The organism is Rhizobium sp. BR 314, from assembly GCF_047445805.1.
Lineage (GTDB): Bacteria > Pseudomonadota > Alphaproteobacteria > Rhizobiales > Rhizobiaceae > Rhizobium > Rhizobium lusitanum_B.
Genome location: NZ_JARWLA010000032.1, coordinates 1 through 57671, shown reverse-complemented (window position 1 = coordinate 57671; position 57671 = coordinate 1). Strand labels below are relative to the sequence as shown.

The 57671-nt window shown below is 57.0% G+C and carries 53 protein-coding genes and 7 pseudogenes (1 of these 60 running past the window's edge); 33 read left to right on the top strand and 27 right to left on the bottom strand.

The window, feature by feature from the left end:
- Positions 1–289: the start of a DUF1223 domain-containing protein gene (locus QD461_RS28495; RefSeq protein ID WP_414090593.1), read on the bottom strand. The gene continues 413 nt to the left of window position 1, outside the view; only the first 289 of its 702 coding nucleotides appear in the window; the start codon lies at positions 287–289; the stop codon falls past the left edge of the window.
- Between the two features lie 225 nt (positions 290–514).
- Between QD461_RS28495 and QD461_RS28490 the strand changes: the two genes are divergently transcribed.
- From QD461_RS28490 to QD461_RS28470, 5 genes and pseudogenes are all read left to right on the top strand, one after another.
- Positions 515–1375: a cytochrome b/b6 domain-containing protein gene (locus tag QD461_RS28490; protein WP_414090592.1), complete on the top strand. Its 861-nt coding sequence runs from the start codon at positions 515–517 to the stop codon at positions 1373–1375.
- The gene (locus tag QD461_RS28485; RefSeq protein WP_414090591.1) at positions 1372–2148 is read left to right on the top strand and encodes a molybdopterin-binding protein; all 777 of its coding nucleotides are present in this window, start codon (positions 1372–1374) and stop codon (positions 2146–2148) included. Before QD461_RS28490 ends, QD461_RS28485 begins: the two co-directional genes overlap by 4 nt.
- A gap of 54 nt (positions 2149–2202) precedes the next feature.
- Positions 2203–2469, top strand: a complete 267-nt coding sequence (locus tag QD461_RS28480) for a hypothetical protein (protein ID WP_414090590.1) — start codon at positions 2203–2205, stop codon at positions 2467–2469.
- A gap of 229 nt (positions 2470–2698) precedes the next feature.
- Entirely contained in the window at positions 2699–2929 is a 231-nt protein-coding gene (locus QD461_RS28475; RefSeq protein ID WP_414090589.1) for a hypothetical protein, read from the top strand.
- Between the two features lie 360 nt (positions 2930–3289).
- Positions 3290–3756 (top strand): annotated as a pseudogene (locus QD461_RS28470) (DDE-type integrase/transposase/recombinase).
- Between the two features lie 72 nt (positions 3757–3828).
- Here the strand turns inward: QD461_RS28470 and QD461_RS28465 are convergent.
- The 3 genes from QD461_RS28465 to QD461_RS28455 all read right to left on the bottom strand — a co-directional run bounded on the left by QD461_RS28465 (position 3829) and on the right by QD461_RS28455 (position 5680).
- Positions 3829–4191: a hypothetical protein gene (locus QD461_RS28465; RefSeq protein WP_414090588.1), complete on the bottom strand. Its 363-nt coding sequence runs from the start codon at positions 4189–4191 to the stop codon at positions 3829–3831.
- Between the two features lie 191 nt (positions 4192–4382).
- Complete coding sequence (gene cydX / locus QD461_RS28460) at positions 4383–4538, bottom strand: cytochrome bd-I oxidase subunit CydX (RefSeq protein WP_414090622.1); 156 nt, start codon at positions 4536–4538, stop codon at positions 4383–4385.
- A 242-nt stretch (positions 4539–4780) separates the two neighbouring features.
- Complete coding sequence (locus QD461_RS28455) at positions 4781–5680, bottom strand: LysR family transcriptional regulator (RefSeq protein WP_414090621.1); 900 nt, start codon at positions 5678–5680, stop codon at positions 4781–4783.
- 102 nt (positions 5681–5782) lie between these two features.
- Here QD461_RS28455 and QD461_RS28450 point away from each other — a divergent pair, with 102 nt between their 5' ends.
- Together QD461_RS28450 and QD461_RS28445 are read left to right on the top strand one after the other, a co-directional pair.
- Positions 5783–6982, top strand: coding sequence for an MFS transporter (locus tag QD461_RS28450; RefSeq protein WP_414090587.1), 1200 nt, complete (start codon positions 5783–5785; stop codon positions 6980–6982).
- Between the two features lie 26 nt (positions 6983–7008).
- Positions 7009–7392, top strand: coding sequence for a nuclear transport factor 2 family protein (locus QD461_RS28445; RefSeq protein WP_414090586.1), 384 nt, complete (start codon positions 7009–7011; stop codon positions 7390–7392).
- Between the two features lie 433 nt (positions 7393–7825).
- On the opposite strand, the gene QD461_RS28440 is transcribed toward QD461_RS28445, so the two are convergent.
- From QD461_RS28440 to QD461_RS28405, 8 genes are all read right to left on the bottom strand, one after another.
- On the bottom strand, positions 7826–11248 hold the full coding sequence (locus QD461_RS28440) for an autotransporter domain-containing protein (protein WP_414090585.1): 3423 nt from the start codon (positions 11246–11248) through the stop codon (positions 7826–7828).
- A 554-nt stretch (positions 11249–11802) separates the two neighbouring features.
- A complete protein-coding gene (locus tag QD461_RS28435) occupies positions 11803–12585 on the bottom strand; it encodes an HlyD family efflux transporter periplasmic adaptor subunit (protein WP_414090584.1) in 783 nt (260 codons plus the stop codon).
- Positions 12586–12997: 412 nt separating this feature from the next.
- Positions 12998–13327, bottom strand: coding sequence for a winged helix-turn-helix domain-containing protein (locus QD461_RS28430; RefSeq protein WP_414090583.1), 330 nt, complete (start codon positions 13325–13327; stop codon positions 12998–13000).
- Positions 13327–13800: a hypothetical protein gene (locus QD461_RS28425; RefSeq protein ID WP_414090582.1), complete on the bottom strand. Its 474-nt coding sequence runs from the start codon at positions 13798–13800 to the stop codon at positions 13327–13329. Before QD461_RS28425 ends, QD461_RS28430 begins: the two co-directional genes overlap by 1 nt.
- Positions 13787–14557 carry an SDR family oxidoreductase gene (locus QD461_RS28420; RefSeq protein WP_414090581.1) on the bottom strand — a complete coding sequence of 257 codons (771 nt, stop codon included), beginning with the start codon at positions 14555–14557 and terminating at the stop codon, positions 13787–13789. Before QD461_RS28420 ends, QD461_RS28425 begins: the two co-directional genes overlap by 14 nt.
- Positions 14557–16269 (bottom strand): acetolactate synthase catalytic subunit, encoded by a 1713-nt coding sequence (locus QD461_RS28415; RefSeq protein WP_414090580.1) that lies wholly within the window; start codon positions 16267–16269, stop codon positions 14557–14559. Before QD461_RS28415 ends, QD461_RS28420 begins: the two co-directional genes overlap by 1 nt.
- Positions 16266–17627, bottom strand: coding sequence for an aspartate aminotransferase family protein (locus tag QD461_RS28410; RefSeq protein WP_414090579.1), 1362 nt, complete (start codon positions 17625–17627; stop codon positions 16266–16268). Before QD461_RS28410 ends, QD461_RS28415 begins: the two co-directional genes overlap by 4 nt.
- A 97-nt stretch (positions 17628–17724) precedes the next feature.
- Positions 17725–18369 (bottom strand): GntR family transcriptional regulator, encoded by a 645-nt coding sequence (locus tag QD461_RS28405; RefSeq protein WP_414090620.1) that lies wholly within the window; start codon positions 18367–18369, stop codon positions 17725–17727.
- A gap of 294 nt (positions 18370–18663) precedes the next feature.
- Here QD461_RS28405 and QD461_RS28400 point away from each other — a divergent pair, with 294 nt between their 5' ends.
- From QD461_RS28400 to QD461_RS28385, 4 genes are all read left to right on the top strand, one after another.
- The gene (locus tag QD461_RS28400; RefSeq protein ID WP_414090578.1) at positions 18664–19770 is read left to right on the top strand and encodes an ABC transporter ATP-binding protein; all 1107 of its coding nucleotides are present in this window, start codon (positions 18664–18666) and stop codon (positions 19768–19770) included.
- Positions 19771–19773: 3 nt separating this feature from the next.
- Positions 19774–20673 (top strand): ABC transporter permease, encoded by a 900-nt coding sequence (locus QD461_RS28395; protein WP_414090577.1) that lies wholly within the window; start codon positions 19774–19776, stop codon positions 20671–20673.
- 97 nt (positions 20674–20770) lie between these two features.
- A complete protein-coding gene (locus QD461_RS28390) occupies positions 20771–21523 on the top strand; it encodes an ABC transporter permease (RefSeq protein WP_414090576.1) in 753 nt (250 codons plus the stop codon).
- A 56-nt stretch (positions 21524–21579) separates the two neighbouring features.
- Positions 21580–22650, top strand: a complete 1071-nt coding sequence (locus tag QD461_RS28385) for an extracellular solute-binding protein (protein WP_414090575.1) — start codon at positions 21580–21582, stop codon at positions 22648–22650.
- 194 nt (positions 22651–22844) lie between these two features.
- Here QD461_RS28385 and QD461_RS28380 read toward each other — a convergent pair whose 3' ends face one another.
- Both QD461_RS28380 and QD461_RS28375 read right to left on the bottom strand, forming a co-directional pair.
- Positions 22845–23351 (bottom strand): GNAT family N-acetyltransferase, encoded by a 507-nt coding sequence (locus QD461_RS28380; protein ID WP_414090574.1) that lies wholly within the window; start codon positions 23349–23351, stop codon positions 22845–22847.
- A gap of 1 nt (position 23352) precedes the next feature.
- Entirely contained in the window at positions 23353–23652 is a 300-nt protein-coding gene (locus tag QD461_RS28375; protein WP_414090573.1) for a DUF1778 domain-containing protein, read from the bottom strand.
- A 266-nt stretch (positions 23653–23918) separates the two neighbouring features.
- On the opposite strand from QD461_RS28375, the gene QD461_RS28370 reads away from it, so the two are divergent.
- On the top strand, positions 23919–24818 hold the full coding sequence (locus QD461_RS28370) for a nucleotidyltransferase and HEPN domain-containing protein (RefSeq protein ID WP_414090572.1): 900 nt from the start codon (positions 23919–23921) through the stop codon (positions 24816–24818).
- 152 nt (positions 24819–24970) lie between these two features.
- Here QD461_RS28370 and QD461_RS28365 read toward each other — a convergent pair whose 3' ends face one another.
- Positions 24971–25261, bottom strand: coding sequence for a hypothetical protein (locus QD461_RS28365; protein ID WP_414090571.1), 291 nt, complete (start codon positions 25259–25261; stop codon positions 24971–24973).
- Between the two features lie 415 nt (positions 25262–25676).
- On the opposite strand from QD461_RS28365, the gene QD461_RS28360 reads away from it, so the two are divergent.
- From QD461_RS28360 to QD461_RS28350, 3 genes are all read left to right on the top strand, one after another.
- The gene (locus QD461_RS28360) at positions 25677–26396 is read left to right on the top strand and encodes a winged helix-turn-helix transcriptional regulator (protein WP_414090570.1); all 720 of its coding nucleotides are present in this window, start codon (positions 25677–25679) and stop codon (positions 26394–26396) included.
- Positions 26397–26646: 250 nt separating this feature from the next.
- A complete protein-coding gene (locus tag QD461_RS28355) occupies positions 26647–27906 on the top strand; it encodes an aminotransferase class I/II-fold pyridoxal phosphate-dependent enzyme (RefSeq protein ID WP_414090569.1) in 1260 nt (419 codons plus the stop codon).
- Positions 27907–28260: 354 nt separating this feature from the next.
- A complete protein-coding gene (locus QD461_RS28350; RefSeq protein WP_414090619.1) occupies positions 28261–28959 on the top strand; it encodes an IS6 family transposase in 699 nt (232 codons plus the stop codon).
- 181 nt (positions 28960–29140) lie between these two features.
- Here the strand turns inward: QD461_RS28350 and QD461_RS28345 are convergent.
- Positions 29141–29280: pseudogene (locus QD461_RS28345) on the bottom strand (IS5/IS1182 family transposase); the annotation flags it as partial.
- Positions 29281–29539: 259 nt separating this feature from the next.
- Here QD461_RS28345 and QD461_RS28340 point away from each other — a divergent pair.
- The 6 genes and pseudogenes from QD461_RS28340 (at position 29540) to QD461_RS28315 (ending at position 35628) form a co-directional block, all read left to right on the top strand.
- Positions 29540–29800, top strand: a complete 261-nt coding sequence (locus QD461_RS28340) for a type II toxin-antitoxin system ParD family antitoxin (RefSeq protein WP_414090618.1) — start codon at positions 29540–29542, stop codon at positions 29798–29800.
- A complete protein-coding gene (locus tag QD461_RS28335; protein ID WP_414090568.1) occupies positions 29793–30095 on the top strand; it encodes a type II toxin-antitoxin system RelE/ParE family toxin in 303 nt (100 codons plus the stop codon). Before QD461_RS28340 ends, QD461_RS28335 begins: the two co-directional genes overlap by 8 nt.
- Before the next feature lie 288 nt (positions 30096–30383).
- Positions 30384–30715 (top strand): annotated as a pseudogene (locus QD461_RS28330) (DDE-type integrase/transposase/recombinase); the annotation flags it as partial.
- A gap of 1308 nt (positions 30716–32023) precedes the next feature.
- Complete coding sequence (locus QD461_RS28325; RefSeq protein WP_414090567.1) at positions 32024–34033, top strand: methyl-accepting chemotaxis protein; 2010 nt, start codon at positions 32024–32026, stop codon at positions 34031–34033.
- Positions 34033–34248: pseudogene (locus tag QD461_RS28320) on the top strand (chemotaxis protein CheW); the annotation flags it as partial. The gene QD461_RS28325 and the pseudogene QD461_RS28320, both read left to right, overlap by 1 nt.
- Before the next feature lie 660 nt (positions 34249–34908).
- Positions 34909–35628: a CDP-diacylglycerol diphosphatase gene (locus QD461_RS28315; protein WP_414090566.1), complete on the top strand. Its 720-nt coding sequence runs from the start codon at positions 34909–34911 to the stop codon at positions 35626–35628.
- A 509-nt stretch (positions 35629–36137) separates the two neighbouring features.
- On the opposite strand, the gene QD461_RS28310 is transcribed toward QD461_RS28315, so the two are convergent.
- From QD461_RS28310 to QD461_RS28265, 10 genes and pseudogenes are all read right to left on the bottom strand, one after another.
- Positions 36138–36722 carry a hypothetical protein gene (locus QD461_RS28310; protein WP_414090565.1) on the bottom strand — a complete coding sequence of 195 codons (585 nt, stop codon included), beginning with the start codon at positions 36720–36722 and terminating at the stop codon, positions 36138–36140.
- Positions 36719–37179: pseudogene (locus QD461_RS28305) on the bottom strand (nucleotidyl transferase AbiEii/AbiGii toxin family protein); the annotation flags it as partial. The gene QD461_RS28310 and the pseudogene QD461_RS28305, both read right to left, overlap by 4 nt.
- A 90-nt stretch (positions 37180–37269) precedes the next feature.
- A complete protein-coding gene (locus tag QD461_RS28300; protein ID WP_414090564.1) occupies positions 37270–38211 on the bottom strand; it encodes a LysR substrate-binding domain-containing protein in 942 nt (313 codons plus the stop codon).
- Between the two features lie 76 nt (positions 38212–38287).
- The gene (gene argH, locus QD461_RS28295) at positions 38288–39676 is read right to left on the bottom strand and encodes an argininosuccinate lyase (protein ID WP_414090563.1); all 1389 of its coding nucleotides are present in this window, start codon (positions 39674–39676) and stop codon (positions 38288–38290) included.
- Between the two features lie 48 nt (positions 39677–39724).
- Complete coding sequence (locus tag QD461_RS28290; RefSeq protein ID WP_414090562.1) at positions 39725–41086, bottom strand: MmgE/PrpD family protein; 1362 nt, start codon at positions 41084–41086, stop codon at positions 39725–39727.
- The gene (locus tag QD461_RS28285) at positions 41076–41975 is read right to left on the bottom strand and encodes a polysaccharide deacetylase family protein (RefSeq protein ID WP_414090561.1); all 900 of its coding nucleotides are present in this window, start codon (positions 41973–41975) and stop codon (positions 41076–41078) included. Before QD461_RS28285 ends, QD461_RS28290 begins: the two co-directional genes overlap by 11 nt.
- Positions 41972–42844, bottom strand: coding sequence for a polysaccharide deacetylase family protein (locus tag QD461_RS28280; RefSeq protein WP_414090560.1), 873 nt, complete (start codon positions 42842–42844; stop codon positions 41972–41974). The genes QD461_RS28285 and QD461_RS28280 overlap by 4 nt, the downstream gene beginning before the upstream one ends.
- Positions 42845–42974: 130 nt before the next feature.
- Complete coding sequence (locus QD461_RS28275; RefSeq protein WP_414090559.1) at positions 42975–43805, bottom strand: ABC transporter substrate-binding protein; 831 nt, start codon at positions 43803–43805, stop codon at positions 42975–42977.
- A gap of 41 nt (positions 43806–43846) precedes the next feature.
- A complete protein-coding gene (locus tag QD461_RS28270; RefSeq protein WP_414090558.1) occupies positions 43847–44608 on the bottom strand; it encodes an amino acid ABC transporter ATP-binding protein in 762 nt (253 codons plus the stop codon).
- Entirely contained in the window at positions 44608–45495 is an 888-nt protein-coding gene (locus QD461_RS28265) for an amino acid ABC transporter permease (protein WP_414090557.1), read from the bottom strand. Before QD461_RS28265 ends, QD461_RS28270 begins: the two co-directional genes overlap by 1 nt.
- A gap of 22 nt (positions 45496–45517) precedes the next feature.
- Between QD461_RS28265 and QD461_RS28260 the strand changes: the two genes are divergently transcribed.
- Positions 45518–46045, top strand: a complete 528-nt coding sequence (locus QD461_RS28260) for a hypothetical protein (protein WP_414090556.1) — start codon at positions 45518–45520, stop codon at positions 46043–46045.
- A 184-nt stretch (positions 46046–46229) separates the two neighbouring features.
- Here the strand turns inward: QD461_RS28260 and QD461_RS28255 are convergent.
- Positions 46230–47121, bottom strand: a pseudogene (locus tag QD461_RS28255) (IS110 family transposase); the annotation flags it as partial.
- A gap of 439 nt (positions 47122–47560) precedes the next feature.
- On the opposite strand from QD461_RS28255, the gene QD461_RS28250 reads away from it, so the two are divergent.
- The 11 genes and pseudogenes from QD461_RS28250 to QD461_RS28200 all read left to right on the top strand — a co-directional run.
- The gene (locus tag QD461_RS28250) at positions 47561–47782 is read left to right on the top strand and encodes a hypothetical protein (RefSeq protein ID WP_414090555.1); all 222 of its coding nucleotides are present in this window, start codon (positions 47561–47563) and stop codon (positions 47780–47782) included.
- A gap of 221 nt (positions 47783–48003) precedes the next feature.
- On the top strand, positions 48004–48918 hold the full coding sequence (locus tag QD461_RS28245) for a hypothetical protein (protein WP_414090554.1): 915 nt from the start codon (positions 48004–48006) through the stop codon (positions 48916–48918).
- 546 nt (positions 48919–49464) lie between these two features.
- Positions 49465–50190, top strand: a complete 726-nt coding sequence (locus QD461_RS28240) for an HAD family hydrolase (RefSeq protein WP_414090553.1) — start codon at positions 49465–49467, stop codon at positions 50188–50190.
- Positions 50187–50873 (top strand): CDP-alcohol phosphatidyltransferase family protein, encoded by a 687-nt coding sequence (locus tag QD461_RS28235; RefSeq protein WP_414090552.1) that lies wholly within the window; start codon positions 50187–50189, stop codon positions 50871–50873. The genes QD461_RS28240 and QD461_RS28235 overlap by 4 nt, the downstream gene beginning before the upstream one ends.
- A 243-nt stretch (positions 50874–51116) precedes the next feature.
- Positions 51117–52007 (top strand): phosphoenolpyruvate mutase, encoded by an 891-nt coding sequence (gene aepX / locus QD461_RS28230; protein WP_414090617.1) that lies wholly within the window; start codon positions 51117–51119, stop codon positions 52005–52007.
- Entirely contained in the window at positions 52004–53137 is a 1134-nt protein-coding gene (gene aepY / locus QD461_RS28225) for a phosphonopyruvate decarboxylase (RefSeq protein ID WP_414090551.1), read from the top strand. Before aepX ends, aepY begins: the two co-directional genes overlap by 4 nt.
- Positions 53134–53883 (top strand): NTP transferase domain-containing protein, encoded by a 750-nt coding sequence (locus tag QD461_RS28220; RefSeq protein ID WP_414090550.1) that lies wholly within the window; start codon positions 53134–53136, stop codon positions 53881–53883. The genes aepY and QD461_RS28220 overlap by 4 nt, the downstream gene beginning before the upstream one ends.
- Positions 53880–55052: a 2-aminoethylphosphonate aminotransferase gene (locus QD461_RS28215; protein WP_414090549.1), complete on the top strand. Its 1173-nt coding sequence runs from the start codon at positions 53880–53882 to the stop codon at positions 55050–55052. The genes QD461_RS28220 and QD461_RS28215 overlap by 4 nt, the downstream gene beginning before the upstream one ends.
- A 30-nt stretch (positions 55053–55082) precedes the next feature.
- Positions 55083–55850 (top strand): methyltransferase domain-containing protein, encoded by a 768-nt coding sequence (locus tag QD461_RS28210; protein WP_414090548.1) that lies wholly within the window; start codon positions 55083–55085, stop codon positions 55848–55850.
- A 142-nt stretch (positions 55851–55992) separates the two neighbouring features.
- Positions 55993–57132, top strand: coding sequence for an MFS transporter (locus tag QD461_RS28205; RefSeq protein WP_414090547.1), 1140 nt, complete (start codon positions 55993–55995; stop codon positions 57130–57132).
- Positions 57133–57440: 308 nt separating this feature from the next.
- Positions 57441–57671: pseudogene (locus QD461_RS28200) on the top strand (IS6 family transposase); the annotation flags it as partial.

Sequence of the window (57671 nt, the reverse complement as noted above, 5' to 3'; positions counted from 1 at the left end):
GCAACGGTGCCTCATATGCAATCTGCCGATCTGTAAACGCCTGCTTTCCAAATATGTCCTTCCAGCCGAGATAGTCCCAATATGTCACTGCAAAGCTCAATGTCAGGACATCATCGCGCTTGCTGAGCTTTATCAGGTTGGCATTCGCGGGGGGACAGGACGAACACCCCTGGCTGGTGAAGAGTTCAACAACCATGAGAGGGTGGTGGTCCATCGGTGCCCCATGGGAAATACCCGCCATGCCGGACACGGCCGTTCCGAAGATGATTAACTTCGCCAGTTGCCTCATCGCTTCTCCTCCCGTGGTTCCATCATTGGCTTCGCAATGAGACCGCCGCCTGTTACAAGCTCACGGCTTTGTGACCGCAAGACCGGGTCTGCCTGGACAAGCGATCCAAGTTTTTGGGAGTGGAGCTAATCCGTCGCTCAAAGATTATTTCGCTGCGCCTGTAACAAGAGTATTTTATCACCCGTATTACCCGATAGTACCGTAGCCAGCTCTGGAGGAGCGACCATGGCGAACGTGGACCATCTGGAAACAGCGCCGCCGACGCGCCAGAAGACGACCTTCATTCACCGTCATTCGGTGCTGACGCGCATTACACATTGGCTCAATCTCCTTTGCCTAAGCCTGCTTCTGATGAGCGGTCTGCAGATATTCAATGCACATCCATCCCTATATTGGGGGCAATACGGTGCCGATGCCGATCCATCCTGGCTATCGATCGGAGCGGTCCAGGACGGAGACAACACACGCGGCCTCCTACGCGTTGGGAGCCTCTCTGTTGTGACAACGGGCGTTCTGGGTGTTTCGCGGGTCGGCGATGATGTGACAGAGCGCGGTTTTCCTTCTTGGGCGACCATCCCAAGCTACCAGGATCTCGCGACCGGCCGTCGGTGGCATCTGTTTTTTGCCTGGCTCTTCGTAATCAACGGATCGATCTACTTGCTGTACGGCTTCCTGGGCGGTCATTTCCGGCGCGATCTTGCGCTGAGCGCCGATGAGCTCTCACCCACTCATCTCAAACAGGAAATCGCCGACCACGCGCGGCTACGCTTCCCGAAAGGAGAAAAGGCACGCCACTATAATGCTCTCCAGAAGCTCGCTTATCTGATTGTTATCTTCGTTCTGCTGCCGCTGATGCTTGCGACAGGGCTGACCATGTCACCCGGCATGGACGCCGGCTTCCCCTTCCTGCTCGATTTTTTTGGCGGGCGGCAGTCAGCACGCTCCATCCATTTCATCTGCGCCTGGTCGATCGTCTTCTTCGTCCTGGTGCATGTGGCAATGGTCGTCCTCTCCGGTCTCTGGAACAACATGCGCTCAATGATTACCGGCCGCTACGGAATCGAAAACGGAGGAGATGGGGCATGACATTTTCTATCACCCGACGCGATCTCTTGATCGGATCGGCCGCGGGACTTGGCGCAATCGGTCTCACGGGCTGCGACGAGGTCGCCCAAAGCGCCAAAGTTCAGGCCGTGCTGGCGATGGCAGAGACGCTCACAATGAAAAGCCAGCGACTTTTAGTCCCGGGCGACAGGCTGGCCCGCGAATTTTCGGAGGCGGACCTCTCACCCACCTTCAGATCGAACGGAACCAGTCAACCGGATGGTGATGAATATGCCCGGATGATAGCGACGGGTTTTGCAGATTGGCGGCTAAAGATCGACGGCCTGGTGGAGCGCCCGGTCGCCCTCTCGTTGGCGGATCTGAAAAGGCTGCCATCGCGCACTCAAATTACACGGCACGACTGCGTTGAAGGCTGGAGCGCTATCGGAAAATGGACGGGTGTGCCGCTTGGGCCCATCCTCCAGAGTGTGGGTCTGAAACCTACGGCCCGTTACGCCGTCTTCTACTGTGCCGACCAGCTCGAACAAACGATCGATGGCAGCGGCACCTATTACGAGAGCGTCGACCTGATCGATGCGTTTCATCCGCAGACAATACTTGCCTATCAGCTCAATGGTAAAGATCTCGAAGTCGCTCATGGCGCGCCGCTCAGACTGAGGGTCGAACGCCATCTTGGCTACAAGCATGCGAAATATCTGATGCGCATCGAAATCAAGGAGAGCTTTGCCAGCCTATGGGGTGGCAAAGGCGGCTTCTGGGAGGACCGCGGCTATGAGTGGTACGCGGGGATTTAATCGCCTGGAAAACGTCTGACTGCGGGCAATTGTGCCCATCAAGAGGAGGAGAACATGGTCAAACTTGCGATTGCGACTGCTTTGCTAATGTCAGCTTTCACCTTGCCGATGCACGCCGCGAACACGATGATGAAATGCGATGACGCCTCGATGATGAAGGCGCAGAGTGACGTGGACGCGATGACCGGCCCGATGGCGAAGGAAAAGAAAGCCATGGCGTCAAAGGAAATGATGATGGCCAAAGAGTCGATGAAGGCCAAAAAAATGGACGATTGCAAGATGCACATGGACAAAGCCATGAAGAGCATGGGCAAGATGTAAAAGCTATCTATGGCGACCGGCCAACATCCGGTCGCCACCATCATTTGTCAGATTGGTCAAATCCCTGATGGCAGTCCGCGCGCGGCAGGGCCGCTCGCAGTCGAAAACCTCGTTCCGCGCGCGGTTCTAACGAGCGCAAGGGAATTGATGACGAGCCTCCGAGAACGAAGCAAGCCTCTTCTTGCGCTTGCTATCCAACGCTCCAGCGCGGCTCGCTACGGCGCACGGATTGGCTATAGGTGCGCGCCTGCGCTCTTATCACCTGCCTTTGGAGTGCGACGAAGGCTATCGTGTAAACGAGCAGCATGGCGGGAATCAGCCTCGAGAACTGCGTGTGGATTTTCGCTTTGAATTGAGCCGTATTTCCATTTTGATCCTGATCCGGCCTGCCTTTGGTAGTGGTTTGAAACGGTTGATTAATTCGACTCAATTCTCGATCATTGTGGAGCGACAAGGCTGATTGATTTGGCGCGGAAATCAAAACGTACAATTGCATTGTGTCCACGACCTGATATCCATACCCTCACGAAACTAATAATTGCAATACCCGTCATTTATCTACCAAAGGATGTTACGATTGCGGCACAGCCAGCCGACGCAAAGGTCTCTATCTGCATTACGCCTGCCGAACGGCGTGAGGAGCGCATTGTTGACGTCATCGACAACCCGTAGTCATCGATCCGCTTGCAGGATTATGCCCGGATTGCCAACGTCACAGCGGAAGTCGGAACGGTTGGTCGTACCCCAGTCTCCAGGACCTGCCGATCCAGGGCAATGAAGTGATGGTCAGTCAACAAGCTGGCGCGTCGATGAAACCCATGTGAAGGTCCGCGGACAATGGATTTTCCTTTACCGGGCTGTCGATAAATTCGGCAACACGATCGATTTCTATCTCTCGCCGACGCGCAATGCCAAAGCGCCAAACGCGTTCTCGGCAAGACCTTGAAGACTGGGAAAAACCAACCGTCATCAATACCGACAGGACGCCAACTTACAGCATCGCGATTGCAGATCCTAAAGGCCGGAGGAAAATGCCCTGGAGATCTTGTGCACCGGCAGGTAAAACATCTGAACAATGTCGTCTCGGCCGACCACGGCAACCTGAAACAACTGATAAAGCCGGTGAGCGGGTTCAAGACGTTGAAATCAGCCTACGCGACAATCAAGGACTTCGAGGTCATGCAGGTTTTGCGCAAGGGTCAGACTGCAATTTTCAACATGGCGGCGATGTCCGTGGAGAAGCACGTGTCGTTGAGCGGGCTTTCGGCGTCGGACCAAGCCCGTTGACGGAGGCGGCAGGCTTACTCACCCAAAAACGGGAAGGTCACACCGCGTGACGACCGAGAACATGGAGCCTCATCAACCGCCCGGAATTTTCGCAACAGAGCCATTTGGATCGTGTCCGTTGCCTGAAGTCGACATATTTTGCCTCGCCTCATCCAATTTGTTGTATGCGGCCTGAATGATATCGATATCGGAAACATGCCCGATTGCAGCCAACTTATACATCACGTTCCCGACGGCGATATCTATGCGGGTTGGCTGATTTGAATAGACTTTCTCGGCGATCGGCTGAATGCATTCCCATTCGCCACCCATCGCATAATATAGCTCCAACGACTGACGTATAAATTCCTCCCTTCGGTCTTTGGCGTTCAGCAGGGACTCTCTCCCTGCCTTCAAATCCATCAGTTTGACCGCATTATTCTGATACTCGCTCATCTCGCCCTTCAATGAATCATCTTTCCCTCCATTCAATATTCAAATCGTAAACATACTCTATAGTTTGAACGGGCCAGCATTTTGAGCAGTTGAGCTTGCCAGGTGACCACGGCATACAAGCAGGTCCCGGCCATCGCTCATGCGTGAACCACGGCCAAGATTGCGTCAATCCTCTCGCGAATATGCCATCTTCATCGGGTGGGCAGCTGCAGGATCTCGTCCGCCGGGTCTTCACGCAAGATGCGCAGCTCGTACCAAAGCGCGTTCAAGATGCCCATCGATGCTGCCAGCCCCAATCCAAGAACCCATACGAAATACCACGTAGTATTTCTCCCTTTTTCGTTCAGTAAACTGAGTGTCCGGCCTTCTCGATGTGAATCGGCGGGGGGCTCGACCCCGGTACCCACTATAACTCTTTGTAAATTCTCATGCTGATAGGGTCACTTGCCCGTGCAGCATGACACTCAAGCGGCCACATTTCAAACAACGTGATAATGCCCGTTGTCGTTTTGCATTTAGTGCCCAACGACATTGGATCTGTGGGCTGGATGGCCATTCCATCGAAAGCCCGTTTCTCTTTTGCCGAAAATCACTCTCTGGCTATCTCAGCCAACTGATTTCGCAGCCATGTCAGCGCCGGGTCGGCGTGGGCGCGCGGATGCCATGCGGCAAACAGATTGAAGCCCTGTGCCGGAAACGGCAGGTCGAACAGGTCCAGCCGGTCCGCGAAACGGGCTGCGAAACGCCGTGGTAGGGTCGAAACGAAATCGGTCGAGGAGACGATCATCGGTGCCATGACGAATTGGTGAACAGACAGCGCCACGCTTCGCCGGTAGCCGAGCTTTTCGAGCTGCTCGTCGATGAAGCCGTGAAAGCTCCCGCCGCTGGTCGACACTAGAACATGCTCCAGCTTACAATACGCATCGAGATCGAGCGGCGCACGGCCGCGCGGATGGCCCTTGCGCTGGATCATCACATAGCTCTCTTCCAACAGCTTGCGCGCCTTCATTGTCGGCGGGATCATGCGATCTGAGCCTATGAGCAAGTCGATCTCGCCGCGCTCCAATTCGGCCGCCACGTCAGTCCCCGTGCTCGAAAATGAGAGCCTGATCCCTCGCCCGGCGGTCTGGCGAAGGCGTTCGATCAATGGCAATCCAAGCACCACGACGGCGTTGTCCGTGGCTGCAATCGCAAAAGTTCGCGCATCCGTTCGAGGGTCAAACCGCGCCGGAGTGCGGATGACCGCGTTAAGGTCCTTCAGCGCGGCGTGCAGAGGCTCCCTGAGTTCCAGCGCACGGCTCGTCGGTATCATGCCACGCCCTTTCTCGGAGGGAACAAGGAGCGGATCGTTGAAGATGGCGCGCAGGCGCGCAAGCTGTGCCGATAATCCCGGCTGCGTTACGCCCAGGCGCGCGGCGGCGTGCGTGACATTGGCCTCCTCGATCAGCACATCAAGGGAGCGCAGCAGGTTGAGGTCGAGGCCTATCATATCACTCACGGCTATTGGTCTCATACTGATAATCGATTTCCAGTATATCATTACCTCGCGCTAAGTCACCTCCAACGCATCTGAACCCACACGGAGAGCAACATGATCGAGCGCAAAACAAGCATCTCCCTTCGTGTCCTGAGCCTTGCCTATTTCACGATGGGCACGGGTACGCTTGCCATCGTCGGCACGCTGCCCGAGATCGGTTCATCGTTCTCTCTTGAGCGCGGCGCGGTTGCAATGCTGGTTTCGGTGCTCGCCGTCACCTTTGCCATAAGCGCACCCGGCTTGCAGATGATCGTCGGCCACTGGCCGCGCCGTACATTGATCCTGGCGGGGCTTGCTCTCATGGCCGCTGGGGCTTTCGGCACGGCGTTCGCGCCGAACTACCCGGTCCTGTTTGCCGCTCGCGTCTGTGCAGGCCTCGGCGCTGCCGCGATCGGACCCGTCGCCTCCGCGCTCGGCGCGAGCCTCGTTGGCAAAGAGCGTCAGGGGCACGCTCTCGCCGTGGTCTTCAGTGGCATGACGATCGCCTCCGTTGTTGGTGTGCCGCTTTCGGCATGGGGCGGGGCGGTGCTTGGGTGGCGGCCGACCTTTGCCCTGATCGGCGTCGCGACGCTCATCGTCGCCGGCCTGATCACGTTCTTTATCGACAGCCGCGAGGGTGGCGAGCGTGTCCGTCCGCGCGATCTGGCCACCATAGCCGGGCGTCCGGCGACCGCGGCCGGCATCGCCGTGATGGTGTTGGAAATGTCGGGCGTGTTCGTTACCTACACCATGATAACGCTGATCCTGCATGACCATTTTGGCGCTGGCCCCGAGGCCGTATCGATAGCGCTGATGATCTTCGGCCTTGCAGGCATTGGCGGGAACTATGTCGCACGATGGGTTTCGCAGCGCTGGTCCGCCAATCGCGCCGTCACGGTCGCGCTCATGGCGTTGCTGCTGGTGTTCGCAACCCTCTTTCTTGGTCCCACTTCGTATCCGGCAGCTCTCGCATTGCTCATCGTTTGGGCGACGGCAAGCGATCTCTTCATGCCCTCGCAGCAGCGTCGTATGGTCGAACTTGCGCCGGCAGCGCGCGGCCTGGTGCTCGCGCTCAATTCTTCCGCCATCTATGTCGGCATGGCCGCCGGCTCGCTCACCGCCGGCACCCTCTATCCGCTGTTCGGACTATCGTCCCTGCCTCTCGCCTCCATCGCCTTTCTCGCTCTAGCGTTTGCCGCGCTCGCTCTGTCAAGCCGGGCAGCGGCGAAACCCGACCACGTCGCCGCTACGACATCAGCGGTCGGTCGAGTGTGATTTCCCAGCCCCAAAAGGAGAATGCAATGACCATCAAACTCGACGCCAACAAAACGCTCGTCGCAGACTACTATGCCAAGGTGTGGAACGCTAAGAATCTCGGGGCAGTCGCCGACTTCGTGGCGGACGATTACATCCAGCACAATCCTCATCTTGCCAATGGCCGCGCAGCCTTGGAAGCCTTCCTCGGCCCGATGTTCGAGGCCGTGCCGGAAGGGCGTTTCACCATTGCGCGACTGATCGCTGATAACGATCTTGTGGTCGCTCATACCTTGTTTCAGGCTAATGCTGACGAACGTGGAACGGCTGTCGTCGACGTCTATCGCGTTGCAGACGGCCGGTTGGCAGAGCACTGGGACGTCAAGGAGGCGGTCCCCGAAACCTCGTCCAATGGCAATCCAATGGTCTAATGGATGAAACGACGCGGCGGCGGCGGGCACCGATGATCAAAGATCAATAGGGATGCCAACCTTGTGAGGGTCGCGCATTCCCCTTCCGCCGCTGCAACGCACCGCGACGTGCGTTGCTCGGCACGTAACTTACACCTTGTGAATCGATCTTCCGATCCGTCGTTCCGTTGCGCCAACGAGTTTTCCGACGAAAGCGATAATTCGCGCTCTTGAAAGAAATCAGAACCGACGACCGGTTATTGCAAAATGCCTCCACCCCAAACTTTTCAAAGACATAATCGGCTTGGCCTCAATGGAATGGCCGATTTGGAGTCGGTTGCAGACTGACAGCTTCGCAATGTTAAAACGGCGAAATGAACATTCAGACCAAGGGCACAACAACAACCCGCTCTAACAGCGAAATGCCGTCGACCGGCAGAGCGGGCTTTGCTGATCAGAACTTTACACTGAAGTCGGCCTTGAAGCCGTTCTGCATCGCGCCATCGCCGAATTGGCCCTGATAGGCGACACCCAACGTGGCAGCCTTGGTCAGGTTGACATCCAGACCCGCTTCGATGAGGGCGGCATCCTGTGCGATCGGCACGCCTGCGACCGTGAAAGTGTCAGAACCGGCAAAGGCCTGGCGGGAGATCGGGGTGGTGTCGCCGAAGGCATGACGCCAGCCCAGCGTGCCATGCGCATTAGTCTTCGTACCGCCGAGGTCGAAGACAGAGGAGAGATGCAGGCCCAGCGTGGTGAAGGTGGTGTCGGTGGTGCCGCCGTTCCCGCGGAGCGCCGCATTGCCGCCGTCTTCGCTAAAGCCGTTCGTATGCAGGCTGACATAGGCGAGATTGGCAAAGGGCTCGAAGGCGAAGCCGCCGGCCGTATCGATTCGGTAGCCTGCCTCGCCAAAGGCCTGAACCGTGCCAGCATGGTAGTCGCTGCTCAGGCTGTCGGTGACGCCAGGAAAGGCAACCGAACGGCTGGTGGCAATATCGTGCCAAGTATAGGCCAGACCGCCCGACAGGCGCAGCGCATTCCACTTGCCGCCGCCATAAAGACCCAGATGCCAGTTGTCGCTGCTGCCGGAAGAAGCGCGGTCGCTGACATCAAAGCTGGTGCGGCTGTAGCCGGCCAGCAGGCCCAGCCGCACATTCTCAGCGACCTCGCCGTCAAGACCGGCCAGGAAACCGCCGATGGATGTATCCATGCCCGCGGCATTGCCGTCGCCGTCATAGGAGCCCCATGTGCCAAATGCCTGACCCCATGCGACCGCGCCGGTGCTGTCGGCGGTGACCGGTTTTACTCCGTCCGGCCCATAACCCAGCAACGGCATGTCCGCGCCCGTCGCATCGCCGAAGGCGGACCGGATGCGGTTGTTGGCCGCATCGCGGACAAAATGGCTGTCATCGATCAGCGCCGACCGAGCCGAAGCATGGATTTCGCCCGACAGTGCGTCGAAGTCCGCACGCGCCGTGCCTGCGTCCGGCGCCCCTGCGATGACAGTGTAGAGGCCGCTGCCGCTGCCGAGGCTTTCCAGCGCGCCGGCCGTTGCTTTCTGATTGCGAGTGATCCCCATTGCCGGAAATGCGACATTGTTGCGTGCCACGTCGAGGAAGACGTCATTGACGTCATAGTTCAGGGCAAGATCGACAAAGGGCATGTTCTGGCCAAGCGTACCATACGTACCGGTCACGCCGCCGGCTGCTGTCAGAAGCGTGTAACGCGTGCCCGGCGCATAGCTGCCCGGAGCCTTGAGTACAGAAACCGTCCCGCCATTAATGGTGGCAGTGCCCGTCACCCTGATCAGATCGGATGCGCCGCTCGGGTCGATCTCGGCAACGTAGGTCGAACCGGCTGCCTGCACATAGTTGCCATTGACGGTGAGCGTGCCGATGGAATTGCCCGGCGCAACCGTGCCGCCGGAGCCGATCGTGATCACGGAACCGCTACCCGACCCCACCGTGCCATGGCCGCCGAGAGTTGCGCCATTGTTCGCCGTCACCGAACCGCCCAGCATGGCGTTGGTATGGCTTGCATCCGAACCGACGATCAGCGAGCCGGCGGCAACCTCTGTCATGCCGGTAAAGCCGGAGCCGTTACCATCATAATCGAAAATGCCCGATCCGGCTTTGGTGAAGCTGCCGGCGCCCGATAGTGTCCCCGTCAAGCCAAGCGTATCACCAGCCGCAACATCAAAGGCGCCGGTGCCGTTCAGTGTAACGGAGCGTCCACTGACAAAACTGCCCGTTGTCGCAAGAACGCCGCCTGTGAAGGTCAAGCCACCCGACGCCGCGCCGAGATTGGCATCCGACGACACGGACAGCGTGCCTGCATTAATCGTGGTGCCGCCCGCGTAGGTGCTTGCGCCGGTAAGTGTCTGTGTGCCGCTGCCGGCCAGCGTCAGGCTGCCTGCGCCGACGATCGCGCCGCGGTATGTCGCATTGCTGCTGCCGGCCAGCGTCAACGCGTTGCCGCCCAGATTGACGTTCGTCCCCACGACGCCCGACAGCGCGCCGATCGTCTGCGCGCCCGATGCGCCGCTCAGGTCGAACGCCGCGCCTGTTCCGGCGAGGCTCACTGCGCCGATCGACGCGAGGCTGCCGCCAGCGCCTAGTGCTAGTGTGCCTGCATTGATCGTCGTGCCGCCCGTGTAGGTGTTCGCACCCGACAACGTCAGCGTGCCGCCATCGTTCTTCGTCAGCGCGCCGCCGCCCGACACTGTGCCCGACAGTGTGACCCCCGTCGCGCCCTGCACCGTTAACCCGCCCGCGCCGAGCGCCAGATTGTTGGAAACGTCGAGCCCGGCCGTGCCCGCCTGCAACGCGCCGCCGGTGGCCGTGATGGTGCCGGTGCCGAGCGATGCGTTGTCGTTGATGATCGCGACGCCGCCCGACAGCGTTGCGTCCTGCGCGGTCGACGCGCCGTTGATCGTCCAGTAGCCGGCCTGGACGTTCAGGTGATTGAAATTGATGTAGTTGTTGACCGCGATCGTGCCGTTCGCGATCGTGCCCTGCTGCAGCTTGAGCGTGTTGTTGCCGCCCGCGCCACCGTCAACGATGCCCGTCGCCGCCACGTTAAGCGTGTTCGGGCCGACCGTGATGTTGAACGCGCCACCGGTGCCGCCCGCCGTGTTGACCGACGAGCCCGTCACTGCAGTGAACGTGTTGTTGCTATTCGCGCCCATCGACACGCCGCCGTTGATCGTGCCTGAATTGGTGAACATATTGCCCTGCCCCGGCGTGCCGTTCGAACCAAACGAGACGCGGCCGTTGATAGTGCCGCTATTCGTCATTTGGACCTGGCCGCCGCCGTATGCAGCGACTACCGGCGCATCCGCGCCGCTCAGCGTCGCGCCGACCAGCGGGTTCGAGCCGATCGTGCCGGTGTTCCTGATGTTCGACGTGCCGCCCGTGCCGTTCTGGACAGACAGTGCCATGCCCGTTACGCCGCTGATCGCCACCCCGGTCGAGCCGTACATCGTGCCGTTATTGGTGACCGTGGTATTCAGGCTCGCCGACGCGTTGCCGACCACTGCACCGCTCGACAGCACGCCGAGCCCCGCGCCGAGCGCCGATGGGTCGATCGTACCGTCGTTCGTCAGCGTGACGTTGTTGCCCGTCAGCGACATCGCTGTGCCGCCGACGCCGAGCAGCACTCCGACGCTCGCACCGGGGTTAACCGTCGCGTTGATGTTGTTCGCGCTGTTCGCGTAGCTCGGCGCGAGTGGGTTGGCGACACCCGAGCAGGTCACGGTGAGGCCTGCCGTGCTGCAGGTCGCATGCGCGGGAATAATGCCCGCGCCGGTGAGCGCAACACACACGCCCGTCGGCAAAAGGAATCGCGGGAACGGCTCTCTGGTCTTTTTCGAACACATGCTGCTTATGCTCTTTCTCTTGGTTGTCGGCAACAGACGGCAAGGCACAGAACGGCAACTAATGCGGGCATAAAACGTAGAACAAGCGCTCCCCCTCGACGAGTCCGGCGACGGAGTCGGTTTTATTCAGGGTGTGGCGAGTACCGCTGGCGACGCTTCGCCACATAGGCTAACGAACCATCCACGCTGAACTCGCGAAACTGGAACGAGGCTAAGCATTTGCTTTGCATACAAATTTTTGCGAGCACTTAGTCGAGGAGAACGACGGCGCCCCCTCGCGACGGCGTTTCGGTTGCGCTTATGGGCACCATGCGAACTTTCTATACCTAAAGTAGCGTTATTTGCAAATGGTATCACTTTAGAAAATAAAAAAATAAAGCTCGGCAAGCCGGGGAACCGAGGAGGTTAGGTACCCAGTTATTCTGCGGCGAACGCCTCATCCATCTGTCGGGAGCGTTTGATCTCGATACTCGGAGGTAGACCGAGATTGTGGCGATCGAGGTGTGGCGGAGATTGTCTCGCACCACCGCCAGTTCCGCGCCGCGGGTAACCAATCAGTCCTCGACGAATGCGTGCCGCATCGAGTCCAGGAGGGGCCGCATCAGGTAGCTGAAGAAAGTCCTGTCCTTTGTATTGATGAACGTCTCCACTGGCATGCCTGGATGGAGTTGTTCCTCCGGAATTGACGCCGGAAGATCATCAGTGATTGTGAGCAGCGCGCGATAATATGGCTGTTGCGTCGCCTGGTCGATAAGGCGGTCAGCTGACACCTGCTGGGCGACAGCCTCGATCTCCGGCGTGTAGCGAGCATTGAGAGCAGAGAAGCGGAGCCGCGCGGGCTGCCCCACATGGACAACGTCGATGTCGGTCGGCTTCAGGCGCGCCTCAACCAGAGGACGTTTGGAGGTCGGCAGAATCTCCATGACCTTCTCGCTGGGCGCAATTACGTTGCCGACGGTATTGTAGAGCGAAGTGACGACGATCCCGTCTGTCGGTGCATGGACAACGGTGCGATCCAGCACACCGATGGCGGCCGCGATTTGCTCACGTGCCTCGGCGATTTGAGACCCGGCGGCGGCTTGCTGGGAAGTATTGGCGGCCGCCTGCCCAAGAAGATCAGCGTCGATCCGCAGGAGTTCTGTATAGTCGGACCTGTTGATCAGTCCGCGTTCGAGAAGCCCTTGCCTACGCACAAGCTCGTCGTTCACGACCTGCGACTGCTTGTCGATCGCGATCTTCTGCTCGACCAGGCCTGCCTTGGTTTCTCCAAGTTGGGTCAATCTCTGCGCGAGGATCGCCTGTTCGGAACGGAAGCGGGCGAGCCTGGCGGTGAACACCTTTCTTTCTTCCCGAAAGCCTCAGCAGACCGCTATTCCTCCCGACTGCAGAGTTTACGATGCCCATTGGCTCACTTCAGCGGGGCTTCTTATCCTGGGTTTGCTCCTCTGCGTATTCCGATGAAGCCGGCCTCCTCTTCCCCCAACGACGCACCATCATAGTCCTTGTCCGAGAAAAGACGGGCGATCAGAACTGCCAGCAATAAAGTTGAGCGCCGAAATCGCGCCGCACGCTGTTCGCGCCGGTAGCTTCAACTATTCGTGTCTTCCACTCCCGACTTGCAGGAACATGCGATTTTGGCGACGTCGATTGTTCAGAGGCTATGAGCTGTTTCGAGCGTTTGCGGGTTCTGGCATCAGGCCAGGATGCCCATCGTGTTTCAATGCGCAAACCGCAGAGAAGCAGACGCGCCTATATTTCAGCGCACCTTTCACAGGCCCTTGCCTCGAATATATAGCCAGATGCATGGACGGTACGAATGGCAACGTCATATCCTAACCGCTCCGCCAGCGACTTACGCAACCGACCAATGTGAACATCCACCGTTCGCGGAGTGACTTCGGCGGTGGGCGGCCAGGCCGATGCAATGATTTCAGAACGACTACAGAGCAGTCCTTCTCGCTTCATCAGATGGCACAGAATATTGAACTCAATGGGAGGCAACACAGTATTGCGGCCATTGCAGGATATCCGTCTGCTAGTGCTCTCGATTTGCAGACCTGCACAAATCGACGTTGTCATTACTCCTGAGTTGCCGAAACCTGGGCCAGCCCAGATATCTGCCTGAGCGACATCAACAATTTCTCAGGTGATAGTGGCCGGATTAGACAATCATCGACACCGGCTTGCAGCAGGGTCATATGAAGCGGCTGGGTGCCGCTTCGAAAAAGCGCTATGATGTGAACTTCTTTTGCATGCGCTGACCGCTTGATTTCACAGCACAGAGAGGCGGCATCTCCCATTTCACTCGTGCAATCAAAAAGAATTGCGCATGGCGAATTCCTAGCACAGAAGGCCAAAACGTCCTTTAAGTTGCACGCCAAGGACGGCATAAAGCCCTCCAACTTCAGAATATAACTGAAGGGCAGGAACAGCTCTGCATCAGATGTCCAGACGAGAACATCACGAGATATTGCCGCTTTGGGCGTCGCGGCCATTTCGGGGCGAGTAAGGTCAGGCGCGTCGGATCGCATGGGGGCTTTAAGCCGGCGCATATTCACCGCCATTAACGTCTAGTATTGCGCCATTGACGAAACCAGCTTCTTCTGACGCCAGGAATGCGATTGCGGCGGCAATGTCCTCGGGCGTTCCCAATCGGGCCGAGGGAATGCGCCTTACTGCCTCGCGATTGGCACGCGTATCGGGATTCCCCGTCAGGGGCGTCAAAATCCTTCCGGGCGCCACAAGATTGACGGTAATACCGAAGGGGCTCATTGGCCCGATAAGCGCACGCATCAGACCGGCCAGCGCTGCTTTGCTGGTGGTATATGCAGCGCCGGCAATGCGAGGTCGCGTTCTCCCTGCAACAGATCCAACCAAGATGACGCGCCCAAAGCCAGTCGCTCGCATCCCGTCGACAACAGCTTGGCAACATAGCATGACCGCTGTCAGGTTTATGGCCAACACTTCGTTCCATTCGGTCAGTTCGATCTCCTCGAACCGTCGCGGACCGTTAGGGCCTTTCGGCGATATTGCTGCGTTACAAACCAGAATTTCCGGACTTCCCCACACAAACGACAGCTTCTCGAAGAAGGCCGCAATAGCGCCGGGATCCGCGAGGTCGACAATCCGCCCCAAGACCTGGTGAGGCGGGAACTCCGAGGAGAGTATAGAGACCGCCTCAGTGACGGTCGCCGCACTATGGCTGAAGACGGCAACGCGATGTCCCGTCACTAGAAGCCTCCGTGCAGTCGCCAGTCCGATGCCGCTCGTCCCACCCGTCACGACGGCAATGCGCAGCGGCTCACTCATCACGCGGCCTCGTCCATGCCGGCGAAGAGAGACAATGCGGGATGAGCATCAGGATCTGTCATGACTTCGATCAAGAGTGGCGTTTCTCCTGTCAGTCCGTTCCTCAGATGCGCCTTCAGCTCGATTGGATCTTCGACACGAACGGCTGGACATCCGCAAGCTTGAGCAATCTGGACGTGGTCGACAGGTGCAAAGTGGCATGCCGACGTAAAGCGACCGAATTTCACAGTTTCAGCATCTCGCTGGAAACCGAGGATTCCGTTGTTTAGGAGAATGATCGTGATGGGAAGCGTGCAGCGAACCATGGTTTCCATTTCGGCCCAGCTATGAGCGAAGCCGCCATCACCGACCAGAGCGACAACCGGATGTGCAGGATGCGCGACTTTAGCGCCAAGGGCGAGCGGCAGCCCCCACCCCAGCCCTGCAAGACCCCGGGGGGTTAGAAACCGCATGCCCGGAGCGAGCGATCGTAATTGACCGACGACCCACATTGAGGAATAACTTGCATCCGCCACCACGGTGGTTTGCGGTGTCAGCGATGCCTGCAGTTCCGCCATTATGCGCTCTGGGCGAAGCGGTGAGGTGCTGGCGTGCACGACGTGTCGCCGGTCTTCTTCGAACCGGTGCCAGCATTCCGCGATCCGATCAATGACAGCCGTTCGCTGATCCCGCCGTTTGGAAAGATCTCGCTCGTTCAGCGCACAGGCTAAATCGTTCAGCGTTTCGCGCGCATCTCCAACCAGGCGCAACGCCTGATAATTGCGGCCAACTTCCTGAGGATCCACATCGATGTGGATGACCTGCGCACCGGGAGGAATCTGTCGCCAGCTGTCCGTGCCGTTCTGGTTGGTGCGCGTTCCGACCAGAATGACAACGTCCGCATCGCCAAGCAGGGTCGCAGTATAACGCCCGAGCGATCGCGGACCGACGAGGGATCCCAGGACCCCCGCCGAAAGCGGATGGTGTTCATCAACCGCTCCTTTGCCCATGTTTGTGGTCAAGACCGGTAGCGAGGCGAGGTCCTGCAGCACAGCCAGTTCGTGACAGGCACCGCTGCCAAGAACACCACCTCCCGCAACCACGACCGGGTTGCGGGACCCAGCAATCAAATCGGCGGCTGTCTGTATCATTGCGCGATCTGGGTGTGAGCGGTCAAGCGGCCAATGACCGAGGTTCGAAGATCGTGGTGGCGTTTTGACCGTAAGCCGCGAGCGCAGCAAATCGGCAGGTAGTAGCAAGGCCACAGGTCCGGGCCGGCCCGAAGCTGCTGCGGTGAATGCCGCGTCGATATAGTCCTCGATCCGTTCCGGCACCATCACCTTACGCACCCATTTCGTGCAGGATTGAAAGAGGGCGATATGGTCGAGTTCCTGAAATGCGTTGCGATCCATCTGATCGCGTTCAACTTCCTGCACAAGGGCCACGATCGGAATACTCGCCTTCAATGCTTCAGCCATCGGGGGCACCAGCAGCGCGGCAGCCGGGCCATTTTGAGCAGCCACCACACCGATCTTTCCAGACCGCCTGGCATAACCGTCCGCCATGGCGCCGCCCATATTCTCCTGACGATAGGCGATCTGACGAATCCCGAGAGCCTCCGCGGCAAGAATGAGCGCTGAAGGCAAGCTCTGAGCGAATATATGAGTGACGTCGTGACGGCGCAACGAACGAGCAAGGCACTCGGCGACAGTTTCAAGGGTCTTCAAAGTCATGCGCTTACTCCTCCAAAATCGGATTCGTGTGTTTCGAGGAAATCACCAAATGCTTGGACGATCAGATCAAGGTCAGCATTCGTCATTGTCGTGGACAGGCAGGCGGCAGCCCCAAAGGGAAGGAGAATGTCGAGTTGGCGGAAATGGCTCGTCAGATTGGCGATCCAACTTCTTTCTTCGGTCGTCGGAAAAGCCTGTCGATAGTCGCGGGGAGCCTGCCGCTTGGGGTGAATTCGAAAGAGCGAAGCTGAACCGGTCACCGTAAATGGCGCATCATAGCGCGCGATAGCTGCGCCAAGGCCGTTGCGTACGTGAACACCCATCTCCTCGAGACGCTCGAAACTTGTGGGCGTCAGGGCCTCCATCGCCACACGTCCCGCGACCATCGACACGGGATTGGCCGAAAAAGTTCCCCCCTGCGGCAAGGCCGGTCTTGCGCTCAGACATGAGAAAACCTCCATCACCTCCTTGCGGCCCCCGACCGCCCCCACGGGAAAACCTCCGCCGATGATCTTTCCGGCAGCAAGAAGATCTGGCACTAATCCAAAACGCGCCGATGCGCCGCGATAAGCCTGGCGCAGGTTGAGAACTTCATCTGCGACGACAAGGATGCCATATTGGCGAGCAAGGATGGAAATCGCCTCTATGAAGGCCGGGTCCGGGGCGATTAATCCTGCCCTGCTCGGCATGGGGTCGATAAGAATACAGGCAAGCTCCTGTCCCGATATAGCCAACCGTCGCTCTAGGCCTTCGATATCGTTGAAACGGATCACGTCGACGTCTTCGGCAACGCTTCCTGGTGCGCCGACATAGGAGGTCGTTGATGCTGGCATGTTTTCCGGTCCCCACGATGCGGGCGATGCGCCTTGGCTGACCTCGGCCCAGTCATAGGCGCCGTGATAGGCCCCTTCAACCCGGGCGATGCGCGACCGTCCGGTAAAGGCTCGTGCCGCCTTGATGGCAAACATGACGGCTTCCGTACCGCTGTTGACGAAGCGGATATGCTCGATCGCGGGGATGCGATGGACAAGCAATTCCGCTAGCCCGAGCTCATGCTCAGTCGGGTTCGAAAAGCAGGTTCCTTTCTGCAGGAGGTCAGCGACAGCATCCGCAACAGGCAGATAACCGTGGCCGTGGATCAGCGTCGTGAAGTTGTTGTTGAGGTCGAGCAGGCGATTGCCGTCGACATCGACGAGATATGCGCCCTCGCCGCGTGCGATGTAGGTCGGCATGGGATCGCGCTCGACGGTGACACGCGTAGTTCCGTCGGGAAACACGATTTGGCCACGCTCAAAGAAATATTGCGAGCGCGGCCTAAGTGGCGCGCGCCGACTTGAAGAAAAATCCTGACGAAGCATGCTTTGCCCTCTCCACTCGGGGATACGCGTTCGCATCCCGTTCACATTTTTGTTGCATCAAAAAAACATGAGGAGCAAGAAAGTGCAACATAAATATTCAGGACTGAGATAATTTGCCTTGATCTCGCGCCATGCTGAATTTCTTCAACTGACGAAATCCATCGCGAATATCGCTTTCGATTGCAGCCCGTACAGCGGCGGCATCCTTTTCGATGAGAGCCTCAATGGCGGAGCGATGATTGCGGGCCCCGTATCGCATCTCGGCGAATTCCGGATAGAGACCAATAAACGACGCACCCACTCGCAACCAGAGAGCTTCGATCATCTGCAAAAGATAGGGCATGCCACTCAAGCGGTAGATTGTAAAATGAAACTCCTTATTGTGCCAAAGCGCATCGAAATAGCGCTTTTCCTCCAAAGCAGCGTCGATTTTCAGTTGAAGCTGCTCAAGCGCAGCGATCGCTTCGTCTCCCACGGACTTGACGGATAAGGCGGCCGCAGCCCCTTCCAGAGCCAAACGTATCTGTGTGATTTCCTCAAGATCTGGCAATGTGAGATGCGGGACAATAACGGTTTTGGGGCCTGAGTAGACCAGCGCACCATCAATGACCAAGCGATTAATGGCATCGCGAGCCGGCGTCGAGCTGACACCCAACATGTCCGAGAGGGCACGGATCGTAAGCTTATCGCCAGGCGAAAATGCGCCTCGAATCAACCGCTCCTTCATATTGCGATAGGCCATTTCACCCAGGCGATTGGGTTGATGGCGCGAATTCTCCTCATCTTCCGGTACGATTTTCAACGAAATTTCTCCAATTCCCTTTGACAAGCGTCATTTTTGTTGCAACAAAAATAAAAAATGACGCAATTGCAAATATTATGTGACATCAAACGTCATAGCATTTCTACAAATCCCCGTCTTCCCAAACTTCGATACGGGAACCGGACCGTGGACAAGGCGATCGGTGAATACGGTTGCGCCGCTATCGGAATCGACGCTTGCGAGCATATTTCAAATGAAAAAGGGAGAGGAACTTTGATTGGCGAAGCACTTACGCTGCAGGGGCTTGAAAAGCGGTACGACGCATCTTTCGCGGTGAACGGCATTTCGCTGGCCATACGGGCAGGTGAATTTCTGTCCATCCTCGGCCCGTCCGGTTCCGGCAAAACAACCTTGCTCACGATGATTGCCGGCTTCGAAACACCGAATAGCGGCCACATCATGATTGGCCGGCGTGATATTACCTATCTCGCACCAAACAGACGCAACATAGGCATGGTGTTCCAGCGCTATGCACTCTTCCCCCACCTGACCGTGGCTGCCAACATTGGATTTCCGCTGCGCATGCGGCGAATGAGCAAAGACTTCATTCGCCGCAAAGTAGACGCGGCGTTGGCGCAGGTGCACCTCGATGGCTATGGAGATCGATATCCTCATCAGCTCTCTGGCGGCCAGCAGCAACGCGTCGCGGTCGCTCGCGCCATCGTCTTCGAACCGCCCGTTCTCCTGATGGACGAACCACTTGGTGCGCTCGACAAAAAACTGCGCGAAGCGCTGCAGATGGAAGTCAAGGGCCTGCAGCAGCGCTTGGGAGCGACTGTCGTTTACGTGACACATGATCAGGAGGAAGCACTGACGATGTCCGATCGCGTTGCCGTTGTGGCGGAAGGTCGTTTGGCGCAAGTAGGATCGCCACTCGAACTCTATCGTTCGCCTGCCTCAGCGTTTGTTGGAGATTTCATTGGCCGCATGAATTTCATCGACGCCGAATATCTGGGCCACAGTAACGGGGGCCACATGGTGCGACCGAGGGGTGGCAATGTCATCACCATGGAGGCGGCCAGCGACGAAGCAAGCCTCTTCGCCGCACTGCAAGCCGTTAGCATCGCAGCCCGCCCAGAACGGCTGTCACTTGCGCCTCATGGTCGCGACCGTGGCGCCATCTTGACGGGCACAATAGATGCTATCGTATTCGCCGGCTCGTTTTTCCTCTTTTTCGTCAGAACGCCAAACTCCGATGGCAGGCTGCTTCAAATCCAGATGCCCGTCGGGCACGGATCATCCCTCCTTCGTCAAGGTGACCTGGTCGACATCCTTCCCGAAGCGAGCGCTTTGCGGCTGTTTTCAAAGACGGAGGCCTGATCCGTGGCTTCATCCGTCATCACGCAGTCGGCGCGCTCGTCTTTTCGTTGGCTCCTCGCCAGTTCGAGCCGATATTATTCACCGCTGCTGACCGTCTCGCTGATCCTGCCGCTCCTCGTACTGCTCGCCGCAGGTTTCGTCTTTCCAATGCTCAGACTGATCGACATCAGCATGCCCGGCGACGCCCCGTTCAGTACCTACCTGCGCGTTTTTGAGAACCCACTCTATGTGGAGGTTCTGCTTCGAACGTTCCGTACTGCAGCCATTGTGACCATTGCCTGCTTTTTGATCGGATATCCGACGGCCTACATGATCGCGCATATGCGAGGCTGGTCGGCAAAACTTGGAATGGCATGCATGTTCGTTCCACTATGGACCTCCATCCTTGTCCGCTCCTATGTCTGGATCGTGCTACTCGGTCGCAACGGTATCATCAACAATAGCCTCATGGAACTCGGCCTTATTTCGACGCCACTTAAGATGCTCTATACCGAAGGCGCCGTCGTTCTTGCAATGACGCATGTCCTGATGCCATTCATGATCCTCCCGATTCATTCGGCATTGCGTTCGGTCCCTGGCACCTATGAGCAAGCGGCCCGCAATCTCGGGGCTGGCCCAATAGCTACTTTTTGGCGGGTAACCTTCCCACTCAGCCTACCGGGCGTCTTCGCAGGCTGTGTGATCTGCTTCATTCTTGCAATTGGATTTTATATCACTCCCGCACTGGTCGGAGGACCAAGTGCCTTGATGATGGCGACCCTCATCGGGCAACAGACGATCGTACTTCTGGACTGGCCCTTTGCCGCAGCCCTGTCGGTCGTTCTGCTCACAGCGACGCTACTATTGGTGCTTATCTTCCGTCGCGCCCTTTCCTTCAGCAAAGGCTTGAACAGTGTCTATTGAAACACATTCCTTGAGGAATCGACTCGCAATCCATTCGTCGCAGCCTCGTCATCATAGCACCGCTTGGCCGCAGATCGCACGGTACGCAGCAAAGCTGATGCTTGCAGCGGTGCTGTTCTTTCTGGTGCTCCCGACCCTGCTGGTGATACCGCTGGCACTCAACAATACCTCCTATATCACGTTCCCACCGCAAGGACTGACGCTGCACTGGTTCAGGGCATACTTGTCCGATCTCGACTGGCGGAGCTCGACCATCTTCAGCCTTGAGGTCGCCGCAGCAACAACCGTCATGGCGACAACGATCGGAACGATGGCAGCGGTTGCTTTCGTGCGTGGCAAGCTGCCATGTAAAGCGCTGCTGCAAGCCCTCTGCCTTGGCCCCATGATCGTACCGGCAATCGTCTTCGGTGTGGCGCTCTACCTGGTCTTTTCACCTTTGCAACTGACAGGGAGTCTGAAAGGCTTCGTCGCCGCGCATTCGGTGCTGGCCGTGCCCTTCGTCGTGCTCATCGTCTCGGCGGCGCTGGAAAGAATAGATCCCTTACTCGAACAAGCGGCCATGAGTTGCGGTGCCAGCCGGCCCCACGCATTCCTCCTGGTGACGCTGCCAATTCTCGCACCTTCTGCTGCAACCGCCGCGGTCTTTGCGTTCCTGACCTCATTCGACGAAGCAACGGTTGCCTTCTTCATCTCCGACACCGGCGGCAAAACGATCGGCCGAAAAATGTTCGAGGACATCGATTTCAACCTGACGCCTGTGATTGCCGCAGTCTCAGTCATCATTGTCTGTGTTTCGCTGATTTTGATGACTCTCATTCACGTCCTGAACAGTCGTCGGGAGCAGCACTAGTAACAGAAATGCCCGCCAGAGGCGGAATATCCATAACCATAGGGAAGGAAACATCGATGATAATGAAGACAGCCACCCGGCTGAGCGGCATCGCTATGCTGTGCGCGGCAATTCTTGCTGGAGCAACGCCTGGTCAGGCGCTTGCGACTGAAACGGTCGTGATTGCCACAACGGGCGGGGCCTACGATGCGGCACTCCGGAAATGGTGGTTTGATCCCTTCACCGCCAAGACTGGTATTCAAGTCGTTTCCGTGGCAGCAACCAACGCGGAGATGCGCGCCAAAGCGGCGGCGATGGTGAAGACCGGCAACGTGACTTGGGACGTTTATCCCGATGGCGAAATCCAGGTCAGCTCGAAGGAGCATCTGGCGGTTTCCGAGCCGCTGGACCGCTTTTGCGCACAATTCAAAGGCCGAGCCGATCTCGTCCCTGACGCCTGTATTCCGGCGGGCGTGCGGTTATTTTCCACCGCGACATTAATGGCCTATGATCCGCAAGCATTCAAAGGCGGCCCGCCCGTCAGCTGGGCGGACATGTGGGATACCGCAAAATTCCCCGGTGGACGTTCATTCCCGAATTTCGATGATCCGTGGCGGGTCATGGCGGCAGCGCTGCTGGCGGATGGGGTCAAGCGCGAAGCGCTCTTTCCGCTCAACGTCGATCGCGCTCTCAAGAAGCTTGATGTCCTGCGGCCGTCCATCTCGCTTTGGTGGAAGACCGGAGATCAGAGCGTGCAGGGCTTCCGCGAGAAAGATTACAGCATCGGGCAGATCTGGCTGACAAGGGCAAGCGCACTCAAGGCCGAGGGACGTTCGATCGCTTGGTCGAACAAAGCGGCATTTTTGGTCGGCGATCGCCTCACGGTGATCAAAGGAGCGCCCCATCGAGACAACGCTCTGAAGCTTATCGCGTTCTGGCTGGAATCGCCCGATGTCCAGGCCAAGGTTTGCGAGGAATTGCTCTGTTCACCACCGAGCAATTCCGCAGTAGCACTGATGCCGCAGGCTATTCGTGATCAGATGCCAAGCGCGGAGGACGTTCGTGACAGTATCATTGTCCCGGATGCGGCGTGGATCAATGATCATGCCGCTGAGTTGTTGGAGCGATGGAACAATTGGATCCGCTAAGGGGACAAGGAAACGAGATTCGGCGGACACGATCTCCCGTGAGTGTTTAGTGCGCCTGCCGATTCCCCTCGAAGACCGTTTAGGGGATTGCTGAGCCCATCGATCCGGACGCTTTGGTATAACGGCGTCCGGATCGCAAGCACACCATATGCCTGTGATCTTAGGCGCATGACCGGGCGTGCTCCGGCGGTTGTTTAGCTGACCTGCGTCAGCGATGCGGCAATGCATGCAATCGAACTGAAGAGCACGAGCGAATCATCCATTGAGGGCTTGAAGCCCCGGCGCTGCCAGAACCGGGCGGCCTCTTCATCAATGGCGTTGACCATGAGCGCCTGTCCGCCAAACAGCTTGGCGACTTGAACGCAGCGCAGGAGCGCGTGCCTAATCATAGCCGTTCCTAGCCCCTGGCCTGCCCGAGCTCTGTCTGTGGCAAGTTGCCCGAGAAGAAGGCAAGCGACGGGGTCGGGTAGTCGGCCAGAGGGTGTGTCGCGAGGGAGAACGGTCGCGACCGCGACCGTTGGCGCCAGACCGTAATAACCGACAACGCGACCAGCCTCATGGATAACGAGAACCGCTGCGGAACCTTTTCGTTGACTGGACAGGGCTCGTGTTTTCAACCAATGGTCTAGCGTTGGCTTGCCGCAGGAAAACTCGGAAACGTCATGGCCAGCGTTCAGCGGTTCGACCGCGGACAAAGCCACGCTATCGTTTCGGCTCGTAGCCGACCTCCCAGGGCGCAGGCCGCATTGCAAGTTGCACCATTTCGGAAACCGGGGCAGCCGGGCCACCGAGAACGTCCATGAAGGCGGCAAAGCCTTCAGGACTCATGCGGATTGGCCGATTTTCCATCAACACATCTTCAGCCGCGCGGACTGCGGCCTCGCGCACGAAGTCTGTTCGCGAGCGGCCGCACAGGGCGGCGGCACGATCGATCATTGCGACGTCCGCCTCTGGCAGCCGCATGGCAATGGGATACTCTTTGCGCCGGACAGTTTGGGCCATGGTTCATCTCCGTGACGACAGGATATCGTGTTGTATTGCCAGATACAATACGTTGCGATACGACTTGTTCAAGAATGAGCCTTTGCCCGCGCGAAAGCCAAACCGTCGCATGAGATCGACGACAGCGCAGTCGGCGTGTTGAATATGGATCGATCATCGGACGAATGTTTGCTTGTTGCATTCACTGGGCGTAGCTCCAACATTCGTCTGGTATTGCTGCCGATTCATGCATAGATCTGGAATCATCAGAAAGGATTCCGCTCGCCATGAAGTTTAGTCTCGATCATCTACCGGAACGCAAGCGGCGTGACCTGGCGCAAATTGTCGAGATCATACATGAAGAGTTCGAGGATGCCCTGAAGGAAGGCACATCTGACTTCAAGAAGAAAGGCCGCATCCTCAAGATAATTCTCTACGGCTCCTATGGGCGCGGCGACTGGGTGGATGAGGACCATACCAGCAAGGGCTACAAATCCGACTATGATCTGCTAGTGATCGTCAACAACCGTAAGCTCACTGACTTCGGCCTGTACTGGCGCAAGGCCGCCGACCGCTTTCCTCGTATCATCAAACCACCCGTCAGCCTGGCCGTGCATTCTCTGCGCGAAGTCAACACGGCACTGAAGCTCGGCAACTATTTCTTCTGCGAGATTCGTCAAGACGGCATCGTTCTTTACGAACTGGACGATGAGGAGCTTGCCGAACCGAAGCCGCTGACGCCAGCCCAGGAATATCGCGCCGCGCAAGGGCACTTTGAGAGCAGAGCACCGAGTGCTGCCAACTTTCTTCATCTGTCAAGACTGGCTCTCGGCGCTAACATGCTGAACGAGAGCGCCTTTCTACTTCATCAAACTATAGAACACAGTTATTCGGCCTTGTTGCTGACGTTGACCAGCTACAGCCCCGCCTCGCACAACCTCAACCATCTGAGGACGCTTGCCGAGGGTCGTGACCAGCGGCTCGCAGGGATCTGGCCGCATGACCGGCAACGCTATACCGCCTGGTTCAACACTATCAATCAAGCCTATGTCAAAGCGCGCTATTCCGAGCATTTCAAGATTACGGAGGAAGCGCTCGCCTGGCTTGGCGAGCGCACGGACGCACTACAGCAGTTGGTGAAGACGATCTGCGAAGAGCATCTCGAAAAGTTGCGAAAGAAACTTTGAGCGTCACAGGTAGCCGATAAGGCGACCGAGGGCCCGCACCAGATCTTCATCCAACCTCACCGACTACCGCTTTATCGACTACCCGGGCACTCGATCCCCCCGAAATCGCAGCGATGCGCCGCTTTTTTTAAACCACGGCCGGCACAGGAACTCTATTGCAATATTCCATCCGTATCTGCTGAGTTTGCTTCACCCGAATTGCCAATTGCCGATATTTCCCCAGTACGCAGCAAGCAAAAGACCTCGAACCAATAGTGGCCGTCGGCAAACCGCCCGTCGATCTTGGCGCACACCGCGCACAACGCGACGGCAAGCGTAGCTTCGGGGCCATAGGCTACTTTCGCGGCCAGCGCCGCCGCTTCTGGATCGATACCAGACCAGATTGAGGCGTCATCACCCAAAAATGGTATCTGACGGTGTTTCGGTAGATTCATAAAAGTCATAGGAAACTATCCCGTGAGTGTCCGGCACGGGATGATAAATTGGCCGGACTTTATTCTCACGAATGAGTCACGACTGCGTATGTCGCATGCGCCGTGTGATCCCTGGCCATTTCCTATTTCACCGCAGAGCGCCACCAACTTCTGACCTCAATTGGACATAGCACGCGCCCCGACCGGGATTTGCCAACGAACTCCTATTTTGATGCAACAAATTATGTGGACAATCGGCATTCTAGTCATTATTTCCTCACACCTTACATTACTGAATGAAACAATACAATGTTTCAGAGGATGATATTTCACCATATACATACACTGCGAATGTTTTGTTGCAACAAAATGGCGCTGAATGATGTCGATTCCGAACGTCCGCCTCGCCAATCTTTAGCGCCTACCGGTTGAAAGGCCACCATCGATGAAGCCACTCATCATCATTTGCTCGCCTGATTATGAATTCTATCTCCTGCTAGCCCAAATTCTCAACATGGGCGGCTTCGAGGCAGCACTTACGGAAGGAGCGGAGGAAACGCTGGCAGTGATGAGATCCGATAACCGCGTTGTTGCCGTGATGATAGATTACCACACTGACAGTTTCCCCATCGGAGACTTTGTCGATCTCTTGGCGGCGACGCTTTCTGAAAAAGCCCTACCGATCGCCGTATTCGTCAGCGCCGGGAACCAGCCATGTTATCTGGAAGCGCTTAAGGCGGGGGTGAGCGAAATTTTCATGCGCCCGTTCAATCCGGAGCGATTTCTATCGTATCTGACAGGCTTATCGAGTGGCAATTCAAAATCAGAGAACGAAAGAAATCTCAACAATACGCTGGTTTATGCAGAGATCGCCATGCAGCTCGACAGCATGCGCGTTGAATTCAAAGGCATGGAAGTGCAGCTCAGCCCGATCGAGTTTCGCCTTCTTCATCATTTTCTGCAAAAGCCGGGACATGTCTTTACCCGCGACGATTTGATCGAAGCTATCTGGCCTCCCGGCACGTTCGTCGAGCCCAGAACCGTCGACGTTCATGTCGGGCGTCTGCGGCGGTCGTTGAGAGGTGCATTGGGCCGGGACATTATTCGTACGGTTCGCGCCACCGGTTATGCGCTGGATGACCGCCAAAGGCCGGTTGAGCTTTAGCCATGGGGATCAAGGCAGAAACTCAATCCAATATCGATGTCATGTTGCGCCTTTCCCGTCATGAACGCATCTATCTAGATAGTCATTGGCTTCACAACATCTTTAAACAATATTCGCGGAACGATCGTTGTTCTCTGCCTTCTTCCGAGGCAATAAAATGGTGTCGTGTCATCAGTTGGATGCGATGCACCTCAGCAGAAATTCACTTTCTGCTCGCGGTTGCTTCATCATGAACAGTCTGGATATTCCTATGAGCGATGAACATCATGCGCCAACGGCTACGGCTGTGCCGCGATCCTACCGCAACACACATAGCGTCATCAATTCGGCAGACGAAAATCTTGCCGCAGCTGAACAGCAGGACATCATGGCGCTCTACGTAGAGCCATGCCGAGATCGCTCCGTTCTGCTGGCTCCAACACTCCGAGGCGAGCAGGTGGTCGATTTCGTCCGCTGTTCCTATCTCGGCCTCGATAACCATCCATCTATCCTGAAGGGCGCAACAGATGCCGTTCGGCGACACAAAGCACTCCATTGGTCCTGTGCGAGAACCAGGCTCAACTTCAATCTACTTGGCGAACTGGAGGAGGCTCTGTCTGACCTCTTCAGCGCAAGAATAATAACCTATACCACTGTCTTAGCCGCAAATATGGGAGCCTTGCCAATCCTTGCTTCCGGACATCTAACGGATAACAAACGACCGGTGGTCGTTTTCGATCGGCTAGCGCATGCCACGCTTGCCTTTCATAAACCCGTCGTCGCTAATGAAACTCGAGTCGAAACAATAGCGCATAACGATCTGAACGCACTCGAGGACATCTGCCGGCGCAACCAGCGCGTTGCCTATGTCTGTGACGGCGTCTACTCCATGGGCGGTAGCGCTCCGATCGCGGATCTTCTTGTGCTGCAGAACCGATACGGCTTGTTTCTCTATATTGACGACGCCCACGGCATCTCGCTGTTTGGTAAGTCAGGGGAAGGCTTTGCACGATCCCAGATCGGGCAAGACCTGGGCGAACGCACCATTATTGCCGCATCGCTTGGGAAGGGCTTTGGGGCATCAGGCGGATTATTGATGCTTGGCACCCGGCGACAGGAAGAGCTTTTCCGGCGCTTTTCAATCGCCTACGCTTTCTCCGCATCGCTCAATCTTGCCGCTATCGGAGCGGCTATGGCATCTCAGGCACTGCATCGTACCAAAGAACTCAAGCTGCGGCAGGATGCGCTTGCCGATCGGATCGCTGCTTTCGACAAGATCGTTGCCAGCAAGCAGGCACATTCGAAGCTGCCGATCCGCACCGTAGAGTTTGGAGATGAAACATCGTCCATCGCTGCAGCGCGACGCCTACTTGATAAGGGCTTCTATACCTCCGCCATCTTCTTCCCCACAGTCGCGAAGGGTATGGCTGGCCTACGGGTCTGCCCTACCGCCGGCCACAGTGTCGAAGAAGTGGAGGGACTGGGAGAGGCAATCAGTCAGGCACTTGCCGAACGGCGCGAAAATCCATGACGCCCGATAAGCTGCCAATTCAATTGCCGCCGCGAACCAGCCGCAACATCAATCCACGACTGCTAGGCCCGACATGTCCAAGCGTATTTGCGGTGGGTTCGCGCAGCGGCCTCGTCAGTTGCGGCTTTGCCTCACCGACGGTCCACTCTGTTGAGCGGAGCAGCGGCACCGCTACGAGCGTGGTTCCGCGCGCAGCGCAAAGATCGAATCCAGGATTGCCGCGATCGTGTCCAGTGTGTCGGCTGGAAGCTCCTGAATCATCTTCGTAATGCGGCGCCTCTTGTGGGTTCTGTCGCAAAACGGAATGGCAAGGTATCTCCGGCATTGAGCCTCTGGTTTTCAGGGGAGTTTGTAATATTCAACGGCCGCCATTTCGATCGACCGGTGATCCTGCTGTGCGTACGTTGGTATCTGGCTTACAATTTAAGTCTGCCGGACCTGGAAGAGATGATGGCCGAACGTGGCCTGAGTGTCGATCACTCCACCATCCATCGATGGGTCGTCCACTTCTTCCCCCAGTTGCTGGAGCGCTTTAACCGTCATAAGCGGTGCGTTACTGGCAAGTGGCATATGGACGAGACATACATCAAGGTCCGCGGCGAACGGATGTATCTCTACCGCGCTATCGACAGCCTCGGCGACAAAGTCGAGTTTCTCTTCAGCGAAAGCCGTGACCTGCCGGCGGCCAAGCCCTTCCTTCACAGGGCGTCGGATCGTCATGGCCGGCCGAATTGCATCGTCATCGACGGCAGCCAGACCAATCGCCAGGCGGTCATTTCCCGCGATGCCGAAGACCGCCTGCGTGACCGATCGCGGAGTTCACTGAACCCGATCCGCATCCGCTGGAGCAAATGTCTCAACAACCGGATCGAGCAGGACCATCGGCGCATCAAGCGCTGCATCCGAGCCATGCTCGGCTTTAAATCGACGGCAAGCGCTGAAGTCATTCTCTCCGGTATCGAGATGGTCCACATGATGCGCAAACGGCAGGCGAAGTTCGCCGACAATCCACGCCCGTCAATCGCCGGGCAATTCGAACTTATTGCCGCCTGAGCCCCAGTGCATGCTCCAAATCCGTGACCTCGATACCGTTTTGCGACAGAACCCTTGCGAAGGCCGATATCGGAGATAACGATACCTGCTACAAGACCATCGAAGAAAATCTTCGCTGATCCATCGGGGTGTCAGGATGTGAAACGCGTATCCGAGACCTTATAGCCACCGCCAGCTCGATCTAGTCCGTAGGCTCATAAGCACGGAGCCACAGTCGCAATAAGGCGAATTGAACCAACGCTAGAAAGTTCTCGACCTGCTTGGGTAGCGCGTGGCAACGCGGTGAAAGCGCTTAAGGTTGGAGAAGAAGCGCTGGATGAGTATTGGATCGCAGCATGATTTAACGCGCTTTTTTTCATTGCACGTTGACCCACAATATCCAGGCTATCTAATTGAAGCGCGAAACGAAGAGTTTATCAACGAGATGCTCGCTGCGAGGGCCGCTTAAGAATGGAAGCGCAGCAGTGCGCCAGCGCTGATGAATGCGACATCGAGATTGGCGCTCACCATAGGTTATCGGATCGACTTGGCGCAATTATCAAAAACTGATAACATGCGACCACAGTTGAAAGGTGGGCCTATGCCATCCAGTTACAATATCGGCGAACACTATGAAGGGTTCGTCCGCGAGCTTGTCGAAAGCGGACGCTATCAAAGCGCGAGTGAGGTCATGCGCGACAGTCTTCGTCTCTTGGAGCAGCGCGAGGAAACTCGTGCTCTTGAGTTGGAATATCTTCGGCGCGAGTATGCCGAAGGCAAGGCGAGCGGGAAACCGGAGGATGTTGATCCGGTGGCCTTCCTCAAGGAATTGAAAGCCGAACGGCGTTCCGGGCGTGCCTAAGTACAAGCTCTCACCGCGGGCCAGCGAACAGCTGCGCGGCATGTGGCGCCATATTGCTGAGCGCAATGAACCAGCAGCCGACATGCTTATTCAAAGGCTATTTGAAAAGTTCGAACTGGCTGCGGAGCATCCTGAAATGGGTGTTGCGCGCCCCGAAATAAGCGTGAGCGCACGCATTCTCATCGAGGGAAATTACGTCGCCATTTATGAACCGGCTGAATATGGTGCTGAAATCGTGGTGGTGGTTCACGGCATGCGCAATCCGGCACACTGGTTAGAACAGTCCTGCACTTAGCGAGGTTTTGCTCCTGATACCGCCAGGGCGATCGACTGCAGTCACTCCGGCGCAGATTGGGCCAAGAGTTGCTGATCTCAGCGAAGGTCAATACGATTAAGACTCATGACCTTGAACCAGGCTCAGGCGAGTGCATCTGCAAACGGATCACGACTCGCATGGAAGCACCCGATAATCGGTCGCGGATCGTATCATACCGAAGTGCGAGACCTTACGCCAGCATGGTGGATAGCTGCAGATGGCAACTTGTCACCGAATTCGCTCCGTACCCGGCAATATCCAGGAAGGCTGCTAATGGGCCAAGGCCGTGTGCCACGCGCGATGGTGACCGACACGCTCCGATCCTATGACGCCGCAAGACGAAAGATCATGCCGAGCGTCGAGCATCGATCCCACAAGGGCCTCAACAACCGGGCGGAGAATTCCCATCAGCCAGTGCGACAGCGAGAGCGGATCATGAAGCGCTTCAAGTCACGGCGACACAGTTGCAGCGCTCCGTCTCCATTCACGATCCGATTGCCAACCTATTCCACATCCCTCGCCACGACATGTCCGCCAGCCACCACCGCGAACTGCCCGCCGTCGCCATGGCCATGTGGGCTGAAATCGCTCGGATATAATCGGAAAGCCGAGCAGGAGCACCAGCTGTCAGCTGACGGACGTTAAGTTTACTGCGCCATCCGGGGCGAAACGCGATCGGCCCCAGCTCGCCGCGCTGCTCGACCAACTCCGCGCCGGCGACGTGGTGCTCACCATATTTGCTGGCATTGCCAAGTTTGAGCGATCTTTGATCCATGTGCGCAGCAGCAGCGGCCGAGCCGCCGCCAAGGGGAAGAGCGCCCAGTTCGGCCGCCCCCTGCCCTGTCGGCCGAGCAGATCGCGCTCGCCCGCCAGCTCATTGGGGCCGGAGAGAGGCCGCGCGCTGTCGCCCAAGGCCTCAAGGTCCACCCAGCTACCCTCTACCGGGCGCTTGATGGCGCCGCGTCCATGTAGGAGGCCGACGACCGTCAGGCCGCTTCCTCCTAGTCCTCGCCCTCCCTGTCTGATTCCGGCGCTTCCATGGTGATATTTGGATTTACTGCACACAATTTCTCCGCACGTGTATCTCTGAAAATGGATCTTGTGTCATATTCGGGTAACACTTGGTTGGTGAATGTGGCAATCCTGCACCGTAAAGAGGTGTATATGTGTGCTGACCGCAGCTACCTGGGAATAAAGATACTTATATAACGATTGAATTCAATTCACCATTTGCACATTCGTGGCGCTCTTGTCAGCGTTCTGTAGCTTGAAGCTATTTGAACAAGGGAACCTTTGTGCATGACAATCTCCCGCCGCGTCACCGCCCTTGCCGCCTCTTTTCTCCCCCTTCTCTTCGCTCCCGCCTTTGCCGATTCCGATGTGTTGTGGAAGATCGTGCATGACAAATGCGTCGTCCAGACCGCTCCCTGCCTCTCAGTAAACACGGGCGAACACTGTCCAGGCGCTCTCGCGCTAAAGGTCTCAGGGCCGAGCAGACTCGGTTTACTAACTCCCCGATCGCCAGGGGTCAGGAAAGAAGTAGCGGGGGCGTACCGCGCCACTTCCTCCCGGGAAGACCTAAATATAGTTCCAGAGGCATCTCTTCCCACACTATCCACTGCCGCCGCGCCAACTCTGGCGCGTAGGTGAACGATCGGTCCGTTGTTCGCGGACTTGAGGGGACAAAAGCAATGCATGCACGCTGCAACTGTCGGTTCTAGCTGACCATCCAAAACCAACTCACTAGGCGATTGCCAAAAACACTACCAGGGCCGGGAATCCCAACTCCGAGCGCCTGTTGTCACGACTGTTCGTCTTTGACCCGCTCGAATGAGTCGATCGAGCCACCTCTCCCGCTGCACCGAAGGCATGAAGTCTTCCCGTGAGCTACCGCAAGGAAATCTAGAATGCAACGGTTTTCCATTTCCCTAAAAGCGTCACTAATCGGCGCAATCACTGCGTTGCTGCTCATGCTCGTCGGAGAGGGCCTGTTTGCTCTTTCCTCGCAAAATCGTATCTTCAGTGAAGTCGAGACACTCGCGACCAACTGGCTTCCCAGTGTCGACGCGACAAACAGGATCCATTCTGCGATCGTTGACCTGCGCTTTTCGGAAGCTGCCGATGTCAGCGGTACTTCAGACACCGGAATGGCAGAGTCGGAAACCTTGATGGCCAACAGTATCCAGAGCCTCAACGACCACATGAAGCTATACGAGCCGCTCATTTCCGAGGATGCTGAGAAGACGGCCTACGCTGACTTTAAAACTCAACTTTCCGCGTATATGAAACTGCATCAGACTATGATGGCCCTCTCCAGGGCGAACCACAAGCAGGAAGCGGGCGCCCTGCTGTTTGGAGAGATGAGTTCGACCTTCGACAAGATGACGACCGCCGTCGATACCTTCCGCGACGTCAACCTCAACGGCGGCAAGAAAAGCTACGACAACAGCAAAGTCGACTTCGACCGCACTTACATCACGACATTTTCCATCATGGCGCTTTCGGCGGGCATTGGTCTCCTTGTCATCCTGTTTGCCATTGTCGGTATTTCTCGCCCCATCAATCGCACCGCCGAAGTCATGCGCACCCTCGCTGCCGGTGACCTTACAGTGAACATCCCCTTCACCAGCAAGGCAAATGAGATTGGCGCAATGGCTCGGGCGGTCGAGGTTTTCAAGCAGAACGGGATCGCGGCCCGCCAGATGGCGCATGACCACGAGACAGCGCTGCAGGCGCAGAATGCCGACCTGCAGACGAATATTGGCACCGTCGTCATGGCGGCAGTCGCGGGCAACTTCAGCCAGCGCATCAGCAAGCAGTACGACAACCCCGACCTCGCTCAGTTTGCTACCCAGGTCAATGAACTCGTCGCTTCGGTTGATCTCGGTGTCGCCGAAACCCGGCGCGTCGTCGCGGCACTCGCCGAGGGTGATCTGACAGAGACCATGCACGGTGATTTCCAGGGCGCCTTCGGCGAGTTGCAGCGCAATGTCAATGCCACAATGCAAAACCTGCGCTCCGTACTAGGCGAAGTGCGAGGCGCGATCGATACGATCAATGGCGGGGCAGGTGAGATGCGGATCGCTTCCGGCGACTTGTCCAAACGCACAGAACATCAGGCAGCCTCGCTGGAGGAAACTTCCTCGGCGCTCGAAGAAATCACCGCCGCCGTGAAGAGCTCAACGGAACGGGCACTCGAGGCCAGTCGCATGGTCGACGAGGCACGCAAAAGCACCGAGCAATCGAGTGCGGTGGTCAACCAGGCCGTCTCGGCGATGGGGCGCATTGAGCAAGCTTCTAGTGAGATCGGACAGATCATCAACGTCATCGACGAGATCGCCTTTCAGACCAACCTGCTTGCCCTGAATGCCGGCGTTGAGGCAGCCCGCGCCGGCGACGCCGGCAAGGGGTTTGCAGTTGTCGCGCAGGAAGTACGGGAACTTGCCCAGCGCTCGGCGACCGCCGCCAAAGACATCAAGACGCTGATCAACCGATCGAGCGAAGAGGTCAGTTCTGGCGTGAAACTGGTGACCGCGACGGGTCAGGCACTCACCTTGATCGAAGGCCACGTCGTCAAAGTCAACGAAAACGTACATTCGATCGCCACGGCGGCAAGGGAGCAATCGACTGGATTGTCGGAGGTGAGTACTGCCGTCAACCAGATGGATCAGGTGACACAGCAGAACGCGGCTATGGTCGAGGAATCCACGGCGGCAACGAACCGGCTCGCCGACGAAGCTGCAAATTTAGCCCGGCTGATTGCCACCTTCAAAATAGAGGCGGCGACCAGCCCGCGCGCCGCCGGCGCCGACGGCAGGCCGACCGTATCCCCTGCCCGAGCGCTGGGCCAGTTTGTCGCCTCAGCCTTCTCGGGAGGCGGAGCGCTGGCGACAAAAGCCAAATGGGAGGAGTTTTGATGAGCATAAAGTCTAACTTCTCCAGCGAATCCATCGAGATCATCGCCTTCATGCTGCACGACCAGCAGTATTGCGTGCCGACCAGGTCCATCCGCGAGATTCGCGGCTGGGCACCGGTCGCCCCGCTTCCGCACACGCCAACTGATGTTTTAGGCGTTATGAACCTGCGCGGTAAGGTCATTCCCATCGTCGACCTTGCAATGAAACTCGGCATGGCATTTGAGCTAACTTGCTCTCGAAGGTATGGAACTCATGATCCTTCGGCCGCATTGCCGGTTTGAGTGGCCTCATCCAATGAAAACAGACATGCACAATCCAAGGTGATAGTCTGCCTTGTGGAACTTATGGCGGTTTCTGCGCAAGCTTCTATTTTTCAGATTCTGACCGACTTCATCAATTCCATAGTCGGTTCCCTCACCATCAACTTGCCCCGCACCTCAAAGAGCTGCCCGGTTTCGTCTTCCTTGTCGTGTGAGGTATATGGAACGTAGTTGTCAGCAAGATCGCCTATCTGTTCTACATCATCCATCAATTGATGTTCACCAATAGGATTTCCAGACACCGACTACGGAGTTGTCTGGTTCGCTGTCAACAGGCAACCGGTATTTGCTGTTAAAGTAATATTTTGATTTACTGCACACAATTTCTCCTCACGTGTATCTCTGAAAATGGATCTTGTGTCATATTCGAGTAACACTTGGCTAGTGAATGTGGCAATCCTGCACCGTACAGAGGTGTATATGTGTGCTGACCGCAGCTACCTGGGAATAAAGATACTTACATAACGATTGAATTCAATTCACCATTTGCACATTCGTGGCGCTCTTGTCAGCGTTCTGTAGCTTGAAGCTATTTGAACAAGGGAACCTTTGTGCATGACAATCTCCCGCCGCGTGACGGCCCTTGCCGCCTCTTTTCTCCCCCTTCTCTTCGCTCCCGCCTTTGCCGATTCCGATGTGTTGTGGAAGATCGTGCATGACAAATGCGTCGTCCAGACCGCGCCCTGCCTCTCAGTGAACACGGGCGAACACTATGCGATCCTCAAGGACCTGAGAGGCATCGCGCAGGTTCTTCTGATCCCTACCGACAAACTCACCGGCATGGAAAGTGCCGCCCTCCTCGATCCCGCGACACATAATTTCTTCGCCGATGCGTGGACCGAACGGGCCAATGTCAATGCCCGCCTGCCACACGCCGTCCCGCGGGATGGCTTGAGCCTTGCCGTCAACGCGCAGCAGGCCCGCTCGCAGAACCAGCTGCACATCCACGTCGACTGCCTCAGCGCCGATGCCCGAGCCGCCTTGAAGGCGGATGCGGACCGTGTCGGCACGGATTGGACGCCCCTTCCCGATACCATCGCCGGACATCAGTTCACGGCGCTGCGGGTCAAGGGCGAGACATTGGGCGATTTCAATCCGTTCCTGGCGCTCGCAAAGACATTGAAGGATCCCGCCAAGGAAATGGGTGACCATAACCTCGTCGTTGTCGGCGCCGATTTTGCCGATGGCCCGGGCTTTATCGTGCTCACGGACGTCGCCCGGCCGGGGATGGGCGGCGAGGACGTGCAGGATCACAGCTGCACAATCAGCCATTGATTCCGATTGCGGACGATCACTCTAAACGGTACCGTAAACTTAGCGTCCGTCAGGCGACAGCTGGTGCTCCTGCTCGGCTTTTCAAATATATCCGAGCGATTTCAGCCCACATACTCATGGCTACGGCACGCAGTTCGCGATAGTGACTGGCGGAAATGTCGTGGCGAGGGATGTGGAATAGAATGCTTCTCGCCTCGGATCGAAATGACGGCCTCGTCGAGATACCCCGATCTGGTTCCAGCTTAAGTGAAAGCCCCCCACAATCATTGCTCTACTGGGGGCCAAACAGTTGGCGGAGTGACGATAGTATGATGTGACAGCATAGCGGAATGGACCGCACGAACTGAAGAACCCGTGGCATCGTATAGCGCCCCAAAGCGCGGTAAGTTGATAGGGATCGGTTCAAGCGGACAACATCAGGGCCAGCGGTCATCACGCGCCGCACAAATAGGCCGGAGACATGACTGCACCCGAACCGCAAAGCTCAAACACCAGCCAAAATCACATTGTCAAATGGGCGCCATCCAGACATGACGATGCCGGTACTTGCTCTTCGCCTTGAGGTGAACACTTGCCGCGCTGGCATTCATGGCGAACGAGCCATGCGCTTCGGCCAAGACAACACCATGACCACTCGCATTGCCGCCTTCGTATAGGAAGTCGGCATGTGGGTCGAGCACGGAGGACAGACAAGCCGCATTCGCTCGCCATGTGTAACCGAGGACATTCATATAGAGATCGGTGATTCCGCTACCGACGCGCGCCGCGAAAAACGTTCGCTCTGCATCGGCCAGGTGCTGAAAATTAGGCGACAAGGCGAATGTCAGTCCATTCTCGATCGTTGCCTCCAGCATCGACAAAGTGCTTCGCTTCAGAGCGTCCGATACGACGGGTGGGGCATCGTCACGAACTGTGGCCGTTCTGGCGACGGCACCCGCAAGGGCAAGTGGTCCGAAAGTGAGGCTTTGGACCGGATGGGGTGCCTCGAAGTGCCGTGCAATCGGATTCGGAATGTGCCCGAGCGATGTATATTTCATCAGCGAAATCGACTTGTCATCGCTCCATAGCCCGACGGTGGCGACCAAACCGCTCATTTCCCTAGCCTCGCGGCCGCAACAGCGTGCGGCATCAGGAACGTGGCAATCTCCGCGATGACGTCCGTCAGATCGCCAGGATCGTGTGCAACGCCTTCAAGGAAAGCGTGCCGTTGCCGCTGCTTTTGCTCGTCCTTGGCAAAGGCGTCCGTCAGGGCGTCCGGTAGCTCGGTCGGGATCGAGTTTCGCGATGCTCGAACGTCGCTGCGATTGCACGCGCCAATCTGTCATCGGTGAAATCGAATGACCTGCTGAGAATCCAGATATCGTAGAAGTCCTTCGTCCGACTGTTTGCACGCCCCAGCATGATCATCGCCTGGAACTTCTCGGCGATGACCGTTTCTCGCGCATAGGCTCGGAGCCGGGGCATCGGAAAACCAAGCATGGGAGGATAATCTAGCATCTCCGCACCAGGCTCGAGCGCATCGCCAAATCCGATGTCGATCGCCAGGGTAATTGGATCATGAACAACAACCAGTGCCCGAGTCACCTCCTCGTCTATCGGCTCAAGGAGGGGCGAAAATCTCTGATTTCGCCGAAAGTAACACTACGCCGAAGTGTCGGCTCGATCTCTGTCAAAGCCGTCCGGACTTGCGCTGCAGGTGAGATCGAGCCAGTCGGAAAAGGCGCGCACTTTCTGGCGTGCTTCGGCACGGGCCGGCCAGAGTGCGTAGTAGCCGTAGCCGCTGTCGATGATCCGCTCGAATGGAGCGACGAGCTCACCGCTTTCCAGATCCTGCCGCGAAAAGGCGAGATCGCCCATTGTCACGCCATAGCCGCTCGCGGCAGCGGTCATCGCGAAATCCTGGGTATCGAAGACCTGATGACGGGCGGCCTGGAACGAATAGGCGCCGTCGGCCTGCAGCCAAAGGGTCCAGTCGCTATGACGCGGATTGGAATGCAACAGAACGCAGTTCTGCAGGTTTTTGACCTCGGGTGGATCCCCGAGTTTCGATAGAAACTGCGGCGAGCACATCGGGGTCAGTTGCTCCCGCAATAGGGGCAGCACATCCATGCCAGGCCAATGACCGTTGCCGTAAGTGATCAGCATGTCGATGTCGCCGACCGAGAAGGTTGGTCGCAAGAACCAGGCGGTGTCGATATTGATGTTCAGATCCCCATGATGGCTATGAAGATCCGGCAGGCGCGGCAGGAACCATTTTCGCGCAAAGGTCGGCGGCATGCGGATGGTGAGGGACCGGACCGTCGTTCGCGTCGCCTCGAACGAGGTCTTCAGCGAGGCGAGCAGACCGTCGACGATCGGGATCAGCGCCATGCCGCGTTCAGTCAGCGCAACCTTGCGGGTGTGGCGCTCGAACAGGCTGCAGCCGAAATAATGCTCGAGCTGCTGCACCTGCCGGCTGATCGCGCTTTGGCTCAGATTGAGTTCTGCCGCCGCCGCCGTGAAGCTGCCCGTTTCCGCGACAACGGAAAAGGTCTGCAGCGTCTGCAGCGGCGGCAATCTGTTGTGATCGAACCTCGGCTCCATTCCCTACCCGGCTTCTTTGCTGCTGTTTCGAACGGCAAGCATTAACGCATGTGGATGGAATGGCAACCAACGGGACTCAAGCGATCGCCCGACGCACTGTCTCGATCGCTTGCCGAACCCTTCGCGGCGCTGTGCCGCCCTTGTGATCGCGGCTGGCAACAGAACCTTCCACCGTCAGCACCTCAAAGACATCCTCACGGACACTAGGCGCAAAAAACTGCATCTCGGCGAGCGAAAGCTCCGAAAGCGTCGGCAACGCCTTGTCGCGGGCCGCACCGACGATTGCGGCAACGGCGTGGTGTGCATCACGAAAGGGTAAGCCGGCGCGGACGAGATAGTCGGCAAGGTCAGTTGCCGTCGAATAGCCCCGATTGGCGGCAGCAAGCATCCTCGCATGTTTGACGGTGATCGTCGGGATCATCTGCGCCATGACGCTGACGGCGGCGCGCACGGTTTCGAGCGTATCGGTCAGCGGCGGCTTCGATTCCTGCTGGTCCTTGTTGAAGGCAAGCGGCTGGCTTTTCATCAGGGCTGCGGAAAAGGCGAGATTGCCCATGACACGCGCCGCCTTGCCGCGCACAAGCTCCGCAAGATCCGGATTGCGCTTCTGAGGCATGATCGAGGAACCGGTGCAGAACTGGTCGCCCACTTCGATGAAATCGAACATCGTCGTGCACCAGAGGATGACTTCCTCGCTGAAGCGCGACAGGTGCCCCATAATGATCGAGCCAGCACTGCAGACATCGACGACGTAATCGCGATCAGAAACAGCGTCGAGCGAGTTGGCAAAGGACGTAGAGAAGCCAAGCTTGGAGGCACTGTATTCGGGATCGATCGGATAGCCCGTACCCGCAAGCGCCGCAGCACCAAGCGGCGAGATGTTGAGCCGTTCGCGCGCGGCGCCGACCCGATCGAGATCGCGCAGGAACATTTCGACATAGGCCATGAGATGATGGCCGAAAGTGACAGGCTGCGCCACCTGCAAATGCGTGAAGCCTGGCATGATCGCATCGGCATGTTTTTCAGCCAGATCCACAAAGGCGCCGATCAGAGTCTTCAGATCGTCGGCGAGAAGATCCAGTTGCTCGCGGGCATAGAGACGAATGTCCGTCGCCACCTGATCGTTGCGCGATCTTGCGGTATGCAGCTTCTTGCCGGCATCGCCGATCAGTGCGATCAAGCGATCTTCGACATTTGTATGGACGTCTTCGAGTTCGGTCTTCCATTCGAAGGCACCCGAACGCATCTCTTCGGCCACCTGGTCGAGACCGGTCTGGATTTTGCCGTTTTCGTCAGCGGTCAGAATGCCGGCGCGGGCAAGCATCTCGGCGTGGACCTTCGATCCGGCGACATCGTGCAGCGCGATGCGCTTGTCCTGGTCAAGGCACTCGTGAAAGCTCTCGAAATCCCTGGAGACCGCCTCCTTGAATAGCGGCGACCAAGTGGCTTCTTTCTGATTTCTCATCGCGGTCTTCCCTTTTGAACGAATGCCGCCCTCCTCGGGGCGCATCCTTTATTGAAGCAGCGCAAGCAGGCTGCGGGCGTCGGTCTGATTTTCGAGATCGAGAACGTAGTCGCTGAGAGCGTCGACCCTTGATCCCGGCAGCACCATGCCGGCGAGCGCGGCATATTTGCCGATCAATCGCTCATCGCTCAGCGGGTTCTGCGGTCCTCCAAGGGGGAATTCGACGACGAGCCGATGTCGCCCGCCCGCGGCAGTCACGATGGTGATCGCCGGTTCATCCTCGTCCTTCATGGCGGGATCGATACGCACCGCGATGCGCTCCATCAACGGGCCAATCTCGACAGCCGACCACGCGGACTCCTCAAGTTCGGCCAGAAACACCTTACCGTAACGCAGCCGAGCCGCCAGAGCGTAGGGCAGGCTCATCTGGGCCTGTGCGCGCGACTCGATGACTTTGCCACTGCACATGCCGTACTGGAAGCCGCTTATATCCACCTCGATGCCTGCGATATCGGCGGGCTCGAGACCATGTTGCTGCAGCATGAGATCAAGCGCATCGATGCCGGCATGCGTGCCACGGCAAGTGGCGTGCGGCTTGATCGAGCATCGATTCAGGCGCCAGTAATCTCCGAAATCGCGCAAAAGCGCCTGCGGATCGCCCTTGCCCGCGCCGAAGGCCGCAAAAAAGCTGCCCCAGCGCTCCGCCTCGAAGACGCTGTCGGGGCCTTCGAACCCATGTCGTGCGAGATAGGCAGCCATCAGGCCGCCTTCGGCGGCGCGGCCGGCATGGAGCTTCTTGGTCGAGCTGCCATTGTGGATGAACGCCCAGGTGCCGCCGGCAAAGGAGCATGCCGAGCCGAGAGCGGAGGCCATGGCATTCACGTCGAGCTTCACCATGCTGCCGACTGCGGCAGCAGCGCCGAATGCGCCGCACGTCCCCGTTGAATGCCAGCCAAGACCATTGTGCTCTTCATATCCGCCAACCGCTTCCAGCACGCGCCGGCCGATTTCATAGCCAAGCAGGACGCTGCGCAACAGGTCACGGCCGCCGACCGGTCCTTTGTGATCGCCAAGCGCGGCGAGCACGGCTGGAAGAACGACTGCACCGGAATGATCGCAGCCGCCGCTGTCATCGAGCTCGTAGGCATGGGCAGAAACACCGTTGACGAAAGCCGACGTTCTCGCGTCCGACGCAATCGATCGGCCCCAGATCAGGGAAGCTCCAGTTCCCGCCTGGATACCGAGCATCGCGACGACGGCATCCGTTTCGCGGGAAGTCGAACCGGCGATCGCAGCACCCAGCGTATCGAGAATATGAAGCTTCGCCTTGTGGATGGTCTCGGACGGAAAGGCTTCATAGTTGGTCGAGCAGACAAGCTCCGCCAGCGCCTGGGTCAGATTATCGCTCACGGGACCGTTCCTCATCGATATAGGCTTCATAGACATTGATCGGGTGGTCGCCCGATGCAGCAAGGCCCTTGTCGGCGTGCCAGCGGGCGACGTCCGCAGCGGTCGCCAGCCACACGTCGTCGAAGCTCGTGATATGGGCAAGTAGGGCTTCAACAAGTGCGATCCGTCCCGGCGTGCCGGTCCATTCCGGGCGAAGCTGGATGACGTAGCAGAGGCCGTATTTGCGGTAGGCATCGAACTCGGCGATCCAGTTGCCGAGCACTGCCTCATAGGACGGAATGCGACTTTGCCCCTTCGGGAAGGCCGGGGTGAAATTGAATTGGAAATAGGGCCGGTCTTCCAGCTCGATGTGAACCGGGATCTCCACCAGCGAGGAGGAATGGCTGTAGGGCACATCGTCGCCGTTCAGCGATGCCGACCAAGAATAGCCGGCCTCGACGAGCAGGCGATCGAAGTGACGTGGCCAGTTGCCGGCAGGCAACCGGAAACCGGAAACCTCGTTCGATGCAATCGCGCTCAATCTGTCACGGCTACGCTTGAGGAGGTCCACAGCGGCAGATGCATCCATGGCGTCATAACGCTCGAAATTCCAGCCATGGCCCTCAATCTCATGGTGCGGCGCCACGACGTCGCGCAGCAACTCCTCATGCTTTTCCGCGACGATACCCGGCACAAACCAGCTCGTGGAAATGCCGGCATCGGCAAAGGCGTTGCAAAGACGTTCAACGCCGCGCGTGGCGCCATATTGCCAGACGGAAAAACTCTTGCTGCGCCCTTTGAGGTCAGGCGCCTGCGCGACTGCATCAAGCCCGTCGTCGAAGATCACAGAGACGATTGCCGCGCATGTCTTGCCCTGCGGCCAGAAGCCTTTTGAAGCCGTATCGGTCATGCGGTATTCTCCGGATGTTGCGCGATCCACCACGTTGCGATTTCCGCACAGTGTGTTGCCCAGACACTGTCGCCATGGGCGGTGATTGCCTTGAACAGACCTTCGAGGATCGCAAGCCGGCCGGGCCGGGCGCAAACTTTCGGATGCAGGATCGTCGTCCAGCAGAGTCCTTCGCGGTGATAGCCTTCGAATTCGGCGCACCAGTTCTTTTGAACATCGGCGTAGCCCGAGATGCGGTCGAGGCCGATGGGAAAATCAGGCTCTTCGGTATAGGCGAGCGCGGTATAATCATCGATATCCCAGCGCCCTGGAATCTCGACAAGCCCACGACCACGCGATGTCATGTGAAAGTAAGGCCTGTCGTCGCCGCGCATCGAGCTTGAATAGATAACACCGAACTCGTGCAGCAACTGCGCGGTCTCATCGCTCCAGTCGCCGGACGGCGTGCGGAAGCCGACAGGCGTCACACCCATGCGGCTTTGAAAAATGTCGCGGGAGCGTCCCATGATATCGAGCTGCTGCTGGCGGCTGCAGTCGATGAAGACCTCATGATAATGGCCGTGATAAGCGATCTCATGGGCATCGCGAAGGATGCGCTCGCATTGCGACGGCCAATGTTCGACCACCCAGGTCGGTACGAAGAAGGTCGCCTTGAGCCCATAAGCAGCCAAAAGATCGAGAAGCCGCGGCAGCGCTCGCCACGGGCCATAGGCGCCCTGCGTGAAATAGCGGGGATTCGAGAGCAGCGAGCCGTCGAGCATTGCATCGCCCGTCGGACCATCGACATCGAAGGCGAGCGCCACAGCCGATTGCCGGCCTGCCGGCCACAGGCTTGGTCTTGCCGATTTGATTGCACTCTTCGCAGTCATGGGACTCTGCATGCGTTTCAAGGTGTTTTAGGACGCAGCCCGCCATCCGCGGGCGCTGAGACGCCCCGGCCGATGGCTGCTTGCAATGGGAAAGAGAAGCGCCGCTATTATCGCGGCGCTTCCTCAGGCGTTACTTGACGCCGTTGATTACCGCCTTCGGAACGGCATTGTGAACCAGGCCCCACTTCTTGAGGATCTCACCATAGGTGCCGTCCTTGATCAGCCCGTCGAGAGCGCCGGCAACCGCATCGCGAAGCGTGGTGTGGTCCTTCTTGAAGCCAATGCCGAACGTGTCGTTGCTGAGCAGCGGCTCGCCGACGAGCGTATAGGTATTGGGCTCGATACGCATCTGATAGGCGATCGTTTCGATGCCCTGCACGACCGCGTCATAACGGCCCTGCTTCATACCGAGACGGGCAGCATTCGAATCCGCAGTCCCCTCGAACTTGATGGCGGGCTTGCCCTTGCCTTCGCAATTCTCGGCACTCCATGCCTTGACGTTGTCACCGAAGGACGTGCTGCGGCTTCCGGCAACAGTCTTGCCGCACAGGTCGCTCGGCTGCTTGTACGTCGCGACATTGGCGTTGACGGTAAATAGGATCGGGCCGCTGGTGATGTAGTCGACGAAGTCCATGCTGGCCTGGCGCTTCACGTTGTCGCTCATGCCGGAGACGATCATGTCGGCGCGGCCGGTCTGCAGGCCGCTCTGCAGTTCCTGGAAGGCAGACGTGACGAAAACGGTTGTCAGGTTGAGTTTCTTGGCAATCGCGTTCGCCAGATCGACGTCAAAACCATCGATCGTACCGGTGTCCGGATTGACGAACTCCATCGGCGGATAGATCGGATTGGTCATGATGCGGAGTTCGCCATCCTTGAGCAGATTCAGGCTCGAATCCGCGGAAGCAGCGGTGGCCGCGAGCGAAAGAAGGGCCGCCGAAACAGCAAGACGAATGAGTTTCATGAAATTCTCCTCTGATGGTCTTTCTTCAGGTTCTTTTGTTGCTAAAGCACCGCAGAGATGAAATTCTTCACTCTGGGATTCCTGGGGTTCTCCAATATGTCGCTGGGCGTTCCGGTCTCGACGATCATGCCGGCGTCCATGAAGACGACACGGTCGGCCACCTCGCGGCAAAAGCCGATCTCGTGCGTAACGACGATCATGGTAGTTCCGGAGGCGGCGAGTTCTTTCATGACGCCAAGGACTTCGCCGACAAGCTCTGGATCGAGCGCCGAGGTCGGTTCGTCGAAGAGCATGGCCTTGGGCTTCATGGCGAGCGCGCGGGCAATCGCGATGCGCTGCTGCTGGCCGCCGGAAAGTTCGCCCGGATAGGCACCTGCCTTGTCGGCAAGACCGACGCGCTGCAGAAGAACGCGCGCTTCGGCGATGCACTCCTGCTTCGGTCGCTTCTGCACCCCGACTGGGCCTTCGATGATGTTCTGCAGGACCGTGCGATGCGGGAAGAGATGGAACTTTTGGAAGACCATGCCGACGGACTGACGCTGACGGGCGATCTCACGGTCCGGCAGCGGAAACAGCCGATTGCCCTCGCGGCGATAGCCGGCGATCTCATCTTCGACCGTGACATAACCCGCATCGATTTGCTCAAGCTGGTTGATGCAGCGCAGGAAAGTGCTTTTGCCCGAACCGGAAGGCCCGATAATGCAAACGACTTCGCCCTTCCTGATCTCGAAATCGATATTCCTGAGGACGTGAAAGGTGCCGAAGTATTTCTGCAAGCCGTGCGCCTTGATGATCGTATCCATCAGGAAGCCTCCCCGACCAGAGCCTGACCGGCGGCCTGCTGAGCGCTCGCATCGCGCCGGCCCCATCCCTTGGAGAAGTGCCGCTCGATATAGACTTGCGCAATGCTAAGAATGGTGACGACGATCATGTACCAGATGGCGGCCACGATCAGCAGTTCGATGACGCGCGAATTGACGTAATAGATATCCTCGACGTTTTTCAGAACTTCCGAATACTGGATGACGCTGGCGAGCGAGGTGAGCTTGACCATGCCGATGGTTTCATTGCCGATCGGCGGGACGATGACGCGCATGGCCTGCGGCAGCACGATCTTCAGCGTTGCCCGCAGCTTCGTCATGCCGATCGACTGTGCTGCTTCCATCTGCCCCTTGTCGATCGACAGAAGGCCGGCACGCACAACTTCGGCAGTATAGGCTCCCTGCTGGATACCAAGCCCAAGGAGGGCCGCAACGAACGGCGTCATGACATCGACGGTGCGGAGCGACCACAGTCCCGGAATACCGATCGTCGGGAAAATCAGGGCAAGGTTGAACCACAGAAGGAGCTGGAGCAGCGCCGGCGTACCGCGAAAGAGCCAGACATAGCCGACCGAGATGCTGCGCAGAACCGGATTGTCCGACATACGCATGATCGCGGCAATGACACCCAGAACGATGCCGACGATCATGGCGCAGAACGTCATGATGATCGTGTTGCCAACACCCGTCATGACGGCCCTGGTAAACAGGTTCTGTGCGACATATTCCCAGGCGATATCGCCCTTCCAGAAGGCTCTCGCCAGAAGAAGAAGAAGGATTATGCAGACTGCCGCCATGATCTTCGTGCCGATTTTTCGCTGAGGCACGATCACAAGCGCATTCACGTCCAGTGGCGCTGAGTTCGTCAAATTCGATCCCCTGAGCTCGTTGATGAGCTTCCGTGTTCTAGTGCGGAAAACTTACGTTGGTTTTGAATTCGGCGGCAAACGAGATTTGGACATGCAATTTATGCACTTCTCACATAAATCATGGGCATTCATGACGACTTTGCGCCATCTCGCTGTCATTGATAGAGATCTGGAACGAGCGGAACAGGCTGAAGTTCGCCTCGCGAAGCTTGAGACTGAAAACACGGCCCTTCGTGAGGAAAACGCGGAGCTTCGACTGGAGAATGCCCGTCTGAAGGCCGAGAACCAGCTGTTGCGTGATCAGATCGCGCGGCTGAAGAACCTGCCGCCACGCCTGCCGTTTCGACCGTCCGGTATGGAGAAAGCGACCGATGGCGCGAACGATAAGTCGGCGAGCAAGAAGAAGCCGCGCGGCCCAAAGTTGGATGCGGAGCGAGTGAGCCGGGAAGAGATATGCGCGCCAGTGTTCCGGCAGGTTCCGTGCCATTCTTCAGCGCCAGCGTCTCAACAAAGCAAAGCGGAAAAAATGGAAGAGCCACGACCCGCCTGAGCCGATACGGCAAGCCATCCGGCGCGCCGTCATAGCCGAACTCTCAAACCATCACCCACAGCGGCGTTGTCCTTACTGTCGCATCAGGTTCCAAATCACCCCAAATTCAATTCTGCCAAAGGAGTGCTAGAGCGTATCTGTTTTCCGTGTCCCGTGCCCCAGCCCGAGGGGTTCATATGTGGACGGAGTTCTCGGAGGGAGCCTTGCCGCATGCCCATCGGATCACCGTCATTGCGTCGATAGTCAAAAGCCGCCAGATGTCGCGCTGTCCCATCTTCGCCGTCCGCCAAGTACCTGCTTTCCGCCGCTCGAATGTTGTTTAGGTACCAGCCCGAGCCATGCTGCAAAATCTCGTCCTTTCCGAAACGTCGTCATACTTGGGGCAAAGGCCTCGATCGCCATGGCAGTGATCGGTCCCACGCCAGGCATTGACATCAGCAGAGCCGTATTTTCAGATTGCTGGGCTTCAGACTTGAGTACCTTCTCCAGGTCGAGGATCCGGGCGTTGAGCAGGTCGATCTGTTCCAGATAAATCCAGGCGGTTTCCACGACCAGGAGCTCAAGGCTACTTTTATCGGCTTCTACGATCTCCCTCAACGCGACCAGGCTCGCAATCCCCTGTGGTGCAATGACCCCATGTTCTGCCAAGTGGGCTCGGAGAGCATTGATGAGCTGCGTTCGCTGACGCACGAATAGTCGCGCTTCCGAAAGATCATGGAGGAGGCTTGCTGTTTCTCTGTCTTCGGTATGACGAACCTCGTTGAGGGGCGGATGGCAGCCTCTACGGTTGCTTCAGCATCTGCCGCATCATTCTTCTGCCGTTTGACGAAAGGCTTGGCATAAGCAGGTGGTAGCAACCGAACTTCGTAGCCGAGCCTCCCGATCTCACGAGCCCGGTAATGCGCAGTCGCACATGCTTCCATCGCAACGACGCACCTCGGCAATTCTGAAAAGAAAGCCAGGACATGCACGCGAGATAGCTTCCGGCTAAATACCAAACCGCCATCGGCGCTAGCCGCATGGAGCTGGAATACGCGCTTTGCAAGGTCTAGGCCTACAATGCTAACTTCCCTCATGGAGGCTCTCTCCTTTGAGTGACGTTGTTGCAAACATCACTTTGGCACATTGCGCTGCCGTCTGGAGGGGGCATCCAACTCCTTCAGTTCTGGACGGAAACCAACACATGAGAAATTAAAGTAAGCTAGCATGCGGATCGACGCCGGATTCCATAGCCCTATAGTGCGGCCCGATCGATAAAGTTGCGCTTTCCGGACAGCCACGCCGAGAAGGGGAGCAGGTCAGGTAGATGCAAAACAGGAAATGGGGTCCATCCCGGCTTTGCGCCAAATTGGCTGTTCGGAAGGAGGGACTACTGGCTCGATGCAGTTCAAGAATGAAAAGTGGCCGAAACGGTGACGTCGCCTTAATTGAATTGAGAGCGTAGATCGGATAGCTGGGGCCTCTCTTGCGCAACGTTCGGCAAGGTAATTTCTCATCGCCTCGAAGTGGGATAGCATGCGCTTCGCGATGATCGTTGGCGATGCGATGTTTTTGGTGAAGATGGAAGAGGTTGACGATCTGACCATAGACTCGGCGGGCCAGCAGCGACGTTTGCGGTTGCGCGCCATAGTGTCGGCGGGAGGCTTTGTCATGCTCGCCGAATACGATGCCGATTGGCATCAGTCGCCGAAGGCGACACCAACAGCCTGGAAGACAGGCTTTCCATTGGACCGATAAATTCGAGCGCCAAATTGCCCACGTGATGACACGAAATGCAATCTTTTTGGCACAAGCAGACCAATTTTTTGCAGCGGCAAACATTCGCATGGAACGACGATATTCGGTGAGATAGGCAACCAAAAGAATTGTGGTTAGGGTAGTATCCAAGCGCTGTCGCCTGAGACAGATAATCCTATCCACGCGGACTTGCTCCGGTTGCCTTCGCGTGGAGATATCGCATGAATTTCGTCCCAACCCCGATGCTCGCCGTTAGCAATGCGCATAATCCCCTGACGATCGACGCAATCGCGGAGAATCCGCTCTTTGCTGTCGCGCTCAGAAACGCCGCATTGAAGCTTATTGCTATGCACGATGCTGCACCGCGGATCGTACGCTATACGGCGGACATGAAAAGGTGGCTGCTGACCCAAGCAATTCTAGCTTTTCATTTTGAGACGGTCACCGACCCGACAAAGCCCAGCCTATCAGCCGCGAATCTGATCACATTTATCGCCGACAGCAAGGTTGCAAGCAGGAACACGGCGACCGCGCATCTGGCGGAGATGCGGAATTACCGGCTTCTCGTAGACGCCACGCCAGAAGGCGACAAGCGCGTTCGTCCGCTGAGGATTGTCGATACTGCAGAAGGATTGATCCGCGAATGGTTCGACGAGCATTTGAAATCACTCGACACGCTCGACCAAGGGACACGCTATCTGCAATCTGCGGCGGATCACCGGCTACTTTGGTACGCGCAACCGAGAATGTCCAGGTCGCTGTTTGGCGACACGAACTGGTGTGAACCACCCGAAGCGGTGGACGCATTTGTTCGGACAGCGTCGGGCAGCAATATCCTGCACGACGTGATGTCGAGACTGTCGCCAGAGCGGCTACTGGAGCCAAAGATGTCGATCGGACCTTTGCGCATCGGGGAGCTCGCCAAGCGCTACATCATCTCTCGCAGTCATGCCCAGCGCGTCTTCGTGCGCGCACGCAATCTCGGTGTCATCGGATGGGAGCTTCCCGGCAATGGTGGCAATTTCTGGATTTCCGAAATGCTGATCGGGGATCATCGACGTTGGCAGGCATCCAAATTCGCTGCGATCGATGCGTCTTTTCAGTGGGCGCTTCAGCATCTGCGTGACGGAAACTGAGCAAGCCGTGCGACGGCGCATTTCGATCGCCACACATTCTTCCTCCCCTCATGATATCGATTGAACTCTCGAGCCTTCGCGATCGCGAGCGGTGTGATATCTCAGACTGTCGATCCGTGATCCAGGTCGCCCCAACCAGCCACCACCCTTGATCTGTAATCGCGCGGATGCAAAGCTCCTGCGGTAGTGTTGATGCTTACATTTCAGATCGTGCTGAATTAGCAGCGACCTCGATGGGCGATGAAATGCCGCTCTGCCTCGCGCTTAACTCGATATACCCAAATATGAGACACCGAGGTAGGACTTTAAGGGAGCGATTCCTCTTTCAAATCTGCAGGCATTTTCTATAACGCTATTGCGCAGCAGCGGAGTACCAATCGCGGGGTATCACCCGATACGATAATGCTTCATGTTCGCGTTCGTATATCTTCGTAATAACAACCTACCAAATACAAGAGTGAATTGCTGTAATGATTGCCGCATCAGCGCTTCTATTCAAGGCGCGGCTGTGCACTCACATCTATTGGCGTCACCGAAAGACTTATAATGCCTGCTGCAGCTTTCTTTGATCTTGATAAGACTCTTTGGGATTGCGTCGGAGAGAAGGTTTTTGCGTATCATCAGCTTGCGCGTGGTGGTATCAGCTTCAAGAATTTCGTCAAGATCATCAGCCTGCAGCTGAGGTATGATCTGCATTTGATTAACGGTACCGGGAATTTAAAGCGAAAGATACTTCGGGAATTGTTCTCAGGAGAGAGTATCAGGCCTTGCGTTGATATCTATGAGAAACTGTTCGAGGCAAAGCTTAGCAAAGCTTTCTATCCAGGCATGCTTGCTCAGATCGAGAAGCATAGGCAGGCTGGTGATAAGATAGTCATCGTTTCTGCAACGATCGATTTCATCGCATTGAAAGCAGGAGACTATCTCAAAGTCGACGAATGCCATGCAACGTTTCTTGAAACTCACGGTGATCAGTTTTCAGGTGAAGTGCGAGGGCCTATTCCGTTCGGCAAGGCGAAAGCCAAGATTGTGCAAGACTACGCTCAGCGCAACGGTATCGCACTTGATCAATGCCATGCATATGGCGATCACTGGCAGGACCGACATATGCTTGAAATCGTTGGCTATCCGGTAGCGATCAATCCGGACGCCAAACTCAAGCGCCACGCGAAGTCGCGCAACTGGGAAACGAGGATTTTCACCTCGCCGAAATATCACGGCCTTCGTCACGCTAAGACATCTATACAGCAAATAATTGGAAAAAATACATGATCCGACAGGAGCCATCTGTTGCAAAGCCCTCCGCTACCAACCACGATATAACGGATCGACTGATCTATCCTCTATTGTCCAAATTTGTCGCACATATTCCACGATCTGTTCATCCGAACATCCTAACGCTTGCGGCAATCTGTATCGGCTTTGCTGCAGCAGTAACTCTTGCGCTGTCGACACAACCTTACTCGCTTCTTATATGCGCCGCCTTACTGGTGCTATGGATCCTACTGGACTCCTGCGATGGCATTCATGCCAGGAATACGGAGCAATGTAGCGAATTCGGGGGATTTCTCGACCATTTCGGGGATGCTCTTGGCTTCTTCATCCTCCAGGCCGCCATCATCTACAGGTTCGAACTCCATGAAGCTCTGGTCTTCGGTGCCATGTTGCTGCGGCAAGCCCTCGCATGCTGGACATACGTCATTCGCATATATGCAGGCCAACTATTTATAACTCGGCTGGGTTGGAGCTTCGAGATTTATGCATACGCGGCTCTCATGGTTGCAATATTTTGCTTTCCGGGCTTCAGTCTCCAGATCGGTTTTCTTCCCAGGCTCGATCTCCTGGGAACCGTTCTACTGGCCTACTACATCGCGGTTCCTTTCACGCTTCTGGAGATCGGCCTAATGGTTCTCGCCTCGAAGAAGAGCTCCACCCGAACAGGAAAGCACTCTTAACGCGGGACCTTCTGCCAGGCGGCGCGCTCAATGGCGCCGTCGTAACGCCAGCCAAACGCAATTTTCGCTGTCGCGACGCCGTTCTCCGGCAGAACAGGCCATTCGTGGGAAGCAGACGCGGCTTTCCGGAGCGGGTGACGTCGTCCTCAAGAGGCACAGAGCCCATATGCCGAAACATCCTCGTGCCAAAACCATGAGATTTGAAGGAATTAGACTGTGAAGAAGACAACGCAACTCAGAAAGATGCTTCGCAGGGAGGAGCTGGATTTCCTATGCGAGGCTCACAATGGCTTGAGCGCCCGCATCGTCGAGGAAGCAGGATTCAAGGGGATATGGGCGAGTGGCTTGACCCTCTCAGGCTCGATGGGGGTTCGCGACAACAATGAAGCCAGTTGGACCCAAGTCCTCGAGTTTGTGGAATTCATGAGCGATGCCACGCGCGTTCCTATCCTTCTTGACGGTGATACCGGCTACGGCAATTTCAACAACCTGCGCCGGTTGGTCTCGAAGCTCGAGTCCCGCCAGGTGGCCGGTGTCTGCATTGAAGACAAGCTTTTCCCGAAAACCAATTCCTTTATCGACGGTGAGAAGCAGGGACTGGCCGAACTCGACGAATTCTGCGGGAAGATCAAAGCCGGGAAAGATACGCAACGGGACGACGACTTCGTGATTGTTGCGAGAACAGAGGCCATGATCGTAGGGGCGGGCTTGAAAGAAGCGCTTAACCGCGCCGAAGCCTACCGCTTGGCGGGCGCCGACGCCATTCTGGTGCATAGCAAGAAGCGTGGGCCTGACGAGATCGAAGCCTTCATGAGGGAATGGGGCAATCGGCATCCCGTCGTCATCGTTCCGACGACCTATCATTCCACGCCGACGCCTCACTTCGAAGAGCTCGGCGTCTCCACGATTATCTGGGCAAACCACATTCTTCGATCCGCCATATCCGTAATGCGCAAGACCGCCGAAGACATCTTCAAGATGCAGTCGATCACGCATCAAGAGGACAAGATCGCTCCGGTGTCGGAAATATTCCGACTCCAGGGTGCTGATGAACTACAGCGGGCCGAGGAAAGATACCTCCCCGGCGAGCGAAATGACACCAGGAATTATGTTGCTGTGGGCCAGCGGTCATGATGGATACGAGCGAATTCGGGGCCTTGCTGCAGTCACACCACTACGAATTGTTTTCGGGAGTCCCATGTTCCCTTCTGCAGCCTCTGATCAATCTCGCCAGCAATTCACTCGATTATGTCGCTGCGACGAACGAGGGCGAAGCCGTTGCCATCGCAACCGGCGCTCAGCTTGGCGGCAAGAAATCGGCAGTTCTCCTCCAGAATTCCGGACTTACAAATGCGCTCGCTCCATTGACGTCGCTGACCAACATCTTTGAGGTTCCGGTTACTGGCTTCGTTGGCTTTCGCGGCGAAGACGGTGTTCCCGACGAGGTCCAACATGAGTTTATGGGACAGATCACGCGACCGCTGCTGGAGACGAGCGGTGTGCATGTCATTCATCTGAAGACCGATCTGTCCTCTGCCGCAAGGCAGCTGGAAGAGGCCCAGAACTTCTTGCGAAGAGGCAAGTCTGTGTTCTTTCTTGTATCGAAGAGCACCTTCTCTTCGCTGGATCTACGTTCCTCACCACTCCAGGCATATCAAGGTGGAACTTTGACGATCCCAATCGCCGGAAGTGACCTCCAGCGACCCCGCCGTTATGACGTGCTGAAGGTGTTCTCCAATCGCAAGCGTGATGACACCGTACTGCTCGCAACAACGGGAATGTGCGGACGAGAGCTCTTCACACTCGAGGATGCGCCGAACAATTTTTACATGGTCGGCTCCATGGGATGCATCTCCTCAATCGGACTTGGACTGTCCATCGCAAGACCCGAACGAAAGATCATCGCGCTCGATGGAGACGGCGCCCTGCTTATGCGCATGGGAAATCTGGCGACTAACGCCTGCTATCGACCCGACAACCTTCTTCACGTTCTGCTTGACAACGAGACGCACGATTCGACTGGTGGGCAAGCTACAGCATCGCGTGGGATGAACTGGCCCATGATCGCGCACGGTGCCGGATATTCGCATGTGGCGAGCGCTTCAAACCTGGGTGAGGTCGAGCAAGCTCTGGACGACTGGCTGGCACAATCGCGGCTAACCTTTCTGCATGTCTCGATAGCGCCAGGCTCGATTTCACCACTGGGACGCCCCACCATTTCGCCCGCCGATGCGGTGCGCCGGCTGCAGGAGTTCATGAAATGAGCATCGATACAGCGGTCATCATGGCCGCGGGGCTTGGCAGCAGAATATCGGAATACTCCCACAACGCCCCCAAGGGTTTTATACCCGTCGCCGGACAGCCGATCGTCGAGCGATCGATCGAAATTCTGGCGGATCGTGGTATCCGCCGCATCGTTATCGGAACAGGATACATGGCATCGGAGTACGAGGCCCTATCCTCGCGCATCAGGCACGTGCAAATCGATTGCATTGCTAACAGTGATTTTGCCAATTCGGGCAGCCTCGAAACGCTTCTGCTTTGTACGCGAGACCTGGGTTGCGACTTTCTCTCGCTCGAGTCCGATCTTCTTTATGATGCGGCGATGATCGATCGAGTGCTGGGGTACCCTTTTCCCAATGTCGTGCTTGCCTCCGGGCATACCGGATCGGGAGATGAGGTCTACATTCAGACGGACGATCGTTCGCATCTCGTGAACCTGTCAAAAGACCGCGGCTCGTTGGCGCGTATCGATGCGGAGCTTGTCGGGATCTGCAAGCTCGAGCGCAGCGTTCCGCTTGCCATCGATGCGTGGCTGTCGCGCAATGGGCACAAGCGTCCCGTCGGCTTCCATTACGAGGAAGGTCTGGTTGGGATTGCCCGCTCGCTACCGCTGCACGTCGAAAAGACGGAACTGACCTGGACAGAAATCGACACGCTCGATCATCTTGCACGCGCAAACGCGGTGATCTGGCCGCGTATCGTGTCGGCTTCGGGAGAGCCAGCATGATCCCGATACGGAACATTCTCTTGACTCCAGGACCGGCGACAACCAGCCAGCGGGTGAAACAGGCTCAGATCGTCTCCGACATTTGTCCGCGTGAGATCGAGTTCGGCAGGCTACAGGAAAAGATCGCGCGACGGCTGGTGGAGGTAGTCCACGGCGAAAACACACATAGCGCCGTCATTTTCGCCGGTTCCGGAACATGCGCGGTAGAGGCTTGCATCAGTTCTCTGGTTCCCGCGGACGGCAAGATCCTGGTGTCAATCAATGGCGCCTATGGTCTTCGCATCTTGGAGATGTGCCATATCCATCTCGATCCGGGGCAGGTGGCAGTCCACGAGACTGGCTACGATCGACTGCCCGATCTGGAAGCCATAGCCGCGCTTCTCGGAAAGGACAAGGCGATAACCCACATGGTAGCCGTACACCATGAAACTACCACCGGTGTTCTTAACCCGATAGAACAGTTAAGCGAGCTGACGCGCCGGTTTGGAGTGACGCTCATCGTGGATGCAATGTCCTCTTATGCAGGCATCCCTATCGACTTGAGAAGAACGCCTATCGACGTCCTCATTTCGTCGTCGAACAAGTGCATTCAGGGCATGCCTGGTATCTCCTTTGCAATTTGCCGTAGCAAGCTGCTCAACCCGCCTCCGGACTATCGCCCGAGAAGCTTGTATATGGATCTATATAAGCAATATAGCAGCTTTCACGGCAGCCTGCAGATGCGCTTTACGCCACCAGTTCAGGTTTTATATGCACTAGATGCCGCTCTTGACGAGTTCTTTGAAGAATCTCAGATCAAGCGCTACATGCGCTACTGCAGTTGTTGGGAAGCCCTCGTCAAGGGCATGGATGAACTGGGCTTCGGAATGGCTGTCCCGGATCTACCACAATCGAAGCTTTTGACAACCTTTCTGATGCCCCCAGCTCTCAACTTCAGCTTCGATGCCATGCACGATGTGCTTCTTAGCGGGGGTTTTACCATCTATCCCGGAAAAGTCGGGCAGATCGACTGTTTCCGACTGGCCAACATTGGTCAGATCGAACCGAAGGATATCGAGGCATTCCTGCACATGCTCCGCGAATATTTGGCCGAAAGCGGGATCGATCTACGACAAGACATGCTCGACCAAAACAGCAAAAGCGCGCAGACCGCGCAACATATCAGCTGAACCGATAAAGATCATAGGGAATACGCTCACATGAACATTGGCAGACTATACGATCAGCGCATAGCTGAGACATATGACGATGATGAACGCGGCCTGCTTGCTGGCGCCAGAGCTATTGCTTTGGAGCAGATCAGCAAGCATGTCACTGCCGATCAGACCCAAAACGTATTGGATCTCGCCGTCGGAACCGGTGAATCGCTGATTGCGATCGAGAAGAACTACCCCAACGCCGCCTTGCACGGAATCGACCTTTCTGGGGAGATGTTGCGTATCGCCAAGGCCAAGTTGGGCTTTCATGCGGTTCACGACGATGTGGCTAATACGCTGCAGCATTTCTCCCTTGAGAGCATGAACCTAATCTTGATGCACTTCCTGACGACCTTTATCGATGGCGAAGACATAGTTGCGCGCACCGCAAAGCTCTTGCAGCCAAAGGGATACTACTCGATCGTCAGCAGCACGTTTCAGGCATTTCCGCGCGTCTACTCGTTGGCGCGCACGGTCCTTCCGGATCAATTCATCCGCGATAAAAACAGGGCTCCAGAGGACGCCGACACGATCGTCTCTTTCTGCGCGAAGGCCGGCCTTGACGTAGTTGCCGTCGAACATTTCACGAAGGAGGTGCGCTTCGCCAATTTCGATGACTTCTACAGCTTCGGTCTGAATTCGGGTTTCTTCGCCCATGTTCTTTGCCACCTTGACGTTTCTCAGCTTGCAACGTTCTCCCGCATGGAAGGCGTCTTCCCGTTGACAGATCATTATCGCGCCTGCGCCGTCCTCGCCCGTCTCCCAGAGTGAAACCGGACCGCGCATATTCATGTATGATCGCGACCCCTCCGAACTGCGATAGACCGACGACCGAAGCGAAGCGATGAAACATCCGGTTAATTGGCCATTTGCGATGCATTGCGTTATCGGCGCCTCGAACGCGGCTTTCGACGTGCTGCTCAAGAATTCAGTGATCGTGTCCCTGGCATTCCGCAGCGATATAGATGCGGAGCGCCTCAGTTGGCTGGCATCCCTGGCTTGGATTCTGTTCATGGCGCCATTCTTCATCTTTTCGGCACATGGCGGCTATCTCGGCGACTATTTCAACAAACGGAGTCTTGCACTTGGGCTCCGATATGCAGACCTGATAATTGCGGCATGTACCGCCTTTGGCTTCTACATCGGCAATGTCCCGCTTCTGCTGACGCTGGTATTTGCAAAGGGGGTTACTTCCACTTTGTATAGCCCGATCAAATATTCGTTGGTCTCGGATCTCCTTCCTCGTTCGGTACACGGGATAGGCTATGCCGCCGTCGAAGCGGCCTCCATGGCCGCAATTTTATTTGCGACTTACCTGGGCGCCATCCTCGGAGCTCAGCCGGATCGCGGAATAATTGGCCTTGTCGCACTGCTAATGGTCGGCGTGTCGTTTTTTTTGACGATCGCCAGTCCCGGCATTGCAAATGCGGGCGCCTCGCGCAGCAGACTTGATATCAATCCAATACCGCCGACACTGCGGATTCTTCGTCTCGCCATACAGGACCGCCGCGTGTTGGCTTCCATCCTTGCGCTTTCCTGGTACTGGGCATTGGGTGCAGTATATCTCTCGAACGTCGCAGTGCTGGTTCGCTATACTTTGCTCGGATCCGAGGCGCAGATCGCATCGATCCTGCTGACCTTCACATTGGGCGCCGGCCTCGGGCTAGGAGGCGGCCCTTGGCTCAATCGGGGCCGGATAGCCGAGTACCTGCCCGGCGCAATGGCCGTTCTGATCGCGAGCACGGGTGTCGATTTGCAATTCTCGATCCCTTCCGCGCTCAATCGGACGCTGCTTGACTTCTTTGTCATCGCGTTGGCTTCGGGAATATACGCCTCTCACTTTTCGTCGTCGCTCTATCAATGTATCAATGAAAGCGAGAAGTCCCGAATTTTTGCTGCGAACAACATCTCGAGCTCCCTTTTTATCGTTTTGGCGCTAGCGTTGAGCACCTTTCTTCTTCGGTTGGAAGTTCCTATCGCAGCTTGCCTTGGCTTGTTTGCGGCGACAACTTTGCCAATAACATCGCTCGTTTATGCCATCCGCAAGAAATAGCCGTCTGTCATATCATGAATGCTGCATAGGAAATGACGGCCGCGCGAGAGCGATGGAGGTAGCCGAAGCCAGAAGCGGTTGTGTGTCTTCCACTTTAAATAGCAACGCTGGATAGACCTGGTGGCTTCACACTGGCGTACTTCGGGACAGCTATGATGTTCATTTGTTTCGGGATTTCACTTGACTTTACGTTTCATCGCAACCCGATCTGGGGCATCGTCAAGTTAACGGATTATGGAGTTGGCGTGTGATACTTGGTCATGACCGTTCGTGACCCGCTCTAACGCCGCCATCGCTTTCCAGCCGATATCATCGCCCACGCGGTTTGGCTGTATTTTCGGTTCCCCTTGAGCTTGCGAATGGTGGAGGACATGTTGGCAGCGAGAGGGATAATCGTCTCGCATCAGACGGTGCGGATGTGGGCAGAGAAATTCGGACGGACCTTCGCCGATCAGATCCGTCGGCGTTCGTCAGGTCGGCTCGGCGACAAATGGCATCTCGATGAAGCCGTCGTTTCGATCAGCGGCACAAAACACTGG

Coding starts and splice junctions, on each gene's coding strand:
- QD461_RS28275 (WP_414090559.1), bottom strand. CDS start 43,805: ATGAAACTCATTCGTCTTGCTGTTTCGGCGGCCCTTCTTTCGCTCGCG.
- QD461_RS28410 (WP_414090579.1), bottom strand. CDS start 17,627: ATGCTTCGTCAGGATTTTTCTTCAAGTCGGCGCGCGCCACTTAGGCCG.
- QD461_RS28340 (WP_414090618.1), top strand. CDS start 29,540: ATGCCATCCAGTTACAATATCGGCGAACACTATGAAGGGTTCGTCCGC.
- QD461_RS28235 (WP_414090552.1), top strand. CDS start 50,187: ATGATCCGACAGGAGCCATCTGTTGCAAAGCCCTCCGCTACCAACCAC.
- QD461_RS28415 (WP_414090580.1), bottom strand. CDS start 16,269: ATGACTTTGAAGACCCTTGAAACTGTCGCCGAGTGCCTTGCTCGTTCG.
- QD461_RS28210 (WP_414090548.1), top strand. CDS start 55,083: ATGAACATTGGCAGACTATACGATCAGCGCATAGCTGAGACATATGAC.
- QD461_RS28445 (WP_414090586.1), top strand. CDS start 7,009: ATGACCATCAAACTCGACGCCAACAAAACGCTCGTCGCAGACTACTAT.
- QD461_RS28285 (WP_414090561.1), bottom strand. CDS start 41,975: ATGACCGATACGGCTTCAAAAGGCTTCTGGCCGCAGGGCAAGACATGC.
- QD461_RS28270 (WP_414090558.1), bottom strand. CDS start 44,608: ATGGATACGATCATCAAGGCGCACGGCTTGCAGAAATACTTCGGCACC.
- QD461_RS28325 (WP_414090567.1), top strand. CDS start 32,024: ATGCAACGGTTTTCCATTTCCCTAAAAGCGTCACTAATCGGCGCAATC.
- QD461_RS28440 (WP_414090585.1), bottom strand. CDS start 11,248: ATGTGTTCGAAAAAGACCAGAGAGCCGTTCCCGCGATTCCTTTTGCCG.
- QD461_RS28490 (WP_414090592.1), top strand. CDS start 515: ATGGCGAACGTGGACCATCTGGAAACAGCGCCGCCGACGCGCCAGAAG.
- QD461_RS28450 (WP_414090587.1), top strand. CDS start 5,783: ATGATCGAGCGCAAAACAAGCATCTCCCTTCGTGTCCTGAGCCTTGCC.
- QD461_RS28465 (WP_414090588.1), bottom strand. CDS start 4,191: ATGAGCGAGTATCAGAATAATGCGGTCAAACTGATGGATTTGAAGGCA.
- QD461_RS28425 (WP_414090582.1), bottom strand. CDS start 13,800: ATGCGCCGGCTTAAAGCCCCCATGCGATCCGACGCGCCTGACCTTACT.
- QD461_RS28430 (WP_414090583.1), bottom strand. CDS start 13,327: ATGACAACGTCGATTTGTGCAGGTCTGCAAATCGAGAGCACTAGCAGA.
- QD461_RS28245 (WP_414090554.1), top strand. CDS start 48,004: ATGAATTTCGTCCCAACCCCGATGCTCGCCGTTAGCAATGCGCATAAT.
- aepY (WP_414090551.1), top strand. CDS start 52,004: ATGATGGATACGAGCGAATTCGGGGCCTTGCTGCAGTCACACCACTAC.
- QD461_RS28360 (WP_414090570.1), top strand. CDS start 25,677: ATGAAGCCACTCATCATCATTTGCTCGCCTGATTATGAATTCTATCTC.
- argH (WP_414090563.1), bottom strand. CDS start 39,676: ATGAGAAATCAGAAAGAAGCCACTTGGTCGCCGCTATTCAAGGAGGCG.
- QD461_RS28280 (WP_414090560.1), bottom strand. CDS start 42,844: ATGACTGCGAAGAGTGCAATCAAATCGGCAAGACCAAGCCTGTGGCCG.
- QD461_RS28420 (WP_414090581.1), bottom strand. CDS start 14,557: ATGAGTGAGCCGCTGCGCATTGCCGTCGTGACGGGTGGGACGAGCGGC.
- QD461_RS28390 (WP_414090576.1), top strand. CDS start 20,771: ATGCTTGCAGCGGTGCTGTTCTTTCTGGTGCTCCCGACCCTGCTGGTG.
- QD461_RS28365 (WP_414090571.1), bottom strand. CDS start 25,261: ATGACTTTTATGAATCTACCGAAACACCGTCAGATACCATTTTTGGGT.
- QD461_RS28260 (WP_414090556.1), top strand. CDS start 45,518: ATGAGCTTCCGTGTTCTAGTGCGGAAAACTTACGTTGGTTTTGAATTC.
- QD461_RS28375 (WP_414090573.1), bottom strand. CDS start 23,652: ATGGCCCAAACTGTCCGGCGCAAAGAGTATCCCATTGCCATGCGGCTG.
- QD461_RS28485 (WP_414090591.1), top strand. CDS start 1,372: ATGACATTTTCTATCACCCGACGCGATCTCTTGATCGGATCGGCCGCG.
- QD461_RS28370 (WP_414090572.1), top strand. CDS start 23,919: ATGAAGTTTAGTCTCGATCATCTACCGGAACGCAAGCGGCGTGACCTG.
- QD461_RS28310 (WP_414090565.1), bottom strand. CDS start 36,722: ATGAGCGGTTTGGTCGCCACCGTCGGGCTATGGAGCGATGACAAGTCG.
- QD461_RS28385 (WP_414090575.1), top strand. CDS start 21,580: ATGATAATGAAGACAGCCACCCGGCTGAGCGGCATCGCTATGCTGTGC.
- QD461_RS28220 (WP_414090550.1), top strand. CDS start 53,134: ATGAGCATCGATACAGCGGTCATCATGGCCGCGGGGCTTGGCAGCAGA.
- QD461_RS28215 (WP_414090549.1), top strand. CDS start 53,880: ATGATCCCGATACGGAACATTCTCTTGACTCCAGGACCGGCGACAACC.
- QD461_RS28405 (WP_414090620.1), bottom strand. CDS start 18,369: ATGGCCTATCGCAATATGAAGGAGCGGTTGATTCGAGGCGCATTTTCG.
- QD461_RS28240 (WP_414090553.1), top strand. CDS start 49,465: ATGCCTGCTGCAGCTTTCTTTGATCTTGATAAGACTCTTTGGGATTGC.
- QD461_RS28355 (WP_414090569.1), top strand. CDS start 26,647: ATGAGCGATGAACATCATGCGCCAACGGCTACGGCTGTGCCGCGATCC.
- QD461_RS28300 (WP_414090564.1), bottom strand. CDS start 38,211: ATGGAGCCGAGGTTCGATCACAACAGATTGCCGCCGCTGCAGACGCTG.
- QD461_RS28455 (WP_414090621.1), bottom strand. CDS start 5,680: ATGATAGGCCTCGACCTCAACCTGCTGCGCTCCCTTGATGTGCTGATC.
- QD461_RS28480 (WP_414090590.1), top strand. CDS start 2,203: ATGGTCAAACTTGCGATTGCGACTGCTTTGCTAATGTCAGCTTTCACC.
- QD461_RS28250 (WP_414090555.1), top strand. CDS start 47,561: ATGCGCTTCGCGATGATCGTTGGCGATGCGATGTTTTTGGTGAAGATG.
- aepX (WP_414090617.1), top strand. CDS start 51,117: ATGCTTCGCAGGGAGGAGCTGGATTTCCTATGCGAGGCTCACAATGGC.
- QD461_RS28315 (WP_414090566.1), top strand. CDS start 34,909: ATGACAATCTCCCGCCGCGTGACGGCCCTTGCCGCCTCTTTTCTCCCC.